General features: G+C 60.4%; 58 protein-coding genes. 36 read left to right on the forward strand and 22 right to left on the reverse strand.

From position 1 onward, the window contains the following. The 5 genes from Q8X48_RS19610 to pilG form a co-directional block, all read right to left on the reverse strand. A partial coding sequence (locus Q8X48_RS19610; RefSeq protein ID WP_407802777.1) for an Hpt domain-containing protein occupies positions 1–1,833 on the reverse strand: 1,833 nt, incomplete at its 3' end. 37 nt (positions 1,834–1,870) lie between these two features. After that, positions 1,871–3,931 (reverse strand): methyl-accepting chemotaxis protein, encoded by a 2,061-nt coding sequence (locus tag Q8X48_RS19615; protein ID WP_102673457.1) that lies wholly within the window; start codon positions 3,929–3,931, stop codon positions 1,871–1,873. A 152-nt stretch (positions 3,932–4,083) separates the two neighbouring features. Beyond that, the gene (locus Q8X48_RS19620) at positions 4,084–4,623 is read right to left on the reverse strand and encodes a chemotaxis protein CheW (RefSeq protein ID WP_407800006.1); all 540 of its coding nucleotides are present in this window, start codon (positions 4,621–4,623) and stop codon (positions 4,084–4,086) included. Positions 4,624–4,633: 10 nt separating this feature from the next. After that, on the reverse strand, positions 4,634–4,999 hold the full coding sequence (gene pilH, locus Q8X48_RS19625) for a twitching motility response regulator PilH (protein ID WP_007975417.1): 366 nt from the start codon (positions 4,997–4,999) through the stop codon (positions 4,634–4,636). Between the two features lie 57 nt (positions 5,000–5,056). Next, the gene (gene pilG / locus Q8X48_RS19630; protein WP_015097198.1) at positions 5,057–5,461 is read right to left on the reverse strand and encodes a twitching motility response regulator PilG; all 405 of its coding nucleotides are present in this window, start codon (positions 5,459–5,461) and stop codon (positions 5,057–5,059) included. 347 nt (positions 5,462–5,808) lie between these two features. On the opposite strand from pilG, the gene gshB reads away from it, so the two are divergent. The 9 genes from gshB to Q8X48_RS19675 all read left to right on the forward strand — a co-directional run bounded on the left by gshB (position 5,809) and on the right by Q8X48_RS19675 (position 13,702). Next, entirely contained in the window at positions 5,809–6,762 is a 954-nt protein-coding gene (gene gshB / locus Q8X48_RS19635) for a glutathione synthase (RefSeq protein WP_407800007.1), read from the forward strand. Positions 6,763–6,826: 64 nt separating this feature from the next. After that, complete coding sequence (locus tag Q8X48_RS19640; protein ID WP_407800008.1) at positions 6,827–7,726, forward strand: energy transducer TonB; 900 nt, start codon at positions 6,827–6,829, stop codon at positions 7,724–7,726. Between the two features lie 182 nt (positions 7,727–7,908). Next, positions 7,909–8,481, forward strand: a complete 573-nt coding sequence (locus Q8X48_RS19645) for a YqgE/AlgH family protein (protein WP_015097200.1) — start codon at positions 7,909–7,911, stop codon at positions 8,479–8,481. Beyond that, a complete protein-coding gene (gene ruvX / locus Q8X48_RS19650; RefSeq protein WP_007975412.1) occupies positions 8,481–8,918 on the forward strand; it encodes a Holliday junction resolvase RuvX in 438 nt (145 codons plus the stop codon). The genes Q8X48_RS19645 and ruvX overlap by 1 nt, the downstream gene beginning before the upstream one ends. 79 nt (positions 8,919–8,997) lie before the next feature. Beyond that, positions 8,998–9,501, forward strand: a complete 504-nt coding sequence (pyrR, locus tag Q8X48_RS19655; RefSeq protein ID WP_015097201.1) for a bifunctional pyr operon transcriptional regulator/uracil phosphoribosyltransferase PyrR — start codon at positions 8,998–9,000, stop codon at positions 9,499–9,501. Between the two features lie 27 nt (positions 9,502–9,528). After that, positions 9,529–10,548, forward strand: a complete 1,020-nt coding sequence (locus Q8X48_RS19660; RefSeq protein WP_104450136.1) for an aspartate carbamoyltransferase catalytic subunit — start codon at positions 9,529–9,531, stop codon at positions 10,546–10,548. Continuing rightward, positions 10,545–11,816 (forward strand): dihydroorotase, encoded by a 1,272-nt coding sequence (locus Q8X48_RS19665; RefSeq protein ID WP_102699956.1) that lies wholly within the window; start codon positions 10,545–10,547, stop codon positions 11,814–11,816. Before Q8X48_RS19660 ends, Q8X48_RS19665 begins: the two co-directional genes overlap by 4 nt. A 447-nt stretch (positions 11,817–12,263) precedes the next feature. Further along, on the forward strand, positions 12,264–13,253 hold the full coding sequence (locus tag Q8X48_RS19670) for a lipid II-degrading bacteriocin (RefSeq protein WP_407800009.1): 990 nt from the start codon (positions 12,264–12,266) through the stop codon (positions 13,251–13,253). A 50-nt stretch (positions 13,254–13,303) separates the two neighbouring features. Beyond that, the gene (locus Q8X48_RS19675) at positions 13,304–13,702 is read left to right on the forward strand and encodes a hypothetical protein (RefSeq protein ID WP_407800010.1); all 399 of its coding nucleotides are present in this window, start codon (positions 13,304–13,306) and stop codon (positions 13,700–13,702) included. Positions 13,703–13,798: 96 nt separating this feature from the next. Here the strand turns inward: Q8X48_RS19675 and Q8X48_RS19680 are convergent, their stop codons facing one another. Then, entirely contained in the window at positions 13,799–14,218 is a 420-nt protein-coding gene (locus Q8X48_RS19680) for an NINE protein (protein ID WP_102699957.1), read from the reverse strand. 251 nt (positions 14,219–14,469) lie between these two features. Between Q8X48_RS19680 and Q8X48_RS19685 the strand changes: the two genes are divergently transcribed. Next, positions 14,470–15,090 carry a C40 family peptidase gene (locus Q8X48_RS19685; RefSeq protein ID WP_095964204.1) on the forward strand — a complete coding sequence of 207 codons (621 nt, stop codon included), beginning with the start codon at positions 14,470–14,472 and terminating at the stop codon, positions 15,088–15,090. 180 nt (positions 15,091–15,270) lie between these two features. Here the strand turns inward: Q8X48_RS19685 and Q8X48_RS19690 are convergent, their stop codons facing one another. Further along, positions 15,271–16,305: a type IV pilus twitching motility protein PilT gene (locus Q8X48_RS19690; protein ID WP_407800011.1), complete on the reverse strand. Its 1,035-nt coding sequence runs from the start codon at positions 16,303–16,305 to the stop codon at positions 15,271–15,273. Positions 16,306–16,361: 56 nt separating this feature from the next. Between Q8X48_RS19690 and Q8X48_RS19695 the strand changes: the two genes are divergently transcribed. The 10 genes from Q8X48_RS19695 to Q8X48_RS19740 all read left to right on the forward strand — a co-directional run bounded on the left by Q8X48_RS19695 (position 16,362) and on the right by Q8X48_RS19740 (position 23,342). Continuing rightward, a complete protein-coding gene (locus tag Q8X48_RS19695) occupies positions 16,362–17,048 on the forward strand; it encodes a YggS family pyridoxal phosphate-dependent enzyme (RefSeq protein ID WP_015097206.1) in 687 nt (228 codons plus the stop codon). Positions 17,049–17,083: 35 nt separating this feature from the next. After that, entirely contained in the window at positions 17,084–17,902 is an 819-nt protein-coding gene (proC, locus tag Q8X48_RS19700; protein WP_007975403.1) for a pyrroline-5-carboxylate reductase, read from the forward strand. A 10-nt stretch (positions 17,903–17,912) separates the two neighbouring features. Next, entirely contained in the window at positions 17,913–18,503 is a 591-nt protein-coding gene (locus Q8X48_RS19705) for a YggT family protein (RefSeq protein ID WP_095964207.1), read from the forward strand. Positions 18,504–18,507: 4 nt separating this feature from the next. Continuing rightward, a complete protein-coding gene (locus Q8X48_RS19710) occupies positions 18,508–18,804 on the forward strand; it encodes a DUF167 domain-containing protein (RefSeq protein ID WP_407800012.1) in 297 nt (98 codons plus the stop codon). Between the two features lie 181 nt (positions 18,805–18,985). After that, entirely contained in the window at positions 18,986–20,125 is a 1,140-nt protein-coding gene (gene metX, locus Q8X48_RS19715; RefSeq protein WP_407800013.1) for a homoserine O-succinyltransferase MetX, read from the forward strand. 7 nt (positions 20,126–20,132) lie between these two features. Continuing rightward, the gene (gene metW / locus Q8X48_RS19720) at positions 20,133–20,753 is read left to right on the forward strand and encodes a methionine biosynthesis protein MetW (RefSeq protein ID WP_223456686.1); all 621 of its coding nucleotides are present in this window, start codon (positions 20,133–20,135) and stop codon (positions 20,751–20,753) included. Between the two features lie 26 nt (positions 20,754–20,779). Beyond that, positions 20,780–21,214 (forward strand): DUF4426 domain-containing protein, encoded by a 435-nt coding sequence (locus Q8X48_RS19725; protein ID WP_095964210.1) that lies wholly within the window; start codon positions 20,780–20,782, stop codon positions 21,212–21,214. Then, a complete protein-coding gene (gene rdgB / locus Q8X48_RS19730; RefSeq protein WP_407800014.1) occupies positions 21,211–21,807 on the forward strand; it encodes an RdgB/HAM1 family non-canonical purine NTP pyrophosphatase in 597 nt (198 codons plus the stop codon). The genes Q8X48_RS19725 and rdgB overlap by 4 nt, the downstream gene beginning before the upstream one ends. Next, positions 21,804–23,009 (forward strand): radical SAM family heme chaperone HemW, encoded by a 1,206-nt coding sequence (hemW, locus tag Q8X48_RS19735; protein ID WP_407800015.1) that lies wholly within the window; start codon positions 21,804–21,806, stop codon positions 23,007–23,009. The genes rdgB and hemW overlap by 4 nt, the downstream gene beginning before the upstream one ends. A 9-nt stretch (positions 23,010–23,018) precedes the next feature. Continuing rightward, a complete protein-coding gene (locus Q8X48_RS19740) occupies positions 23,019–23,342 on the forward strand; it encodes a DUF3392 domain-containing protein (protein WP_007975393.1) in 324 nt (107 codons plus the stop codon). A 117-nt stretch (positions 23,343–23,459) separates the two neighbouring features. On the opposite strand, the gene trmB is transcribed toward Q8X48_RS19740, so the two are convergent. The 4 genes from trmB to Q8X48_RS19760 form a co-directional block, all read right to left on the reverse strand. Then, positions 23,460–24,185, reverse strand: a complete 726-nt coding sequence (gene trmB, locus Q8X48_RS19745) for a tRNA (guanosine(46)-N7)-methyltransferase TrmB (RefSeq protein WP_057398140.1) — start codon at positions 24,183–24,185, stop codon at positions 23,460–23,462. A 9-nt stretch (positions 24,186–24,194) separates the two neighbouring features. Continuing rightward, a complete protein-coding gene (locus Q8X48_RS19750; RefSeq protein ID WP_007975390.1) occupies positions 24,195–24,989 on the reverse strand; it encodes a thiazole synthase in 795 nt (264 codons plus the stop codon). 60 nt (positions 24,990–25,049) lie between these two features. Beyond that, positions 25,050–25,250: a sulfur carrier protein ThiS gene (thiS, locus tag Q8X48_RS19755; RefSeq protein WP_007953386.1), complete on the reverse strand. Its 201-nt coding sequence runs from the start codon at positions 25,248–25,250 to the stop codon at positions 25,050–25,052. Between the two features lie 178 nt (positions 25,251–25,428). Continuing rightward, entirely contained in the window at positions 25,429–25,797 is a 369-nt protein-coding gene (locus tag Q8X48_RS19760) for a DUF423 domain-containing protein (RefSeq protein WP_015097214.1), read from the reverse strand. Between the two features lie 74 nt (positions 25,798–25,871). Here Q8X48_RS19760 and mtgA point away from each other — a divergent pair, with 74 nt between their 5' ends. Next, positions 25,872–26,594: a monofunctional biosynthetic peptidoglycan transglycosylase gene (mtgA, locus tag Q8X48_RS19765; RefSeq protein WP_015097215.1), complete on the forward strand. Its 723-nt coding sequence runs from the start codon at positions 25,872–25,874 to the stop codon at positions 26,592–26,594. 160 nt (positions 26,595–26,754) lie between these two features. On the opposite strand, the gene rpoH is transcribed toward mtgA, so the two are convergent. The 4 genes from rpoH to ftsY form a co-directional block, all read right to left on the reverse strand. After that, a complete protein-coding gene (rpoH, locus tag Q8X48_RS19770) occupies positions 26,755–27,609 on the reverse strand; it encodes an RNA polymerase sigma factor RpoH (protein WP_007975386.1) in 855 nt (284 codons plus the stop codon). Between the two features lie 120 nt (positions 27,610–27,729). Then, a complete protein-coding gene (ftsX, locus tag Q8X48_RS19775) occupies positions 27,730–28,752 on the reverse strand; it encodes a permease-like cell division protein FtsX (protein WP_095964214.1) in 1,023 nt (340 codons plus the stop codon). Continuing rightward, positions 28,749–29,420 (reverse strand): cell division ATP-binding protein FtsE, encoded by a 672-nt coding sequence (gene ftsE, locus Q8X48_RS19780; RefSeq protein WP_007975383.1) that lies wholly within the window; start codon positions 29,418–29,420, stop codon positions 28,749–28,751. The genes ftsX and ftsE overlap by 4 nt, the downstream gene beginning before the upstream one ends. Beyond that, positions 29,417–30,922 carry a signal recognition particle-docking protein FtsY gene (gene ftsY, locus Q8X48_RS19785; RefSeq protein ID WP_407800016.1) on the reverse strand — a complete coding sequence of 502 codons (1,506 nt, stop codon included), beginning with the start codon at positions 30,920–30,922 and terminating at the stop codon, positions 29,417–29,419. Before ftsY ends, ftsE begins: the two co-directional genes overlap by 4 nt. A 343-nt stretch (positions 30,923–31,265) precedes the next feature. On the opposite strand from ftsY, the gene Q8X48_RS19790 reads away from it, so the two are divergent. The 5 genes from Q8X48_RS19790 to Q8X48_RS19810 are packed head-to-tail and all read left to right on the forward strand — an operon-like array spanning position 31,266 to position 36,610. Next, positions 31,266–32,621, forward strand: coding sequence for a M16 family metallopeptidase (locus Q8X48_RS19790; RefSeq protein WP_407800017.1), 1,356 nt, complete (start codon positions 31,266–31,268; stop codon positions 32,619–32,621). Further along, entirely contained in the window at positions 32,614–34,104 is a 1,491-nt protein-coding gene (locus Q8X48_RS19795) for a M16 family metallopeptidase (RefSeq protein ID WP_407800018.1), read from the forward strand. Before Q8X48_RS19790 ends, Q8X48_RS19795 begins: the two co-directional genes overlap by 8 nt. Further along, entirely contained in the window at positions 34,104–34,712 is a 609-nt protein-coding gene (gene rsmD / locus Q8X48_RS19800; protein ID WP_015097219.1) for a 16S rRNA (guanine(966)-N(2))-methyltransferase RsmD, read from the forward strand. The genes Q8X48_RS19795 and rsmD overlap by 1 nt, the downstream gene beginning before the upstream one ends. A 56-nt stretch (positions 34,713–34,768) precedes the next feature. Then, positions 34,769–35,767: a hydrolase gene (locus Q8X48_RS19805; RefSeq protein ID WP_407800019.1), complete on the forward strand. Its 999-nt coding sequence runs from the start codon at positions 34,769–34,771 to the stop codon at positions 35,765–35,767. Between the two features lie 3 nt (positions 35,768–35,770). Next, positions 35,771–36,610, forward strand: coding sequence for an AraC family transcriptional regulator (locus Q8X48_RS19810; protein ID WP_407800020.1), 840 nt, complete (start codon positions 35,771–35,773; stop codon positions 36,608–36,610). Between the two features lie 121 nt (positions 36,611–36,731). Here the strand turns inward: Q8X48_RS19810 and Q8X48_RS19815 are convergent, their stop codons facing one another. Both Q8X48_RS19815 and Q8X48_RS19820 read right to left on the reverse strand, forming a co-directional pair. Then, a complete protein-coding gene (locus Q8X48_RS19815) occupies positions 36,732–37,586 on the reverse strand; it encodes a sulfurtransferase (protein WP_407800021.1) in 855 nt (284 codons plus the stop codon). Positions 37,587–37,620: 34 nt separating this feature from the next. Further along, positions 37,621–38,292 (reverse strand): TetR/AcrR family transcriptional regulator, encoded by a 672-nt coding sequence (locus Q8X48_RS19820; protein ID WP_015097223.1) that lies wholly within the window; start codon positions 38,290–38,292, stop codon positions 37,621–37,623. 145 nt (positions 38,293–38,437) lie between these two features. On the opposite strand from Q8X48_RS19820, the gene Q8X48_RS19825 reads away from it, so the two are divergent. From Q8X48_RS19825 to Q8X48_RS19845, 5 genes are all read left to right on the forward strand, one after another. Continuing rightward, entirely contained in the window at positions 38,438–39,868 is a 1,431-nt protein-coding gene (locus Q8X48_RS19825) for a coniferyl aldehyde dehydrogenase (RefSeq protein WP_407800022.1), read from the forward strand. A gap of 28 nt (positions 39,869–39,896) precedes the next feature. Continuing rightward, the gene (locus tag Q8X48_RS19830) at positions 39,897–40,442 is read left to right on the forward strand and encodes a twin-arginine translocation pathway signal protein (protein ID WP_407800023.1); all 546 of its coding nucleotides are present in this window, start codon (positions 39,897–39,899) and stop codon (positions 40,440–40,442) included. A gap of 168 nt (positions 40,443–40,610) precedes the next feature. Then, entirely contained in the window at positions 40,611–42,206 is a 1,596-nt protein-coding gene (locus Q8X48_RS19835; protein WP_126048111.1) for a GMC family oxidoreductase, read from the forward strand. Between the two features lie 115 nt (positions 42,207–42,321). Then, positions 42,322–42,801, forward strand: a complete 480-nt coding sequence (gene coaD, locus Q8X48_RS19840) for a pantetheine-phosphate adenylyltransferase (RefSeq protein ID WP_007975368.1) — start codon at positions 42,322–42,324, stop codon at positions 42,799–42,801. 180 nt (positions 42,802–42,981) lie between these two features. After that, positions 42,982–43,233 carry a YfhL family 4Fe-4S dicluster ferredoxin gene (locus Q8X48_RS19845; RefSeq protein WP_003195146.1) on the forward strand — a complete coding sequence of 84 codons (252 nt, stop codon included), beginning with the start codon at positions 42,982–42,984 and terminating at the stop codon, positions 43,231–43,233. A gap of 135 nt (positions 43,234–43,368) precedes the next feature. Here Q8X48_RS19845 and mutM read toward each other — a convergent pair whose 3' ends face one another. Both mutM and Q8X48_RS19855 read right to left on the reverse strand, forming a co-directional pair. Further along, positions 43,369–44,181, reverse strand: a complete 813-nt coding sequence (gene mutM, locus Q8X48_RS19850; RefSeq protein WP_015097228.1) for a bifunctional DNA-formamidopyrimidine glycosylase/DNA-(apurinic or apyrimidinic site) lyase — start codon at positions 44,179–44,181, stop codon at positions 43,369–43,371. Between the two features lie 42 nt (positions 44,182–44,223). After that, on the reverse strand, positions 44,224–45,093 hold the full coding sequence (locus Q8X48_RS19855; protein ID WP_407800024.1) for an HDOD domain-containing protein: 870 nt from the start codon (positions 45,091–45,093) through the stop codon (positions 44,224–44,226). A gap of 153 nt (positions 45,094–45,246) precedes the next feature. On the opposite strand from Q8X48_RS19855, the gene Q8X48_RS19860 reads away from it, so the two are divergent. The 4 genes from Q8X48_RS19860 to ilvD all read left to right on the forward strand — a co-directional run bounded on the left by Q8X48_RS19860 (position 45,247) and on the right by ilvD (position 50,647). After that, on the forward strand, positions 45,247–46,443 hold the full coding sequence (locus Q8X48_RS19860) for a class I SAM-dependent rRNA methyltransferase (RefSeq protein WP_007978942.1): 1,197 nt from the start codon (positions 45,247–45,249) through the stop codon (positions 46,441–46,443). Positions 46,444–46,613: 170 nt separating this feature from the next. Further along, positions 46,614–47,831, forward strand: coding sequence for an MFS transporter (locus tag Q8X48_RS19865; protein ID WP_407800025.1), 1,218 nt, complete (start codon positions 46,614–46,616; stop codon positions 47,829–47,831). 153 nt (positions 47,832–47,984) lie between these two features. Continuing rightward, positions 47,985–48,443, forward strand: coding sequence for an REP-associated tyrosine transposase (locus Q8X48_RS19870; RefSeq protein WP_407800026.1), 459 nt, complete (start codon positions 47,985–47,987; stop codon positions 48,441–48,443). 362 nt (positions 48,444–48,805) lie between these two features. Next, positions 48,806–50,647 carry a dihydroxy-acid dehydratase gene (ilvD, locus tag Q8X48_RS19875; RefSeq protein WP_407800027.1) on the forward strand — a complete coding sequence of 614 codons (1,842 nt, stop codon included), beginning with the start codon at positions 48,806–48,808 and terminating at the stop codon, positions 50,645–50,647. A gap of 180 nt (positions 50,648–50,827) precedes the next feature. Here ilvD and Q8X48_RS19880 read toward each other — a convergent pair whose 3' ends face one another. Then, positions 50,828–51,115, reverse strand: a complete 288-nt coding sequence (locus Q8X48_RS19880) for a DUF6124 family protein (RefSeq protein WP_407800028.1) — start codon at positions 51,113–51,115, stop codon at positions 50,828–50,830. 463 nt (positions 51,116–51,578) lie between these two features. Next, positions 51,579–52,634: a haloacid dehalogenase-like hydrolase gene (locus Q8X48_RS19885; RefSeq protein ID WP_407800029.1), complete on the reverse strand. Its 1,056-nt coding sequence runs from the start codon at positions 52,632–52,634 to the stop codon at positions 51,579–51,581. A 242-nt stretch (positions 52,635–52,876) separates the two neighbouring features. Here Q8X48_RS19885 and Q8X48_RS19890 point away from each other — a divergent pair, with 242 nt between their 5' ends. Continuing rightward, on the forward strand, positions 52,877–54,268 hold the full coding sequence (locus Q8X48_RS19890) for an L-cystine transporter (RefSeq protein ID WP_407800030.1): 1,392 nt from the start codon (positions 52,877–52,879) through the stop codon (positions 54,266–54,268). A 130-nt stretch (positions 54,269–54,398) separates the two neighbouring features. Here Q8X48_RS19890 and Q8X48_RS19895 read toward each other — a convergent pair whose 3' ends face one another. Next, positions 54,399–54,911 carry a dihydrofolate reductase gene (locus Q8X48_RS19895; protein WP_407800031.1) on the reverse strand — a complete coding sequence of 171 codons (513 nt, stop codon included), beginning with the start codon at positions 54,909–54,911 and terminating at the stop codon, positions 54,399–54,401. Between the last annotated feature and the right edge of the window lie 42 nt (positions 54,912–54,953).

Here is a 54,953-nt window from a genome sequence, read left to right on the forward strand (position 1 = left end):
GTCCAGGGCGGGCGGGTTCAGGCTCGAAACCGGGCTGGCGAGCACATCGGCCAAGGTCTGGACGATCTGCGGGTCATCCAGCTCCTGCATCATCTGCATGACCTGCGCTTCGCTCGGGTTGAGCACATCATCCAGCACGGGCACATGCTGCTCACTGGGGAAAAACCCGAGGCTCGCCAGGCTTTTTTCCGCGACATCGAGCAGGTTTTCGCCCTGGGCCTGCGGGTCATCGCCGAGGCGCTCGAGGTAATACTCGATGCTGGTGATCACGTCGGCCAGGCTGTCCAGTTCCTGCCAGCCCGGCTGACCCGGCTCGAGCAACAGGTGCTCGCGAATGAAGTGATTGCAGGTGTCGACCAGGCTCGCCGCCCGGCTCAACGGTATCATCGCCAGCGCGCCGCGTACCTGGGTCAGCAAGGCCGGCAGCGCCTGCAAATGCTGGCGGTCCCAATCGGCGTCGATGTAGTCGACGATCATGTCCTTGGCCTGCTGCAAACAGATGCGGGCCTCCTTGATCACGATCTGATGGATCTGTGTCAGGTCGGTGGTCGGCAGGCGATTGTCATCCTGGCTCTCCGGTTCCACGGTGCCGACCATGCCGGCCAGCGTCGCTTCGACGTACAACAGGGCCCCGGCAACGTCCATGAGGATTGCATCGTTGGGTTCGCGCTGGCCCTGGGCGAGGCTGAGCACCACCGCCAATTGATCGATGATCACCTTGCGCGGCTGGCCGAAGCCCAGGACCGCCAGGGTATCGGCGATTTGCCGCAGCGGCGCCAGCAGGCTGTCGAGGTCAGCGGTGTGCTGGCGGTCACTGCGCACGAACAGATCCAGGCGCTCCTTGACCCGCACCAGCTCTTCGCACAGCGCTGCCAGCACCGAGCGCATGGCGTCACGGTCGGGGCCGGCCAGCCGCGCGCGTTCTTCATCGACCATCGCGCTGTCGGGCAGCGCATCGTCCAGTGAGTAGCGTTCTTTCATGGTCAGCATCTGCCCGGTGGGATGTTCGGCCTTGGCTATGTAGAACAGCAAACTCTTGAGCAGCTCCGGTGGCGCCGGTTGATTGATGCCGCGCATGCCTTCTTCGAGCAGGCGCTTGAGTTCCTTGTCGGCGTCCTTGAACAGGCTGCGCAAGGCCGGGCTGTTGGCGATCGCACCGCCCTGCATGCCTTCGACCAGCGCCGAGGCCACCTGCCATAACGGGTTCAGGGGTGCATTGGCGCACAGTGCTTCGAGGCGGGCGAAGACCTTGGCCAGGTAATCGAGGTTGGTTTCGTTATCCTGCTCACGCAGGAACCCGACCAACGCCATCTGCAGCATCTGCCGCAGCTTGCGCAGGACATTGGGCAATTCGGCCGGCTCAAGCTGCGCCAGCGTTTCTGCGTCCAGCGCAGGCAACTCGGGCAATTGCGGGCTGAACAGGCTGGTTTCCGACAGCAGGCTTTCGCCACGGGCGCTGCGCAGGTCGTTGATCAGTGGCAACACCACCAGTGGCAAGTCGCGGCGCGCACCTTGCACCCGGTCCAGGTAGATCGGCAACTGCCCGAGGGCCTGCATCAACAGGTGCAACGCCTCGTCGCGATGGCTGACACGGTTGCCCTGCAAGGCCATGGCCAGTTGTTCCATCTCTTCGGCGAGCAATGCCGCACCGTAGAATTCGACCATCTGCAAACTGCCGTGGACCTGATGGATGCACGCAAGGCATTCATCCAGCGCATGCGTCGCCTGCGGGTCATCGAGCAGGTTTTCAATCGCGTGATGAGCCTGTTTCAGCGTTTCGGCAATCTCGCCCTTGACCCACTCGAGGGCCACATAGTCGTGCCGATCACCCATAACCACTCCAATCACAATTCAGATACCCATGGGCGGTTCAAGCTTTGTCCACAACCTGCGCCTTGGCATCCGGCAAGGTGAAACCGGACACCGAACGACGCAACTGACTGGCCATTTTAGCCAGGTTGCCGATGCTGTCGGCCGTGGCGGTGGAACCCGACGACGTCTGCGAGGTGATCTGCTGGATCACGTTCATCGTCAGGGAAATCTGGCCGGCCGACGACGTCTGCTGCTGCGCGGCATTGGAGATGCTCTGGATCAGCGCCGCAAGCGTCTTCGACACACCCTCGATTTCTTCCAGGGCCACACCGGCATCCTGCGCCAGTCGGGCGCCGCGCACCACTTCGGTCGTCGTCTGCTCCATGGAGATAACGGCCTCGTTGGTGTCGGTCTGGATCGCCCGCACCAGGGTCTCGATCTGCCGGGTGGCGGCGGAGGAGCGCTCGGCCAGCCGCTGCACCTCATCGGCCACCACGGCGAAACCGCGACCGGCGTCGCCGGCCATGGACGCCTGGATGGCTGCGTTGAGGGCGAGGATATTGGTCTGGTCGGCAATGTCATCGATCAGGCTGACAATGTCGCCGATTTCCTGGGACGACTCGCCAAGGCGCTTGATACGCTTGGCCGTGTCCTGAATCTGCTCGCGAATGTTGTCCATGCCGTGGATGGTGTTGTGCACCACCTCGTTGCCCTTGTTGGCAATTTCCACCGAGCGTTCGGCAACCGCCGAAGATTCAGCGGCATTGGCCGACACCTGGTCGATGGACTCGGCCATGTCATTGATCGCCATCGAGGCCTCGGAAATCTGCTGGGCCTGATGTTCCGATGCCTGGGCCAGGTGCATGGCGGTGGCCTGGGTTTCCTGCACGGCGGCGGCGACCTGGCCGGCGGTGAGGTTGATGGTGGCGACCAGATCGCGCAACTGGTCGACGGAATAATTGATCGAGTCGGCGATGGTGCCGGTAAAGTCTTCCGTCACCGAGGCCGTCACCGTGAGGTCGCCGTCGGCCAGGTCTTCGATCTCGTCGAGCAAACGCATGATCGCGTTCTGGTTACGCTCGTTTTTCTCGGCGGTTTCGCGCAGCTGGCGATTGGTTTCGCGCACCATCACCAGGCCGATCAGGATGATCGAAGTCAGCGCCAGCAAGCCCAGCACATAACCGCCTATGGTGTCGGTGGTGCGCCCGCCGACCATGTTTTCAAAACCGCTGGCCAGGTGTGAGGCTTCGTCGAGCAGGGTTTGCGAGAGACTGAAAATGTTCGAGGCCGATTCGCGGACCTTGAACAGCTCAGGCGAGGTTTCGAGGATCTCGTCTACCGAGCCCGAGACGAACTCGAACAGCTCGGCAATTTCCGCCAGTCGCGCACGGGCGTCGCGGTCTTCGACCTGGCTGACCTTGAGCGCCGGGTCGCCCTGGAGCATGCCGTTGAGCACCTTGCCGAACTGCGTCGCGTCACGCCCGAACGCATCGGCGGCCTGCTGTGAGTTTTCGTCGCCGGCCAATACCGTATTGACCGCACCGAGGATCCGCTCGGCCAGCAGCGATTGGCGCTGGGCCATGGCCACCTGGGCCGCCGGGGCGCCCCGTTGCAGGAGGATCTCGACGACTTTTTCGTACTCGACCTGCAACTGCGGCACGGTTTCAGCCAGCGTCGCGGCGACCTGATGCAGGGACAGTACGGTTTGCTCGCTGGAGAGAATCGCGTCGGTGTTCTTCAGCAGGCGTTCCCAGTCCTGTTGCACCGCGCGCATCTCTGGACGCACGGTGGCCGGGGCCGGTGGCAGGCTGGTGGCCGGGTCGCCCTTCTTCAGATAGCCCCAGCGCCGGGCAAAATCGTTACGCGCATCGCTGAGCAACTTGAACGCGGCAGCCTTGCCGGCGGCCGCTTCGGTGGCGTTCTTGGCGATACGCTGGGACAACACGCGCAGTTCGCCGGCGTGGCCGATGTACTGTTTGTCGTAGGTCGCCTGGGTGTTGAGGTACGCGAAGTTGGCGAACAGCAGCATGATGAAGACGATCAGCGCGATGAACAGCACGATGATCTGCGACCGGCTGCGCGACCCTTCCATTGGCTTGCCTGCTTTTGTTTTTGTCATCGGTCCTCGCCTGTTAACCCACTTTTGCGCTTGCCAGGAAACCTGTGGGAGTGAGCTTGCTCGCGATTGCGTTGTGTCAGTCGACATCAATGTTGGCTGCAAGTCCGTCATCGCGAGCAAGCTCGCTCCCACAAGGTTCCCTGGTTTTCCGGTTAAATCGCGACGTTCATGAACCCCTGAGACCGCGTCAACGCAAACGGGCTGAACACCTGCCAGCACTGCCCGCGCTGAAACCGGCCTTTGACGAATGCCGCCACCGGCCCCTTCAACTCGTCTGCCGGCACTGGCTCCAGGCTGTCCCGGGCAAAGTGCTGGAGGCCGAAGACTTCATCGACCAGCAACCCGGCAAACACCTCATCGTGGTCCACCACCAACACCCGGCGCTGGCGGCGCACCGCCGAAAGTTCGTGCCCGAAGAAACCGCTCAGATCCATGACCGGCAGCAATCGCCCGCGCAGGTTGGCGACACCCTTGACCCAGGATTTGACCCCCGGCAGCTGAGTCAGTCGCGGCTCATGCAAGACTTCGCTGACCTCACTCATGGGGGCGACGTACCAGTGCTCGCCCAGGCGAAAACCGATACCGCTCCAGCTGTCCCGACGGGTCGGCTGGGACGGCAAGTCCGCCGCCAGCAAACGACAGCGCTGGTCGATCTGCAGCAGCAGTTCGAAAGCCGTCAGCGACTCGTTCATGGCCTGACGATCAACCGGCCAGCACGTTGTTCAGGGTCTTGATCAGGGTCTCTTCATCGACCGGTTTGGTCAGGTAGTCCTTGGCGCCCTGGCGCGTGCCCCAGACCTTGTCGGTGTCCTGGTCCTTGGTGGTGATGATGATCACCGGGATGTGTCCGGTTTCCGGGTCCTTGGTCAACTGGCGTGTTGCCTGGAAACCATTGAGGCCGGGCATGACGATGTCCATCAGGACGGCGTCGGGCTTTTCCTGGCGGGCCAGGGCCACGCCGTCGGCGCCGTTTTCGGCTTTCAACACTTCATGACCATGCTTTTCCAGCATGCCGGTCAGTTTGTACATTTCGGTCGGCGAATCATCGACGATCAGAATACGTGCCATGGTCTTCCCCATTCTTGTCGACGCAGGGCCCGATGGCCGAGCGTCACTGTGCGTGTCCTACTGCGGCAAAACGGCGGCGAATCCAGGCACATGGGCCTGGATCGCATCCAGCAATTCTTCCTTGCTGAAAGGCTTGGTCAAAAACTGGTCGGAGCCGACGATGCGCCCCTTGGCCTTGTCGAACAGGCCATCCTTGGATGACAGCATAATCACCGGGGTGGACTTGAACGCACTGTTGTTCTTGATCAGGGCGCAGGTCTGATAGCCATCCAGGCGCGGCATCATGATGTCGACAAAGATGATGCCGGGGTGGTTGTCGGCAATCTTGGCCAGGGCATCGAAGCCGTCGATGGCCGTGATGACCTCACAACCCACGTTCTTGAGCAGCGTTTCGGCGGTGCGACGGATCGTCTTCGAATCGTCGATCACCATGACCTTCAAGGCGCTGGGGGGCTGTTCCATAAGATGCTCTGCGTCGCCTTTACGAATCAAATTGTCCGTTTGCGGGTAATTGGCGGCTCGAAACCCTTGATACTCAAGGGCCAGCACGACATGGCAGCCTTTTTAGCACAGTCTCCAGAACCAATCTATCGGCCGACCGGGGCGATGGTTTTTCCTTGACCGCAAACACACTCAGCGCCACTCTGACGCCACTTTTATACGGGTCATTTGTAGGAGCGAGCTTGCTCGCGATGATCGTCAACGATGACGCGCAAAGCCTGACACCCCGTGGGGTTCTCAGGTTTATCGCGAGCAAGCTCGCTCCTACAGAGATCAACATAGCCCCCCCCATTTTCGAGGAAAACCCAATGAGCGTTCGCGTCGGGATTGTCATGGACCCTATCGCCAGCATTTCCTATAAAAAGGATAGCTCGCTGGCCATGTTGCTGGCCGCGCAGAAGCGTGGCTGGGAGCTGTTCTACATGGAACAGCGCGACCTGTATCAGGGCGAAGGTGAGGCCCGGGCGCGGATGCGTCCGCTGCAGGTGTTCGCCAACCCGGAAAAATGGTTCGAACTGGGTGCCGAAAGCGACGCACTGCTGAGCGATCTGGACGTGATCCTGATGCGCAAGGATCCGCCGTTCGACATGGAGTTCGTCTATTCCACCTACTTGCTGGAACAGGCCGAACGCGCCGGTGTGCTGGTGGTCAACAAGCCGCAGAGCCTGCGCGACTGCAACGAAAAGCTGTTCGCCACGCTGTTCCCGCAGTGCACGCCGCCGACCGTGGTCAGTCGCCGCGCCGACGTGTTGCGTGAGTTCGCCGCCAAACACGGCGATGTGATCCTCAAGCCGCTGGACGGCATGGGCGGCACGTCGATCTTCCGTCACCGCGCGGGCGACCCTAACCTGTCGGTGATCCTCGAAACCCTCACGGGCCTCGGTGCCCAGCAGATCATGGGCCAGGCCTACCTGCCGGCCATCAAGGACGGCGACAAGCGCATCCTGATGATCGACGGTGAGCCTGTGGATTATTGCCTGGCCCGGATTCCGGCCCAGGGCGAAACCCGTGGCAACCTCGCCGCCGGCGGTCGTGGCGAAGCCCGTCCGCTGACCGAAAAGGATCGCTGGATCGCCGCACAAGTCGGCCCGACCCTGCGTGAAAAAGGCCTGTTGTTCGTTGGCCTGGACGTGATCGGCGAGCACCTGACCGAGATCAACGTCACCAGCCCGACTTGCATCCGCGAAATCGACAATGCCTTTGGCACCGATATCGGCGGCCTGCTGATGGATGCCATCGATCAGAAGCTCAAGGCACGTTGATTAGCCAAACCAACATTGCGTTATCATGCGCGGCCTGTGAAAACGCGATGTTGGTTTCCTTGTCATGACCCTCCCGTCCGATCTGCCTGCCGAACTCGCCCACCGTGGCGTGCGCCCGGCCGATCGCCTCGGTTTTACCCTGTTCCTGGCGGCGCTGATCCACCTGGCCTTGCTGCTGGGCGTCGGGTTTGCCGTGGTCGAGCCCAAGCAGATCAGCAAAACCCTGGAAATCACCCTCGCCACCTTCAAAAGCGAAAAGAAGCCTGAAAAGGCCGATTTCCTGGCGCAAGAGAACCAGCAAGGCAGCGGCACCCTGGATAAAAAGGCGATTCCCAAGACCACCGAGGTCGCGCCCTTCCAGGACAACAAGGTACAGAAAGTCACGCCACCGCCGGCCGCCAAGCCTGAAGCGCAAGAAGCCCCGCCGAAGGCTGCCGTGACCACCGTGGCGCCGAAGCCGAAAAAAGCCCCCGCCAAGACCGAGGAGCCCAAGACCGAGGTCAAACCCCAGGTCCAGGCGCCGACGTTCGACAGCGAGCAACTGTCCAGCGACATCGCCAGCCTCGAAGCGGAACTGGCCGCCGAACAACAACTGTACGCCAAGCGCCCGCGCATCCACCGCTTGAGCGCCGCCTCGACCATGCGCGACAAGGGCGCCTGGTACAAGGACGAATGGCGCAAGAAAGTCGAGCGCATCGGCAACCTCAATTACCCCGACGAAGCACGGCGCAAACAGATCTACGGCAATTTGCGCCTGATGGTGTCGATCAACCGTGACGGCTCGCTGTATGAGGTGCTGGTGCTGGAATCTTCAGGCCAGCCGCTGCTGGACCAGGCGGCGCAACGGATCGTCCGGCTGGCGGCGCCGTTCGCACCTTTTACCGGGGATCTGTCGGATGTTGACCGGCTGGAGATCATCCGGACCTGGAAGTTTGCCCGCGGCGATCGCCTCTCAAGCAACTGACCTGCACAAATCCCCCTGTAGGAGCGAGCTTGCTCGCGATGGTCGCCAACGATAACGCTGCAAGCCTGACACCCCGCAGTGTTCTCAGGTTCATCGCGAGCAAGCTCGCTCCTACAGAATTACGGCATTTCCTGCGCATCCCCGGCTTGTCAGTTCGCCCCTCGAACGCCACACTAGCGCACATGAAAAACGTCAGCCCCAGCTACCTCAAGCATCAATTCCTGATCGCCATGCCGCACATGGCCGACCCGAACTTTGCGCACACCTTGACCTACATCGTCGAGCACACGGCCAATGGTGCCATGGGGCTGGTGGTCAACCGTCCGCAAGAGCTGAACCTGGCCGATATCCTTGAGCAATTACGCCCGGAAATCGAACCGCCAGCGCTCTGCCAGCATGTGCCGATCTTCATCGGCGGCCCGGTGCAAACCGATCGCGGCTTCGTCCTTCACCCCAAGGGGCAGAGTTTCCAGGCGACCGTTGATCTGGAAGATGAGTTGTCCCTGTCGACGTCCCAGGACGTACTGTTCGCCATCGCTGACGGCGTCGGCCCGGCAAAAAGCCTGATCGCCCTAGGTTATGCTGGCTGGGAAGCCGGGCAACTGGAGGCCGAACTGGCGCAGAACGCCTGGCTGAACTGCCCGTTTGACGCCGACATCCTGTTCAACACCAGCAGCGAACTTCGCCTGGAAGCGGCCGCCAGACACCTGGGCGTCAACCTCAGCCTGCTGACCAGCCAGGCGGGGCACGCCTGATGGCCCTGAAGCTGATTCTGGGTTTTGACTATGGCACCAAACAGATCGGCGTTGCGGTCGGCCAGGTGATTACCGGCCAGGCTCGTGAGCTGTGCACCCTGAAAGCGCAGAACGGCATTCCTGACTGGAACCAGGTCGAAGCCCTCATCAAAGAGTGGAAACCCGATGCCGTTGTGGTCGGCCTGCCGCTGAACATGGACGGCACGCCCAGCGACATGTGCGCCCGCGCGGAAAAATTCGCCCGGCGCCTGAACGGCCGCTTCAACCTGCCCTTCTATACCCACGATGAACGCCTGACCACCTTCGAGGCCAAGGGCGAACGTCTGGCTCGTGGCGGTCAGAAAGGCAGTTACCGCGACAACCCGGTCGACGCCATCGCCGCCGCCCTGCTGCTGCAAGGCTGGCTCGACGAAAATGGCGCACTGTTCGAATCCTGAAGAGCCGCGATGCGTCTCTCTTAGCTACAACCCGAGCCGCCTCGCGTGAAACCCGGCTCGGGCCCAAGAAGGAGCAACCATGAGCCTGCCCAATCCCGCCGAACTGATCAGCCAGATGGCCACGCGCCTGAAGGCCCACCTGGAACACCGTGGCATCAGCGACCCGCGTTTCATCGGCATTCGTACCGGCGGCGTCTGGGTGGCCCAGGCCCTGCTCAAGGAGCTGGGCAGCAATGAGCCCCTCGGCACCCTCGACGTCTCCTTCTACCGCGACGACTTCAGCCAGAACGGCCTGCACCCGCAGGTTCGCCCTTCGGCGCTGCCGTTCGAGATCGAAGGCCAGCACCTGGTGCTGATCGACGATGTGCTGATGAGCGGCCGGACCATCCGCGCTGCCATGAACGAACTGTTCGACTACGGCCGCCCGGCCAGCGTGACGCTGGTGTGCCTGCTGGACCTGGACGCCGGCGAACTGCCGATCCGCCCGAACGTGGTGGGCGCGACCCTGTCGCTGGCCGCCCACGAACGGGTGAAACTGTCCGGTCCGGAGCTCGCGCTCGAACTGCAAGACCTCGCCCTTTAATTCGCCCTATTGAGAGTCCCCCTTGCGATGACGCCTCTAGACACCAAGCGCCCGCTGCAGCTCAATGATCAGGGCCAGCTGCGCCACTTCCTCTCGCTCGACGGTTTGCGCCGCGAGCTGTTGACGGAAATCCTCGACACCGCCGACTCCTTCCTCGAAGTCGGCGCCCGGGCCGTGAAAAAAGTCCCGTTGCTGCGCGGCAAGACCGTGTGCAACGTGTTCTTCGAGAACTCGACCCGTACCCGCACCACCTTCGAACTGGCGGCCCAGCGGCTCTCGGCGGACGTGATCACCCTCAACGTGTCCACGTCGTCGGCGAGCAAAGGCGAGACCCTGCTCGACACCCTGCGCAACCTGGAAGCCATGGCCGCCGACATGTTCGTCGTGCGCCACGGTGACTCCGGCGCCGCGCACTTCATCGCCGAGCATGTCTGCCCGCAAGTGGCGATCATCAACGGCGGTGACGGCCGGCACGCGCACCCGACCCAGGGCATGCTCGACATGCTGACCATTCGCCGACACAAGGGCGGGTTCGAAAACCTTTCGGTGGCCATCGTCGGCGACATCCTGCACTCGCGGGTGGCGCGTTCGAACATGCTGGCCCTGAAAACCCTCGGTTGCCCGGACATTCGCGTGATCGCACCGAAGACCCTGCTGCCGATCGGCATCGAGCAATACGGCGTGAAGGTCTACACCGACATGACCGAAGGCCTGAAAGACGTCGACGTGGTGATCATGTTGCGTCTACAGCGTGAACGCATGACCGGCGGCCTGCTGCCGAGCGAAGGCGAGTTCTACCGCCTGTTCGGCCTGACCACCGCGCGCCTGGCCGGCGCCAAACCCGATGCCATCGTGATGCACCCGGGGCCGATCAACCGCGGCGTGGAAATCGAGTCGGCAGTGGCCGACGGTCCGCACTCGGTGATCCTCAACCAGGTGACCTACGGGATCGCCATTCGTATGGCCGTACTGTCCATGGCCATGAGCGGGCAGACTGCGCAGCGTCAATTCGAGCAGGGCCAATTCGAACAGGAGAACGCACAGTGAAGCTCAGCATTCTCGGTGCCCGCGTGATCGATCCGGCCAGCGGCCTGGATCAAGTGACCGATATCCACATTGAAGCCTGCAAAGTCGTCGCCCTTGGCGCGGCGCCCGCCGGTTTTGTCGCCGTCGACACGATCGACGCCAAAGGCCTGGTGGCCGCTCCCGGCCTGGTCGACCTCAATGTTGCCCTGCGCGAGCCGGGTTACAGCCGCAAAGGCTCGATTGTCAGCGAAACCCGCGCGGCGGCGGCTGGCGGCGTGACCAGTCTGTGCTGCCCGCCGAAGACCAAACCGGTGCTGGACACCTCGGCGGTGGCCGAACTGATCCTCGACCGCGCCCGTGAGGCCGGCAACACCAAAGTCTTCCCGATTGGCGCCCTGAGCAAAGGCCTGGACGGTGAACAGCTGGCCGAGCTGGTTGCCTTGCGCGACGCCGGTTGCGTGGCCTTCGGCAACGGCCTGGAGAGCTTCCGCAACACCCGCACCCTGTGCCGGGCACTGGACTACGCGGCAACGTTCGACCTGACGGTGATTTTCAACTCCCAGGATCACGACCTGGCCGAAGGCGGCCTGGCTCACGAAGGCCCGACCGCCAGTTTCCTCGGCTTGCCGGGCATCCCGGAAAGCGCAGAAACCGTCGCCCTGGCCCGGGATCTGTTGTTGGTTGAACAGACCGGCGTGCGCGCGCACTTCAGCCAGCTCACCAGTGCCCGCGGCGTGGAACTGATCGCCCAGGCCCAAGCCCGGGGCCTGAAGGTGACCGCGGATGTCGCCCTGTACCAGTTGATCCTGACCGACGAAGCCCTGATCGACTTCAGCAGCCTGTATCACGTCCAGCCGCCGCTACGCACCCGCGCCGACCGCGATGGCCTGCGCGCAGCGGTGAAATCCGGCGTGATCTCGGCCATCTCCAGCCATCACCAACCCCATGAGCGTGACGCCAAGCTGGCACCGTTCGGCGCCACCGAGCCGGGCATCAGCAGCGTTGAACTACTGTTGCCACTGGCGATGACCCTGGTGGAAGACGGCTTGCTGGACCTGCCGACGCTGCTCAAGCGCCTGAGCGCCGGCCCTGCCGAGGCCTTGCGCCTGCCGGCAGGCAAACTGGCGGTGGGTGGTGCGGCGGACATCGTGCTGTTCGACCCGGCGGCCTCGACCGTCGCGGGCGAAACCTGGTTGTCGAAGGGCGAAAACTGCCCGTTCATTGGCCACAGCCTGCCGGGTGTAGTGCGTTACACCCTGGTGGATGGGCGGATCAGCCACCAGGCGTAAGACCGCGTCGCCTGCCTTCGCGAGCAAGCCCGCTCCCACATTAGTTCTGTAATGAACACAGCATTTGTGAACACCAAAGATCAAATGTGGGAGCGGGCTTGCTCGCGAAGGCTTACTGGAAGGCGCCTCTGTTCTGTCCGTTACCCAGCGAAACCTGATCATTCAACGTCCAGAAGTCATATCGCCCTCCTGCCCTGCCCTCCACTGCCTTTCCCCAAACAGCACAGCCGCATCAAGAACTTTTCTACAAACGATGGCGAATAAAACTACCCAACGAACAGAAATTTCTGACTTCTCATCATCTGTGCGAAAGAAACTTCGCAACATACAGAATTAGCCTACAAAGTTATTGAATGCAGATTCAACCCCCATCATTTAGCATAAAAACAGAACAAGGAAAAACCACTATCCCCCGAATACAATGACTGTACAAACAAGGAGCAATACATGAAAAATGGACTTAGCCTACCTCCTATCGTAACGAAAGGAACAACGGGAAACTCAGGCGGCTTTACAGTTAATCCCGGATTCAGCTGGGGAGTCTATGCGACGGCAGATTGGCAGGGAGCCGGTGAGGCCATCATCACCAACGACGGGCAAACTTACTCTTTACCACTGTGCGATGGCCCCGTCATTTCCTCAGCCGAAATGGATATGTTCCATACCTGGCTAGAAATGAAAAGCGGTATAAAAGCCTTTACCTATGAACTGCAAATGGTGGGTAGAGCAGTTAACAACGACGCCTTTGGCGCCATTCAAGACCTTTGGAAAATAACGGAGAGCGACAATTACCTACTAAATAACTCTTCGATCGTTACTCATGCCTACTTCAAAAACAAACTCGTAAATTTCAGTCTTGCCGACACCTTCGCTGCACAACAAAAACTAAGCACCCTGGACGCCCTGATCAAAGTAGCATCGACAAGTCTGTACAGTATCAAGTATGAAACACAAACAACCGAGCTATCAGGGGGAACATTTAGCCCTGTCAAAGCATTCTCTCACTACCTGTGGGGAAATGGAGAGAAGCTGCGAGTCAATATAAATAATATAGACCTCAACATAAAGGCGAGTGAAATTCCGCTGTTAGCCAACACCATAGCCAGCACGAGAGAATCCGGAAGGTACTATTTATCTGATCCAAAAATACCTTACGACACTAAATACGACAGCAAAATCACAGGATATTATCTAGGGCGAATAACATTGAAAATCGAAGGAGATTTTACAAGAGAAGAAAACGGCTCCTGGATTTTTGAAGGAACTGCAAAGGCCTATACTGACTTATACGACTTCAACGAAAGCAACAGATCAACACTACTCGAGATTTTAACCACAGCAGGCAGGGTATTCTCAGGAACGGATTATGAAATCGACATAACAGGAGAGTACAAAATAAGGCTAACTGGAACTGGCTTCCAGCCGAATCTGCACTAGATAAATCCGTTAGAGTTTTCAACTATCAACTGCACTCAAGAAGAGCCCACATGAAGACTCTCTACAAACACATGAACTACATCTACCCTTTACTTTTAGCGATCACTTCCAGCGTAGCAATATTTACCATAGAAAAAAATTTGAGCGCAGGCATTTACGACATAGATCGAGACTCAATCGGAATACCAATAGGCACAATCCTGATTGCGGGCTTAGTGTTATTCACATCTCACCTAATGCAAATATTTTTATACAGAAAAGCCCGCCACACCAATTCAACCTTGATAAAAATATCAGCATTAATAATTGCAATTGCATCGTTTGCGATTCTCGCCGACAGCATAAATTACTGGGCCACTCCAAATCACCTCATCATTTCCATCTTCTACAGCATCAGCACAATTGCGCTTGCAATACTTCAACTTCAATTGCTGAAAATATTTCAGTAACCATTCATAGACTGAAACTCAAACAGACGGATAGCTGGATCAGTCACCAGACTTGAAACCCTGCGGCGAGAGGGTTTGCCCCCCTCACCGCAGAAATCAACGACGCTGCGCGTTACGCACCGAAACCTGGTCATTCAACGTCCAGAAGTCATACAGCACCCCGAGAAAGAACAACCCGCCGGTGAGCAGGTACAGCAGCCCGCTGATCCATTTCCCCTGATACATCCGGTGCACACCGAACACTCCGAGGAACGTCAGCAGAATCCACGCCACGTTGTATTCGATGGGCCCTGCGGTAAACCGCAGGTCAGCCTCGCGATCCATCGCCGGGATCAGGAACAGGTCGATCAGCCAGCCTATGCCCAGCAAACCAAAGGTGAAGAACCAGATCGTCCCGGTGACCGGCTTGCCGTAATAGAAGCGGTGAGCGCCGGTAAATCCGAAAATCCACAGCAGATAACCGATCACTTTGCTGTGGGTGTCTTGCTGCGGATAAGTCTGTTGATAGGGGTTCATGAATGACCTCGATTCACGCGATAGATAAATATTCTTCATTTCTTTGTGACTTTTTTACGGGCACCCGACGTATGGCAAATGCTACCTTCACTCCCGTCAAAGCCTTGTAACACCGGACTTCTGTCCGACAATTGCGCCATTCTGCCGCTTTTTTGCCACCATTGTCCCCCAGGTTGAATCGACCAACGGCCTCGGAAGCGGCAAAAAAGCTGTTATAAAGTTGCGCGCTAACTTATTAAGAGCCTTGCCTAATGCGTTCATTTTTCAAGACATGGCTAACCATTTGCCTTTTGATGCCACTGGCCGCCCACGCCACCAATCGTGAGCAACGTCTTCCTAACGTTAATGGTTACACCCCAAAATCCCATGTCTCTGCTCCTTCGAGCAAAGACAAAAAAACCACTAAATATGCTCCAAGCCTGGCCAACAGCAAAAGCGGCCTGGTTCCACCGATGGGCACCAAGGAAAGCAGCGACGTGCTGAGCCGCGCCGTGAACGTCCTTGGCACCCCCTATCGTTGGGGCGGCAGCAGCCCAAGCAAAGGCTTCGATTGCAGCGGCCTGGTGAAATACGCGTTCAATGACGCCACGTTCGACCTGCCACGCACCTCCAACGCCATGGCCAGCGGTCATGGGGAGAAAGTCGATCGCAACGACCTGAAGCCGGGCGACCTGATCTTCTTCAACATCAAGAGCCGCCGGGTCAATCACGTCGCCATTTACCTGGGCAACGACCGCTTCATCCACGCGCCACGTCGCGGCAAGTCGGTGAGCATCGACACCCTGAAGAAACCGTACTGGGAAAACCACTACGTGGTTGCCAAGCGGGTTCTGCCGAAAGAACCGAATCAGATGCGGGTTGTTCAGCGCTGACTGGCTTCACCCCCATCTAAAGTCGGGTAATTGTGGCGAGGGGGCTTGCCCCCGTTGGGTCGCGCAGCGACCCCAAAAGCCAGCCTAATGGTTTTATCAGGTAGAACGCACTACCTGTTTTGCGCCTGCTGCGCAGCCGAACGGGGGCAAGCCCCCTCGCCACAGGTCCCGCGTAGCCTTTCAAAACCCATCCGGCGACCGCGCTTTCTCCAGCGCATGATCACGACTGATCAACCCCCTGTTCACCAGGTCCTTCAAGCTCATGTCCAGCGTCTGCATTCCCAACGCCCCTCCCGACTGAATCGCCGAGTACATCTGCGCCACCTTGTCTTCGCGGATCAGGTTGCGGATCGCCGACGTCCCCAGCATGATTTCGTGGGCCGCGATGCGTCCGCCGCCGACCTTCTTCACCAGCGTCTGGGACACCACCGCCAGCAGCGACTCGGAGAGCATCGAGCGCACCATTGACTTCTCGTCCCCCGGAAACACGTCCACCACCCGGTCAATGGTCTTGGCCGCCGACGTGGTGTGCAGCGTGCCGAACACCAGATGGCCGGTTTCGGCGGCGGTCAACGCCAGGCGTATGGTTTCCAGATCGCGCATCTCCCCCACCAGAATCACGTCCGGGTCCTCCCGCAACGCCGAGCGCAAGGCCGTGGCGAAGCTGCGGGTATCGCGGTGGACCTCACGCTGGTTGATCAGGCACTTGCGCGGCTCGTGGACAAACTCGATAGGGTCTTCAATGGTGAGGATGTGGTGATGGCGATGGTTATTGAGGTAGTCGATCATCGCCGCCAGCGTGGTGGATTTGCCGGAACCGGTCGGGCCGGTCACCAGCACCAGGCCGCGGGGAGCGTCGGTCATTTTGCGAAACACTTCTCCCATGCCCAGTTCGTCCATGCTCTGCACTTTCGCCGCAATGGTGCGAAATACCGCACCCGCGCCACGGCTCTGATTGAACGCATTGGCCCGAAAACGCGCCACACCGGGCACTTCAAAGGAAAAATCGATTTCCAGATGCTTCTCAAAGTCCGCCCGCTGAGTGTCATTCATGATGGCATCGATCAGCGCCTGCACCTGTTGGTGGTCCAGGGCCGGCAGGTTGATGCGCCGCACATCGCCGTCCACCCTAATCATCGGTGGCAGGCCAGCAGACAAATGCAGATCCGATGCCCCCTGTTTGGCGCTGAACGCCAGCAGCTCAGTGATATCCATAGCGCCTCTCAATTCCAGTAGAATGCCGCGAACCTTCAGACCGCTGGCGCCTCTTGATGTCCACCATAGCAGACAACATTCTCGAAGTTAGTTCGCGCATCCATGCCGCAACACTTGCCGCCAATCGCGCCGAAAACAGCGTCCATCTGCTGGCCGTGAGCAAGACCAAACCCGCACAGGACCTGCGTGAAGCCTACGCCGCCGGCCTGCGCGACTTTGGCGAGAATTACCTGCAGGAAGCGCTGGGCAAACAGCTTGAACTGGCCGACCTGCCCTTGATCTGGCACTTCATCGGCCCCATTCAATCGAACAAGACTCGTGCTATCGCCGAGCACTTCGACTGGGTGCATTCCGTGGATCGTCTGAAAATCGCACAACGCCTGTCCGAACAACGTCCTGCCGATTTGCCGCCCCTGAATATCTGCATTCAGGTCAACGTCAGCGGTGAAGCCAGCAAATCCGGCTGCACCCCGGCTGACCTGCCGGCCCTGGCCAGTGCCATCAGCGCCTTGCCGCGCCTGACGTTGCGCGGGCTGATGGCCATCCCTGAGCCGACTGAAGATCGCGCCGCCCAGGACGCCGCGTTTGCGGCCGTGCAAAGCCTGCAAGCCAGCCTGAATCTGCCACTCGACACACTTTCCATGGGCATGAGCCACGACCTTGAGTCGGCCATTGCCCAGGGCGCCACCTGGGTCCGTATCGGTACGGCCCTGTTTGGCGCCCGTGATTACGATCGGCCATAACCCATGACCGACTCTCTTCTTTATAAGGACCTGACATGAGCAAGACGCGTATTGCCTTTATCGGTGCCGGCAACATGGCCGCCAGCCTGATCGGCGGCCTGCGGGCCAAGGGTCTGGAAGCCGCGCAGATTCGCGCCAGCGATCCGGGCGAAGAAACCCGCGCCCGCGTGAGCGCTGAACACGGCATCGAAACCTTCGCCGACAACGCCCAGGCCATCGAAGGCGCCGACGTCGTCGTCCTTGCGGTCAAGCCGCAGGCGATGAAAGCCGTGTGCGAAGCGATTCGCCCAAGCCTCAAGCCCCATCAACTGGTGGTGTCGATTGCCGCAGGCATCACCTGCGCCAGCATGAACAACTGGCTTGGCGCCCAGCCGATCGTGCGCTGCATGCCCAACACCCCGGCGCTACTGCGTCAGGGCGTGAGCGGCTTGTTCGCAACAGCCCAAGTGACCGCCGAACAGCGCCAGCAAGCCCAGGAGCTGCTGTCCGCGGTCGGCATCGCCTTATGGCTCAATGAAGAGCAGCAACTGGACGCCGTCACCGCCGTTTCCGGCTCGGGCCCGGCGTATTTCTTCCTGCTGATCGAGGCCATGACCGCCGCCGGCGTGAAACTTGGCCTGCCGGCGGACATCGCCGCGCAACTGACCTTGCAAACCGCACTGGGCGCCGCGCACATGGCGGTCTCCAGTGACGTCGACGCGGCCGAGCTGCGCCGCCGTGTCACCTCCCCTGCGGGCACCACTGAAGCTGCAATCAAGTCGTTCCAGGCCAATGGCTTTGAAGCCCTGGTCGAAAAAGCACTCGGCGCTGCCGCGCATCGCTCGGCCGAGATGGCCGAACAACTGGGTCAATAAGGAGCTTTTCATGATTGGATTGAACACCGCAGCGGTCTACGTGCTGCAAACCCTCGGCAGCCTGTACCTGCTGATCGTGCTGATGCGCTTCGTACTGCAACTGGTGCGGGCGAACTTCTACAACCCGATCTGCCAGTTCATCGTCAAGGCCACCCAGCCGCTGCTCAAGCCGCTGCGCCGGATCATCCCGAGCGTGTTCGGCCTGGACATGTCCTCGCTGGTGCTGGCGATCCTGGTGCAACTGGCACTGATGGCCCTGACCCTGTTGCTGACCTACGGCACCACCGGCAATCCGCTGCAACTGCTGATCTGGTCGCTCATCGGTGTGACCGCGCTATTCCTGAACATCTTCTTCTTTGCCCTGATCATCAGCGTGATCCTGTCCTGGGTCGCACCGGGCAGCCATAACCCGGGCGCCGAACTGGTGAACGACATCTGCGAGCCGGCCCTGGCGCCGTTCCGCAAGTTCCTGCCGAACCTGGGCGGGCTTGATCTGTCGCCGATCTTTGCGTTCCTGGCGATCAAACTGGTCGACATGCTGGTGATCAACAACCTCGCAGCCTTGACCATGATGCCGGAAATCCTCCGCGTGTTGATCTGACCCGGTGAGCTGGTTTCGCTGGGACGGTGACGACCTGATTCTGGAGTGTCACCTGCAACCGGCAGCCCGTAGCGATGACTTCGCCGGGCTGCACGGTGATCGCCTGAAGATCCGCCTGACCGCACCGCCAGTCGAGGGCAAGGCCAACGCGTATCTGATGGCGTTTCTGGCCAAGGCATTTGGCGTGTCCAAGAGCCAGGTCAGTTTGATCAGTGGCGAGTTGAACCGGCAGAAACGGGTGCGGATCTGTTCGCCGAAGAAGTTGCCGGACTTGCCTGATCTGGCCCGCCCTGCGGGCTGACCGCGTTATCGTTCATCGCGAGCAGGCTCGCTCCCACATGGACTGCATCAATCCTGTGGGAGCGAGCCTGCTCGCGAATGGTACACCTCGGTCTTACATGAAAAAATCAGCTCGGACCTTTGCTTGCCGCTAACCCCAGCGGTCTTTAGACTTACGCCTCATTTCAATGAGAGCAGGGTCGATGCCAGCTGCCTTTCCCCCCGATTCTGTTGGTCTGGTGACGCCGCAAGTGGCGCACTTCAGCGAGCCGCTGGCCTTGGCCTGTGGGCGTTCGCTCCCGGCCTATGACCTGATCTACGAAACCTACGGCACGCTCAACGCCACGGCGAGCAACGCCGTGCTGATCTGCCACGCCTTGTCCGGGCACCACCACGCTGCTGGCTACCACAGCGCCGACGACCGTAAACCCGGTTGGTGGGACAGCTGCATCGGCCCCGGCAAGCCAATCGACACCAACAAATTCTTCGTGGTCAGCCTGAACAACCTCGGCGGCTGCAACGGCTCCACCGGCCCGAGCAGCATCAACCCGGACACCGGCAAGCCGTTCGGCGCCGATTTTCCGGTATTGACCGTCGAAGATTGGGTGCACAGTCAGGCGCGCCTGGCCGATCGTCTCGGCATCGCCGAGTTCGCGGCCGTGATCGGCGGCAGCCTCGGAGGTATGCAAGCGATGCAATGGAGCATCACCTACCCCGACCGCATCCGTCACTGCCTGGCCATTGCCTCGGCGCCCAAGCTGTCGGCACAGAACATCGCGTTCAACGAAGTGGCACGCCAGGCGATCCTCACCGACCCTGAATTCCACGGCGGTTCGTTCCAGGAACAAGGCGTGATCCCCAAGCGCGGCCTGATGCTGGCGCGGATGGTCGGGCATATCACTTACCTGTCCGACGACTCCATGGGCGAAAAATTCGGCCGTGGGCTGAAGAGCGAGAAGCTCAACTACGACTTCCACAGCGTCGAGTTCCAGGTCGAAAGCTACCTGCGCTATCAGGGCGAAGAGTTCTCCGGGCGCTTCGACGCCAACACGTACCTGTTGATGACCAAGGCGCTCGATTACTTCGATCCGGCGGCGAACTTCGACGATAACCTGGCGAAAACCTTTGAAGGTGCCAAAGCCAAGTTCTGCGTGATGTCGTTCACCACCGACTGGCGCTTCTCCCCTGCCCGCTCGCGAGAGCTGGTGGACGCGCTGATGGCCGCGCGCAAGGACGTCTGCTACCTCGAGATCGACGCACCGCAAGGCCACGACGCCTTCCTGATTCCGATCCCGCGCTACCTGCAGGCGTTCGGCAATTACATGAACCGCATTACGTTGTGAGAAAGCCATGAGAGCTGATCTGGAAATCATCCAGGAATGGATCCCCGCCGGCAGCCGCGTGCTCGACCTCGGGTGCGGCGATGGCGAACTGCTGACCTGGCTGCGCGATAACAAGCAAGTCACCGGTTATGGCCTGGAAAACGACGCCGACAACATTGCCGAGTGCGTGGCCAAGGGCATCAACGTCATCGAACAGGACCTGGACAAGGGCCTGGGCAACTTCGCCAGCAACAGTTTCGACATCGTGGTCATGACACAGGCGCTGCAAGCCGTGCATTACCCGGACAGGATCCTCGAAGAAATGCTGCGCGTGGGCCGTCAGTGCATCATCACCTTCCCGAATTTCGGTCACTGGCGCTGCCGCTGGTACCTGGCGAGCAAGGGCCGGATGCCGGTTTCCGAGTTCCTGCCGTACACCTGGTACAACACGCCGAACATCCACTTCTGCACCTTCGCGGACTTTGAAGCCTTGTGTCGTGAACGTGAAGCGAAGGTCATTGATCGGCTTGCCGTGGATCAACAGCATCGGCACGGGTGGGCCAGTAAGCTATGGCCTAATCTGTTAGGTGAGATCGGAATCTACCGCGTCAGCAGTCCGGGACTTTCCGACCACAAGGTCGCGGTCTGATCCACCCTACTTCAAGGAGAACGATCATGGGTCGTCTTGCTTTGTTTCTACTCACTGCCTGCCTGAGCGTCACCGCCATGGGCGCCGAAGCCATCAAGGGCGAACGCCAGGAAACCTTCGGTGACGTGACGGTGCACTACAACACCTTCAACTCCACCTACCTGACCCCGGACATTGCCAAGTCCGCCGAACTGGTCCGCAGCAAGAACCAGGGCGTGATCAATATCTCGGTGCTCAAGGAAGGCAAGCCACTGATGGCCCAAGTGAGCGGTTCGGTCAAAGACCTGACCAGCCAGACCGTGCCACTGAAGTTCAAACAGATCACCGAACAAGGCGCGATCTACTACATCGCGCAATATCCGGTGGATCAACAGGAAGTCCGCACCTTTGAGATCAAGGTGCAGACCGGTGACAAAATCAACACCATCAATTTCAACCAAGAGCTCTTCCCTGGCCAATGATCAACTTCACGCAACTCGTATTGGCCAGCCATAACGCCGGCAAACTCAAGGAACTCCAGGCCATGCTCGGCGAGTCGGTGCATCTGCGCTCGATCGGCGAGTTCAGCAGCGTCGAGCCTGAAGAAACCGGTCTGTCGTTCGTCGAGAACGCCATCCTCAAGGCCCGTAATGCCGCGCGCATTTCCGGTTTGCCGGCGCTGGCCGACGATTCCGGGCTGGCGGTGGATTTCCTCGGTGGTGCGCCTGGCATTTATTCGGCGCGTTATGCCGACGGCAAGGGCGATGCGGCGAACAACGCCAAGCTCCTCGACGTGCTGAAAGACGTGCCTGAAGCCGAGCGTGGGGCGCAGTTCGTCTGCGTGCTGGCACTGGTACGTCACGCCGACGATCCGTTGCCGATCCTGTGCGAAGGTTTGTGGCACGGGCGAATCCTGACCCAGGCCAGCGGCGAACACGGTTTTGGCTACGACCCGCTGTTCTGGGTGCCGGAGCGCAATTGCTCCAGCGCCGAACTGAGCCCTGCCGACAAGAACCAGATCAGCCACCGCGCCCGTGCAATGGATCTGCTGCGCCAGCGTCTGGGCTTGAAATGACCCGTGAATCATCCGCGTCGCCGCTGATCTTCGGCGGCGATGCTTCATCGCCCCGGGCGGCACTGCCTGTGTTGCCGCCCTTGGCGCTGTACATCCACATCCCGTGGTGTGTGCGCAAATGCCCTTATTGCGACTTCAACTCCCACACCGCCAGCCCTGTGCTGCCGGAAGAGGAGTATGTCGACGCGTTGCTGGCCGATCTCGACCAGGACCTGCACGCCGTCCATGGCCGTGAACTGAGCTCGATCTTCTTTGGTGGTGGCACGCCGAGCCTGTTCAGTGCCGATTCCCTGGGTCGCTTGCTCAAAGGCGTCGAACAGCGCATCCCCTTTGCCAGCGACATCGAAATCACGCTGGAAGCCAATCCGGGTACGTTCGAGCAAGACAAGTTCGTGGCGTACCGGAAACTGGGGATCAACCGCCTGTCGATCGGCATCCAGAGCTTCCAACAGGAAAAACTCCAGGCCCTGGGCCGGATTCACAACGGCGACGAAGCCGTACGTGCCGCCGGCATGGCGCGGCAGGCCGGCTTCGATAACTTCAACCTGGACTTGATGCATGGCTTGCCGAATCAGTCCCTGGACGATGCCTTGGCCGACCTGCGCACAGCCATCGCCCTGAAACCGACACACCTGTCGTGGTATCAACTGACCCTGGAACCGAACACGGTGTTCTGGAACCAGCCGCCGACACTGCCGGAAGACGACACGCTGTGGGACATTCAGGAGGCCGGGCAAGCGCTGCTGGCCGAACACGGTTACGCACAGTACGAAGTCTCGGCCTATGCCCTGCCCGGTCGCCCGGCGCGCCACAACCTTAACTACTGGAGTTTTGGCGACTTCATCGGCATTGGCGCCGGTGCCCACGGCAAGCTCAGTCACCCGGACGGGCGCATTGTCCGCACCTGGAAAACCCGCCTGCCGAAGGATTACCTGAATCCGGCGAAAAGCTTCCGGGCCGGCGAGAAAGCGCTGACCAACGACGAAATGCCGTTCGAATTCCTGATGAACGCGCTGCGCCTGACAGAAGGCGTCGAATCGCGGCTGTACCCTGAGCGTACCGGCATGACCCTGGAAAGCCTTGCTGAAGGCCGACGTGAAGCCGAACAAAGCGGCCTGTTGCAGGTCGAACCGTCACGCCTGGTAGCCACCGAACGCGGACAACTCTTCCTCAACGACTTGCTGCAGAAATTTCTGACATAAGGAAATCGAATGGATTTGGTACTCGACCTGCTTGCCACCGTGTCTCGCTGGAGCCGCAGCAACCTCTCGGAAATCGCCCTGGCCCTGGTGGGCTGCCTGCTGGTGCTGTTTGGTGCGGATTTCAAAGGCTGGGTCGAGCAGCGCCTGGGCAGCATCGCCGGCGCCTTGCGCGTGCCACTGATGGCTCTACTGTGCATGATCGGCAGCGGTGCGGCGCTGATCTATGCCACGCCCTGGGTCGTGCGCGGCTTGAGCCAGTTCAACAACTACAGCCTGGCGCCGGTGTTGTTGGTGGTGCTGGTGTTGATTGGCGTGGTCGCGGATCGCCGCTAATCCTGCAGCACACACAAAACAACTGTGGGAGCGAGCTTGCTCGCGATGGGGCCATAACATCCAACATCTCTGTTGACTGTCAGGCCGCCATCGCGAGCAAGCTCGCTCCCACAGGTTTTACGCCAGTTTTTCGAACTTCAAATCCCAAACGCCATGCCCAAGACGCTCGCCACGGCGTTCGAACTTGGTGATTGGGCGCTCGGCCGGGCGCGGTACGCACTTGCCGTCTTCGGCCAGGTTGCGATAACCCGGGGCAACGTTCATCACTTCCAGCATGTATTCGGCGTACGGTTCCCAGTCGGTGGCCATGTGCAGAATGCCGCCGACCTTCAACTTGCTGCGCACCAGCTCGGCGAAGGACGCCTGGACGATACGGCGCTTGTGGTGACGGCTCTTGTGCCACGGATCCGGGAAAAACAGCATCAGGCGATCAAGGCTGTTATCGGCCACGCAGCGGTTGAGCACTTCGATCGCATCGCAATCGTAGACCCGCAGGTTGGTCAGCCCTTGCGTCAGCACGCCATTGAGCAGCGCCCCGACACCCGGACGGTGAACCTCGACGCCGATGAAGTCCTGGTCCGGCGCAGCCGCTGCCATTTCCAGCAACGAATGGCCCATGCCGAAACCGATTTCCAGCGAGCGCGGTGCCGAGCGACCGAACACCTGGTCGAAGTCCACCGGCGCGTCGGCCAGCGGCAGCACGAACAGCGGCGCGCCCTGCTCCAGGCCGCGTTGCTGGCCTTCGGTCATGCGCCCGGCGCGCATCACGAAACTCTTGATGCGGCGGTGTTGGCGCTCGTCGCCTTCTTCCGTCTGGATTGGCGTGTCGTTCGATTCAGTCATCAATGGCTCTTACTTGATCAGACCATCCAGCGGCGAAGAGGCGCTGGCATAGAGTTTTTTCGGCATACGGCCGGCAAGGTAAGCCAGGCGGCCTGCGACGATCGCATGTTTCATGGCTTCAGCCATCATGACCGGTTGCTGGGCGTGGGCGATGGCCGAGTTCATCAGCACCGCATCACAACCCAGTTCCATGGCGATGGTGGCGTCGGAAGCGGTACCGACGCCAGCATCCACCAACACCGGGATTTTGGCTTCTTCGAGAATGATCTGCAGGTTGTACGGATTGCAGATCCCCAGACCCGAACCGATCAGACCGGCCAGCGGCATCACCGCGATACAGCCGATTTCCGCCAGTTGCCGGGCGATGATCGGGTCATCACTGGTGTAGACCATCACGTCGAAGCCTTCCTTGACCAGCGTTTCGGCGGCCTTGAGGGTTTCGATCACGTTGGGGAACAGGGTTTTCTGATCGGCCAGCACTTCCAGCTTCACCAGATTGTGGCCGTCGAGCAGCTCACGGGCCAGGCGGCAGGTGCGCACGGCTTCAATGGCGTCGTAGCAACCGGCTGTGTTCGGCAGAAAGGTGTAGCGATCCGGCGACAGCACTTCGAGCAGGTTCGGCTCGCCCTCGATCTGACCGAGGTTGGTGCGGCGCACGGCGAAGGTGACGATCTCGGCACCCGAGGCTTCGATGGCCAGGCGGGTTTCTTCCATGTCACGGTACTTGCCGGTACCGACCAGCAAACGCGACTGGTAAGTACGACCGGCCAGGACGAAAGGCTTGTCGCTGCGAACGATGCTCATGGGAAATCCTCTGTAGGGGTGAGGTACTTGCAGAATTCTGTGGCCACTCGGCCGAGACTACTAGCCGCCGCCGATGGCGTGTACCACTTCGACGTTGTCACCGTCGTTCAACGTGGTGTCTGCATGCTGACTGCGCGGGACGATATCCAGATTGAGTTCGACCGCCACCCGGCGTCCGGTCAGGTCCAGACGGGTGAGCAGGGCCGCAACGGTTTCACCGTCGGGCAGTTCAAAGGATTCGCCGTTCAACTGAATGCGCATGCCGGATGCCGCCATCATTTTTTGGGGCAGGCATTCTAGCCCGATCAGTCAGGCCGACCCAAGCCATTCGTCGTTATGGCCCTTGTAGGAGCGAGCTTGCTCGCGAAAAACGCCAGGGCAATGCGTTAAATCAGTCAGCACGCGTTATCGTTGACGCCCATCGCGAGCAAGCTCGCTCCTACAGGCGCCAGGCGGCGAGTCCCAGGCAGAACCAGCCCACGAGGAACGCTAGACCGCCGAAAGGCGTGATGATGCCGAGCTTGCTGATACCCGTCAGCGTCAGCACGTAAAGACTGCCGGAAAACAGCAGAATTCCGACGGCAAACGATGCGCCGGCCCAGGTGACCAAACGACCGGGAACCTGCGTGGCCAGCGCTGCGATACCGAGCAACGCCAGGGCGTGCACCAGTTGATAGGTGACGCCGGTGTGAAAGATCGCCAGGTACTCGGCGCTCAGGCGGTTCTTCAGGCCATGGGCGGCAAAGGCCCCGAGGCCGACACCGGTGAAGCCGAAAAAAGCGGCCAGCATCAGAAAGCCACGCAGCATGCAGAACTCCAGTCAGTTTCGATCCAAAGGGTCTGTATAATGGCCCGCTCAACGGGTTCGGCCAAGCCATCTCTATGCTGCGTATCTATTTCCATCATTTCTCCAAGGCCGTGCTCTGGTTCATGGGTGGCAGCGTATTGCTGGTGCTGATCTTTCGCGTGGTGCCGCCTCCGGGGACGACGCTGATGGTCGAGCGCAAGATCGAATCCTGGTTTGACGGCGAACCCATCGACCTGCAACGGACCTGGAAACCTTGGGACGAGATCTCCGACGACTTGAAAGTCGCGGTGATTGCCGGCGAAGACCAGAAGTTCCCGGAGCACTGGGGCTTCGATATCGGCGCGATTCAGGCGGCGTTTGCCCATAACGAGCGCGGCGGTTCGATCCGTGGCGCCAGCACACTCAGCCAGCAAGTCTCGAAAAACCTGTTCCTGTGGTCTGGCCGCAGCTGGCTGCGCAAAGGCCTGGAAGCCTGGTTCACCGGGCTGATCGAAGTGTTCTGGCCCAAGCAGCGAATTCTTGAGGTGTACCTCAACAGTGTCGAGTGGGATGACGGTGTGTTTGGCGCTGAAGCGGCGGCACGGCATCATTTTGGGACCAGCGCGAAAAACCTCAGCCGACAGCAATCGAGCTTGCTGGCTGCCGTACTGCCGAACCCGCGGGTCTGGAGCGCAAGCCATCCGACTTCCTACGTTTCACGCCGGGCTGGCTGGATCAGGCAGCAGATGAGCCAGTTGGGTGGGGACAGCTATCTGGTCGGGCTGAACGATTCGCGCCGGGCGCCTTGGTCCCAATAACCGATCACAATTCTTCTGGCCCTGAAAAACACTGTGGGAGCGGGCTTGCCCGCGATGACGGCCTGACATTCAACTTATGTATTGAATGTTCGGACCTCATCGCGAGCAAGCTCGCTCCCACAGGATCACTGCTCGGTTTTTTTACTGCCTGCTCGCCAGTTTAAGCAGCGATCGACAACTTGAGCTTGTTCATCGCGCTCTTCTCGAGCTGGCGAATACGCTCGGCCGACACGTTGTACTTCTGCGCCAGGTCGTGCAGCGTGGCTTTTTCTTCTGCCAGCCAGCGCTGGTAGAGAATGTCACGGCTACGGTCGTCCAGCACTTCCAGCGCTTCGTGCAGATTGTGGTTGGAGTTGTCGCTCCAGTCGGCGTCTTCCAGTTGACGCGCCGGGTCGTACCGGTGGTCTTCCAGATAGTTGGCCGGCGACTGGAAAGCACTGTCGTCGTCCGCTTCGGCAGCCGGGTCGAACGCCATGTCATGGCCGGTCAGACGGCTTTCCATCTCACGCACTTCCCGAGGCTCTACGCCCAGGCTTTCAGCGACGCGATGAACTTCCTCGTTATTCAACCAGGCCAGGCGTTTCTTCTGGCTGCGCAGGTTGAAGAACAGCTTGCGCTGGGCCTTGGTGGTCGCGACTTTCACGATGCGCCAGTTGCGCAGGATGAACTCGTGGATTTCCGCCTTGATCCAGTGCACGGCAAAGGACACCAGGCGCACGCCCATTTCCGGGTTGAAGCGCTTCACGGCCTTCATCAGGCCGACGTTGCCTTCCTGGATCAGGTCAGCCTGAGCCAGGCCGTAGCCGGAATAGCTACGGGCGATATGTACGACAAAACGCAGGTGGGCGAGCACCATCTGCCGAGCCGCCCCCAAATCCTGCTCATAATAGAGACTCTCGGCCAGTTCACGCTCCTGCTCCGGCGACAGCAATGGAATGCTGTTGACGGTGTGCACATAGGCCTCCAGGTTCGCACCCGGGACCAGAGCATATGCAGGTTGCAAAGAATTGGTCATACGAAAAAACCTCCGACTTACAAACTCGTGCAGTTCAGCACTGCGAAAATTGACCGGAAACCGAAAGACAAGTTCCCTAAAACCCATAAACGCTGAAAGGTCAATACGAGCAAAATGATACTACTTAGGCGCAAGCTCCCTCAGGTGGCGTGCGACTGCAATCCATGCACCGATATACCCCAACAGCACCGCGCCAAGCAAGAGAGACAGACCGTCGGCAACTGGCACTCCAGCCAGCGCAAAATCACTGCCGTACAAACCGGCCAGCCCAACCACCGCGTCGTTCAGCCAATCAAGGCCAAACGCAAGCACGCCCCAGGACAGAATCCCCGCACCGAAGCCATACAGCGCCCCCATATACAGGAAGGGCCTGCGGACATAGCTGTCAGTGCCGCCGACCAGTTTAATCACTTCTATCTCTGTGCGGCGGTTTTCAATATGAAGACGAATGGTATTGCCTATCACCAAAAGTAATGCAGAAACCAGAAGCACGGTCAGACCGAAGACAAAACGGTCACCCAGCTTGAGGATGGCTGCCAGACGCTCGACCCAGACTAAATCAAGTTGCGCCTGCTGTACCTTCGGCAGCTCGGATAGTTTTTGTCTTAATGCTTCAAGGGCCGGCTTGTCGACTTCGGTCGGCGTCACCAGGACCACGCCTGGCAACGGGTTCTCCGGCAACTCCTTAAGCGCCTCGCCCAGCCCCGACTGTTGCTGGAACTCTTCCAGCGCCTGATCCCGGCCAACGTATTCGGCGTCGGCGACGCCCGGCATGCCCTTGATCTGATCGCGCAGTGATTCGCCTTCGGCCGGTTTGGCCTCAAGGTCCAGATACAGGGAAATCTGCGCCGCGCGCTGCCAGGAACCACCCAGACGCTCGACGTTACTTAGCAAAAGTGACAGCCCCATGGGCAAGCTCAGGGCCACCGCCATCACCATGCAGGTGAAAAAACTGCCGATGGGCTGCTTGCCCAGGCGACGCAGGCTGTCGACCATGCTGGCGCGATGGCTTTCGATCCAGGCACGGAACAACGTGGCGAAGTCCGGCCCGTCATCATCGTCGTGTTTTTTCTTTTGCGGCTGCGGATCGGCGGCTTTCGGGGCCACGCGCTCGGAAACCTTGGGGCTACGTGTTGCACTCATACCGCGGCCTCCCCGTCACCGATCAAACGACCGCGTTGCAGCGTCAGCATGCGATGGCGCATGCGAGCGATCAGAGCCAGGTCGTGACTGGCGATCAGCACGCTGGTGCCCAGGCGATTGATGTCTTCGAACACCCCCATGATCTCGGCGGCCAGACGCGGGTCGAGGTTACCGGTCGGTTCATCCGCCAGTAGCAAGGCCGGGCGATGGACAATGGCGCGGGCGATGCCGACGCGCTGCTGCTGACCGGTGGACAGGTCGCCCGGGTACAAGTCGGTTTTATCCGACAGCGCTACTCGCTCCAGTGCCGAGTCCACGCGCTTGGCGATCTCGGCCTTGGACAGCCCGAGGATCTGCAAAGGCAACGCGACGTTATTGAACACCGTGCGATCGAACAACAGCTGGTGATTCTGGAATACCACGCCAATCTGCCGACGCAGGAAAGGAATCTGTGCGTTGCTGATGGTGCTCAGGTCTTGCCCGGCGAGCAGCAATTTGCCGCTGGTCGGACGTTCCATGGCCAGCAGCAGCCGCAACAAGGTGCTTTTACCGGCGCCGGAATGGCCGGTGACAAACAAGAACTCGCCACGACGGACTCGAAAGCTCAGCTCATGCAAGCCGACGTGACCGTTCGGGTAGCGCTTACCGACCTGCTCGAAACGAATCATGAACGCTCCCGCTCGGCAAACAATGCCTGGACAAAGGGTTCTGCTTCAAAGGTACGCAAATCGTCGATGCCTTCGCCGACGCCGATGTAGCGGATCGGCAGGCCGAATTGCTTGGCCAGGGCGAAAATCACCCCGCCCTTGGCGGTGCCGTCGAGCTTGGTCAGCGCCAGGCCGGTCAGTTCGACGGTCTGGTTGAATTGCTTGGCCTGGTTGATGGCGTTCTGGCCGGTGCCGGCGTCAAGCACCAGGAGCACTTCGTGAGGTGCGTCGGCGTCGAGCTTGCCGATGACGCGGCGAACCTTTTTCAGTTCTTCCATCAGGTTGTCTTTGGTGTGCAGGCGGCCGGCGGTGTCGGCGATCAACACATCGATGCCGCGAGCCTTGGCGGCCTGCACGGCATCGAAGATCACCGAGGCCGAGTCGGCGCCAGTATGCTGGGCGATCACCGGGATCTTGTTGCGCTCGCCCCAGACCTGCAACTGCTCTACCGCCGCGGCGCGGAAGGTGTCGCCGGCGGCGAGCATGACTTTTTTGCCTTCCAGCTGCAGTTTCTTCGCCAGCTTGCCGATGGTGGTGGTCTTGCCGGCACCGTTGACGCCGACGACCAGAATCACGAACGGCTTGTTCTGCGAGGTGATTTTCAGCGGCTGCTCGACGGGCTTGAGCATCGCGGCCAGCTCGGCTTGCAGGGATTTGTACAGGGCGTCGGCGTCGGCCAGTTCCTTGCGCGCAACCTTCTGCGTCAAACGCTGAATGATCACCGAGGTGGCTTCGACACCAACGTCGGCGGTCAGCAAACGGGTTTCGAGATCCTCGAGCAGTTCGTCATCAATGACCTTTTTGCCCAGGAAAAGGCTGGCCATGCCTTCGCCGATACTGGCGCTGGTCTTGGACAGGCCCTGCTTGAGGCGGGCGAAGAAACCGGCTTTGGTTTCTTCGGTGCGTACAGGTTCTACCGGGGTTTCGACGGGCGTCGTGATCGGCGCAGGAATCGGAGCGGGTACAGGTGCTTGAGCAACCGGAGCAACGAATACCGGAACCTCTGGCTGGCTGACAACGGGAACAGGCTCGGCCACGACGATTGGTTCAACAATCGCTTCGACCACAGGCGCAAGAACCGGTGCAGGCGTGAACGCTGCCGGGGCCGGAATCGGTGGGGTCACGTGGGGGGCCAGGTCATTTTCGACCAATGCCACGGGTTCTTCGGCTACCGGCAGGGTCAACCACGGTTCGGCTGTAGGGGCCAGCGGCTGTTCGGTGACGATTTCGCTGACAGGTTCGGGAGCGGCTTCAACCTTGGGCTGCAGCAACGGCTCGGCAGCCGGCAGAACAACCGGCGCGGGCGCTTCTTCTATTACCGGGACCGGCGTCGGCGCTGGTTCAGGAATGGCTTGTGGCTGTTCGACGACGGGTTCCTGCGGCTTTTTGCGCAGCCATCCGAACAGGCTTTTTTTCTCGCCAGCCGCAGCTGGGGTCTTCTTGTCGTCGTTGGAACCAAACATGGAGGACGGCTATCTCACGGTAGCGACGCGCCAATGGCGCCCCGGCAAATAAATAATCGATGCAGAACAGACTGTGATTGACCCAGCTTGTTCACGCGCAACATTTTGTCGAGGTACTCAATGGCACCTCACGGAATCGATTTCTCATTGGACTAAAGCAGCAAAATCGGCGAAAACGCGGAATTCAGTTGATAAATATCCACCTTCCGTCGCAAACCCATTCAACCTGATCAAGCATAAAGGCCTGATAGGCGTGGCCGCCGCTAAAACGGATCAGTATCCTAGCACCCTCTCGCCCGCTGACGCTAAGAACAAGCGGGCAGCCCCAAAGGTTTGAAAACGAATGAATGCTCTTGCCCGCCGCGCCGCAGGCCTGCTGCTCAGCACAGTTTGCCTGCCCCTTTCGGCCCTGGCTGCCGATCCGCAACCCACCCACGAATTCACTCTCGATAACGGCTTGAAGGTGGTCGTGCGCGAAGACCATCGTGCACCTGTTGTGGTTTCCCAGGTCTGGTACAAGGTCGGCTCCAGCTACGAGACGCCGGGCAATACCGGCCTGTCCCACGCTCTGGAACACATGATGTTCAAGGGCAGCGAGAAGGTCGGCCCCGGTGAAGCCTCGCTGATCCTGCGCGACCTCGGCGCCGAAGAGAACGCATTTACCAGCGACGACTTCACCGCGTACTACCAGGTGCTGGCCCGGGATCGCCTGGGCGTGGCCTTCGAACTGGAAGCCGACCGCATGGCCAGCCTGCGCCTGCCGGCCGACGAGTTTGCCAAGGAAATCGAGGTCATCAAGGAAGAACGTCGCCTGCGCACCGACGACAAGCCGATGTCCAAGGCCTATGAGCGCTTCAAGGCCATGGCTTACCCGGCCAGCGGCTATCACACGCCGACCATCGGCTGGATGGCCGATCTTGAGCGGATGAAGGTCGAAGAACTGCGCCACTGGTACCAGACCTGGTACGTGCCGAACAACGCCACGCTGGTGGTGGTCGGCGACGTGACGCCGGACGAAGTCAAGGCTCTGGCCCAACGCTATTTCGGCCCGATCGCCAAGCGTGATGTGCCGGCCGCGAAAAAGCCGCTGGAACTGGCCGAACCGGGCGAGCGCCAGATCACCCTGCATGTGCAAACCCAACTGCCCAGCCTGATGCTGGCCTTCAACGTGCCGAGCATTGCCACCGCCGAAGACAAACGCCTGGTCAATGCCCTGCGTCTGATCTCGGCGCTGCTCGATGGCGGCTACAGCGGACGCATCCCGACGCAACTGGAGCGCGGAGAAGAACTGGTGTCCGGCGGCTCGTCGAGTTACGACGCCTACACCCGTGGCGATAGCCTGTTCACCCTGTCGGCATCGCCAAACACACAGAAACACAAGACCATCGCCCAGGCCGAAGCCGGATTGTGGAAGCTACTCGATCAGTTGAAAAACACCGCGCCGACGGCCGAAGAGCTAGAACGGGTTCGCGCACAAGTCATCGCCGGCCTGGTCTACGAGCGCGACTCGATCACCAGCCAGGCCACCGCCATCGGCCAACTGGAAACCGTCGGCCTGTCGTGGCAGCTGATGGACACCGAACTGGCCGACCTGGAAAGCGTGACCCCGGAAGATATCCAGAAAGCCGCCAAGCTGTATTTCACCCGCGAACGTCTCAGCGTCGCCCATGTACTGCCTCTGGAGACGACTCATGAGTGAGCGTAAACCCTCCCGTCTGCCCCTGATCGGGCTGATCGCTGTCGCTGTTATCGGCTCTGCCGCGTTCTATATGTCGCGCTCCGGCGAAACCAGTGCCAGTGAAGCTCTGGACAAAGCCAAGGCCAGCCAGAAACTGCAATCGCTGACCGAGCTCAACGGCAAGGCGCCGGACCACCGCAAGCTGGACGTGCAGACCTGGAACACTGCCGAAGGCACCAAGGTGCTGTTCGTCGAAGCCCATGAGCTGCCGATGTTCGACATGCGCCTGATCTTCGCCGCCGGCAGCAGCCAGGACGGCGATACGCCGGGCCTGGCGCTGTTGACCAACGCCATGCTCAACGAAGGCGTGGCCGGCAAAGACGTCGGCGCCATTGCCCAGGGCTTCGAAGGCCTGGGCGCCGATTTCGGCAACGGTGCTTACAAAGACATGGCAATCGCTTCACTGCGCAGCCTGAGTACCAAGGACAAGCGCGAGCCGGCCCTGAAGCTGTTTGCCGAAGTCATCGGCAAGCCGACCTTCCCGGCTGACTCACTGCTGCGCATCAAGAACCAGATGCTCGCCGGTTTCGAATACCAGAAACAGAACCCCGGCAAACTGGCGAGCCTGGAACTGATGAGCCGCTTGTACGGAGATCACCCATACGCGCATTCCAGCGACGGCACGGCGAAAAGCGTACCGGCGATCACCCAGGCACAACTGCGTGCTTTCCACGAGAAAGCCTACGCAGCAGGTAACGTGGTGATCGCGCTGGTTGGCGACCTGTCCCGCGCCGAAGCCGAAACAATTGCCGCACAGGTTTCCGCCGCCCTGCCCAAAGGCCCGGCACTGCCAAAAGTCGCGCAGCCGACTGAGCCGAAGGCGAGCATCGGCCACATAGAGTTCCCGTCCAAGCAGACCAACCTGATGCTCGCGCAATTGGGCATCGATCGCGACGATCCGGACTACGCGGCGTTGTCCATGGGTAACCAGATTCTCGGTGGCGGCGGTTTCGGCACCCGATTGATGAGCGAAGTGCGCGAGAAGCGTGGCCTGACTTACGGCGTGTATTCGGGCTTCACCCCGATGCAGGTGCGCGGCCCGTTCATGATCAACCTGCAGACCCGCGCCGAGATGAGCGAAGGCACCCTGAAACTGGTGCAGGACGTCCTGGCCGAGTACCTTGAAACCGGCCCGACCGAAAAGGAGCTCGACGACGCCAAGCGCGAACTGGCCGGCAGCTTCCCGCTGTCCACCGCCAGCAACGCCGATATCGTCGGCCAACTGGGCGCCATCGGTTTCTACAACCTGCCGTTGAGCCACCTGGAAGAATTCATGCAACAGTCTCAGGCCTTGACCGTCGAACAGGTCAAAGCCGCCATGAACAAACACCTGGGCACAGACAAAATGGTCATCGTCAGCGCTGGCCCGACCGTGCCGCAAAAGCCGTTACCGGCCCCTACTGATAAACCTTCCGAGCAGCCGCTCGGGGTTCCGGAGCATTAATGGCCAGTCCCAAGAAACCCGCCAAAAACGTCCATAACGGCGTGAACCAGTTGCGCATCATCGGTGGCGAATGGCGCAGCCGTAAGTTGAGCTTCCCCGACGCCCCGGGCCTGCGCCCGACGCCGGACCGCGTGCGTGAAACCCTGTTCAACTGGCTCGCGCCTTACGTGCCGGGCGCCAAGGTGCTCGACCCGTTCACCGGCAGCGGCGCGCTGTTCCTCGAAGCCCTGTCCCGCGGCGCGGCCATGGGCCAGGCGCTGGACGCCAGCAGCATCGCGGTGTCCAGCCTGAAGGAGCACCTGGGCACCCTGCGGTGCACCAACGGCCAGGTCCAGACCGCCGATGCCCTGCGCTACCTGGAAACCCAGACCGCAACGGCCTACGACCTGGTGTTCCTCGACCCGCCGTTCAACCAGAACCTGCTACCCGCCGTTTGCAAGTTGCTCGAAGAGCGCCAATGGCTGGCCGAAGATGCCTGGGTGTACACCGAAAGCGAGTCCGCGCCGTCGACCCTGGGCCTGCCGGAGAACTGGCGCCTGCACCGCGAGCAGAAATCCGGGCGCGTCTACTACTCGTTGTGGCAACGTATGGCAGAGATCGCCGGTTAATCGACCGGCCTGAAAAAGGTGCGTACCCGCTACGCACCGCTGCATCGAGAAAGAACGTGCCCCATCCGCCAGAACGCTTCACCCCGGCCTTCGGCCTCGGTAACCCGCACTTGCAAACCTTGTGGGGGCCGCTGTGGCGTAAAACCGTGCACATCGGCCGCGAACGCGAACGCCTGTGGCTTGAAGATGGCGACTTTCTCGATCTGGACTGGCTCGGTCCGCACAGCGTCGACGCGCCCTTGGTGCTGGTGCTGCACGGGCTCACCGGGTCCTCGAATTCACCTTATGTCGCTGGCTTGCAAAAAACCCTGGGTGACCGGGGTTGGGCCAGTGTCGCGCTGAACTGGCGTGGTTGCTCGGGCGAACCCAATCTGCTGCCACGCAGTTACCACTCCGGCGCCAGTGAAGACCTGGCTGAAGCGATCAAACACCTGCGGGCCAAACGACCTCTCGCGCCACTGTATGCGGTGGGTTACTCCCTGGGGGGTAATGTCCTGCTCAAGCATCTGGGCGAAACCGGCAGCGACAGCGGCGTGACGGCAGCCGTGGCGGTATCGGTGCCGTTCCGCCTGGACCAGTGCGCCGACCGCATCGGCCAGGGTTTCTCCAAGGTTTACCAGGCACATTTCATGCGCGAGATGGTCGCCTACATCAAGAACAAACAGCGACAGTTCCAACACGACGGACGCGAGGATGGACTGGCAGCCCTGGCGGCCCTCGGATCACTGGAAAACATGCGCACGTTCTGGGATTTCGATGGCCGCGTCACCGCGCCACTGCACGGGTTCGCCGATGCAGAGGATTACTATCGCCGTGCATCAAGTCGATATTTCCTTGGCGAAATTCGCACGCCGACCTTGGTGATCCAGGCCGCCGACGATCCGTTCGTGTTTCCCCACAGCCTGCCGCACGCCGATGAGTTATCCGCATCCACGCAATTCGAGCTGCAAGCCAAGGGCGGGCATGTCGGCTTCGTCGACGGCACGCTCAGACAACCGGGTTACTACCTTGAACGGCGCATCCCCGAGTGGCTGGCCGCCACAGGGCGCGCTTGAATCATGGACGCTGACCAGGGCGAGTCAATCCACTTCTGGCAAACCCCGCCCCTGGCTGGGGTCGAGTTATTGTCCGCCCGCTACATCGATCATCGTTTCGCCCCGCACGTGCATGACGGCTATGTGATCGGCATGATCATGGCCGGCGCCCAGCGTTACCGCTATCGCGGTGCCGAACACCTCGCGGGCAGCGGCACGCTGGTACTGATCAACCCCGATGAATTGCACACTGGCCACAAAGGCACCGAGGATGGCTGGCTTTACCGGGCGTTTTATCCGGACAGCGGGCAGATAACCTCGCTGCTGGCCGAACTCGAACTGCCGACCCACCACCTGCCGGCTTTCGGTGCCACGCTGTATCGCGACCAGGACCTGGTGAACGGCTTCTGCCAACTCCATCGCTTGCTGGAAAGCCCTGCCACCGCCTTGCAGCAACAAACGGTCTGGCGCGAACTGGTGCTGTCGCTGTTGCAGCGTCACGCGGCGGTGCCCGAGGCCGGTAAACCCGGCAAGGAACACCGCGCCGTGAGCCTGGCCAAGGAATTGCTGCACGCACAACTGGCAGCGCCGCCCTCACTGGAGACGCTGGCGGTGGCGGTCAACCTCTCACCCTTCCATTTCGCCCGGGTGTTCCGTCGGGCCACCGGCATGCCACCGCACACCTGGCTGATGCAACAACGCATCGCCCGGGCGCGGGCGTTGCTGCAGAGTGGTTGCCTGCCGCTGGAAGTCGCCATGCAACTGGGGTTTGCCGACCAGAGCCACCTGAGTCGGCAGTTCAAGCAGGTGTATGGGGTTGGACCGGGGGCGTATCGCAGTGCCCGGCAACTGCCCAAATCCTGATAGCGACAAAAAACCAATGTGGGAGCGGGCTTGCTCGCGAACGCGTCGTGTCAGTCAACATCAATATTGAATGATCCACCGCTTTCGCGAGCAAGCCCGCTCCCACAGAGTTGTGTGGTGTTTATTCGCCTGTGGCAATGCCCCGCGCAGGCTCGTTGATCCACTCACTCCACGACCCGGCATACAACGAACTCAACGGATAACCGGCCAGACACAACGCAAACAGGTTGTGGCACGCCGTCACGCCGGAACCGCAGTACGCCACCAGATCCTTCGGCGAACGATCACCCAGTTTTGCGGCAAAGCGCTGCTTGAGCTGATCGGCCGGCAGAAAACGCCCGTCACTGCCCAGGTTGTCGGTAAACGCCGCACATTGAGCGCCAGGAATGTGCCCGGCAATCGGATCGATCGGTTCCACTTCCCCCTTGAAACGCGGCAGTGCGCGGGCATCGAGCAGGGTCAGTTCCGGCCGGGAGAGGCGCTTCTGCAGCCGTTCGGCACTGATCAGCAACGCCGTGTCAGGACTGCCGGTGAAGGAACCACGAGTGATCGCCGGAGCATCCAGGCTTAGCGGCAAACCGGCCGCGTGCCAGGCCTTGAGGCCGCCATCGAGGATAAATACACCGTCGCGCTTGCCCAACCAGGCCAGCAACCACCAGGCCCGCGCCGCATAGGCGCCCGGACCGTCGTCGTACAGAACCACTTCGCTATCGGCGTTGATGCCCCAGGCCTGCAGGCGCTCGATCAGTTGCGCCGGCTCGGGCAGCGGATGGCGCCCGGTCACGCCCTTGACCACCGCGCCACTCAAATCACGCTCGAGGTCGGCATAGCTCGAACCGGCGATGTGCCCTTCGGCATAGCTGCGCTGACCGTAATCCGGGTCTTCAAGGGCAAAACGACAATCGAGAATCACCAGCCCCGGCTGATCCTTTTTCAGGTCCAGTGCTTGCGGGCTGATCAATTGCGCAATGGGCATAACGGGCTCCTGTGATTTTTATCAGACGTCGATCCTACGATACTTCCTCGAGCGCCTGGGCCAGGGGCACGTAAAACTCTTCGAACAAGGCCTTGACCGCATCGCGGGACTGATCCGTGACGAACCCGGCTTCCAGCACCAGCACCTGATAAACCCCACGTTTAATGGCCTGTTCGCTCAAGTGGCTGGAGTTCTCCCGCGTGGTGCACAGGAAGCGCACCCAGGACGTGAGGATGATCCAGGCATTGAGGGTCAGGGATTCGATCTGCACCTTGTCCATTTTCAAAATGCCGGCGGCGACAAAACCTTCATAGATCGCCCCACCCTGGATCAGGCAGCGCTGGGAAAAGCGCCGATAGCGGTCGGCAAGCTCGGGGTCGCTGTCGAGCAAATGTTCGAGATCGCGATGCAAAAACCGATAGCGCCACATCGCTGACAGCAGCTCCTTGAGGTAGAAGCGCTTGTCTTCCACCGTGGCGGCACGCCCCTGGGGCGGACGCAGGAAGCTGTCCACCAGGCTTTCGTACTCGCTGAACAGCACGGCGATGATCGCCTGCTTGTTAGGGAAGTGGTAGTACAGGTTGCCCGGGGAAATTTCCATATGGGCAGCAATGTGGTTGGTACTGATGCTGCGCTCGCCCTGCTGGTTGAACAGCTCCAGGCTGTTCTGCACGATGCGCTCGCTGGTTTTGATCCGTGGGGCCATGGCTTGAGCTTTAATTCAGAGTGCGTTGACGGGCATCTTAGATCTATCCGCGAGCGGATAAAACAAAGCTGTTCCAGGATGTTATTTGACTTTCTAGAGTATAGACTCTAAAAAGTGCCTTATTAAAACAAATCCGGAGCCGACCATGACTGCTGACATTTCCTACCTGCAAAACCTACAGCAGCCGCTGGAAGAGCTTCAGGCCTTGTTTGACGCCCAGCGTGCCGCCTACGCCGCCAACCCGATGCCGCCTGCCGCGCAGCGCCAGCAATGGCTCAAGGCCCTGAAGGATTTATTGAACAGCGAACGCCAGGCCTTGATCGACGCGATCAGCCAGGACTTCAGCCATCGCAGCGCCGATGAAACCCTGGTCGCCGAACTGATGCCCTGCCTGCACGGCATCCATTACGCCAGCAAACACCTCAAGGGCTGGATGCGAGCTTCGCGGCGCAAGGTCGGTGTCGCTTTCCAGCCCGCTTCTGCCAAAGTCGTTTACCAACCGCTGGGCGTGGTCGGGGTCATCGTGCCGTGGAACTACCCGCTGTACCTGGCCGTCGGTCCGTTGGTCGGCGCGCTGTCGGCGGGCAACCGGGTGATGCTCAAGCTCAGTGAGTCGACCCCCGCGACCGGCCTGCTGATGAAGCAACTGCTGGCGCGCATCTTCCCCGAAGACCTGGTGTGCGTGGTCCTTGGCGAGGCAGACATTGGCGTGGCGTTTTCACGTCTGCCGTTCGATCACCTGTTGTTCACCGGCGCCACCAGCATTGGCAAACACGTGATGCGCGCCGCTGCGGAAAACCTGACCCCGGTGACCCTTGAGCTGGGCGGCAAGTCCCCGGCCATCGTTTCCCGCGATGTACCGCTCAAGGACGCCGCCGAGCGCATCGCCTTCGGTAAAACCCTGAACGCCGGCCAGACCTGCGTGGCCCCGGACTACGTGCTGGTGCCGGAGGATCGCGTGGGAGGTTTCGTCGAAGCCTACCGCTCCGCCGTCCGCGGGTTTTATCCAACGCTGGCCGACAACCCGGACTACACCGCGATCATCAATGAGCGACAACTGGCGCGCCTCAACAGCTATATCAGCGACGCCACCAGCAAGGGGGCGCTGCTGATGCCGCTGTTCGACCAGGGTCAGGGCCGCCGCATGAGCCATAGCCTGCTGCTCAATGTCACCGATGAGATGACGGTGATGCAGGACGAGATCTTCGGGCCGCTGCTGCCGATCGTGCCGTACAAGGATCTGGACCAGGCGTTTGCCTACATCAATCAACGCCCGCGCCCACTGGCGCTGTATTACTTCGGCTACGACAAGCGCGAACAACAGCGCGTGCTGCACGAAACCCACTCCGGCGGCGTGTGCCTGAACGACACACTGCTGCACGTCGCCCAGGACGACATGCCGTTCGGCGGCATCGGTGCCTCGGGCATGGGTCACTACCATGGCCATGAAGGCTTCCTGACCTTCAGCAAGGCCAAGGGTGTCTTGATCAAGCAGCGGTTCAACGCGGCGAAACTGATTTACCCGCCGTATGGCAAATCGATCCAGAAGCTGATCCAGAAGCTGTTCATCCGCTAACGATCATCACCGCCGGGAAATAACAAGAATGAATCCCAGTCTGTCCGATACACCCGCACTGTCACGGCGCGGGTTACTCAAATTCAGCCTCGGCGCCAGCGCCTTTCTCGCCACTGCCGGGTTGGGCGCCAGCCTTAGCGGCTGTTCGGCGAGCTCCCCGGCCAGTGGCTTCGTCACGCTGCGCAGCGGCGACCTGCTGTTCTTGCGAGCGTTGATTCCGGTCATGCTCGATGGCGCCGTGACCTCCGAACGGATGCCCGAGGCTGTCGAAGGCACACTTAAAAGCCTGGATTACAACCTCGCGCATCTGTCGCCGGAAATGCTCAAACTGACCAGCCAACTGTTCGATGTGCTGGGCATGGCCGTCACCCGCGGACCGTTGACCGGAATCTGGGGCAGCTGGGAAAACGCCAGCGCCGACGATATCCGGCAATTCCTCGATCGTTGGGAAAACAGCTCGCTGAGCCTGTTGCGCATGGGCCACAGCTCTTTGCTGCAACTGGTGATGATGGCCTGGTACGGCCGCAAGGAATCATGGGCGCATTGCGGGTATCCCGGGCCGCCCACAGTCTAATACCGAGTCGCCCCCTTCGCGGGCAAGCCACGCTCCCACAGGTTTGAGGTGGCCGCACCTTTTGTGAACAACTCGCCCCTGTGGGAGCGGCGGTGCGACGATTCGACTTGCCCGCGAAGGCGTCAGCCGCTTCACCGCCTACTCCAACAATAAAAAGAGAACCCGAAGATGCCCGTACCCGATCCGTTTCGCGAAGGCATGGCCCGAGGCTGGAAAACCTACAACGGCTCACAACTGACCCAGGACCTGACACTCGAAGCAGACGTGGCGATCATCGGCAGCGGTGCCGGCGGCGGTACCACCGCCGAAATCCTCAGCGCGGCCGGCTTCAAAGTGCTGCTGATCGAGGAAGGCCCGCTCAAGACCAGCAGCGACTTCAAGCTGCTTGAAGACCAGGCCTACAGCAGCCTCTATCAGGAAGGCATCGGCCGCATGAGCAAGGATGGCGCAATCACCATCCTCCAGGGCCGGGCGGTGGGCGGCACCACGCTGATCAACTGGACCTCCAGTTTCCGTACCCCGGAACCCACCCTGGAACACTGGGCCAAAGAGCACAACGTCAAGGGTCACAGCCCGGCGGACATGGCACCGTGGTTCGAGAAAATGGAGCAGCGCCTGGGCGTCGCGCCGTGGATGGTGCCGCCCAACGCCAACAACGATGTGATCCGCAAGGGCTGCGAAGCGCTGAATTACTCTTGGCACGTCATCCCGCGCAACGTTCGCGGCTGCTGGAACCTCGGCTACTGCGGCATGGGCTGCCCGACCAACGCCAAGCAATCGATGATGGTCACCACCATCCCGGCGACCCTGGAAAAAGGCGGCGAGCTGCTTTACCTGGCCCGCGCCGAAAAACTCATGATCAGCGGCGACAAGATCACCGGCCTGCAATGCTCGGCGATGGATGAACGCTGCGTCGCACCGACCGGGCGCACCATCACGGTCAAGGCACGGCATTTCGTGCTGGCCGGTGGCGGCATCAACAGCCCAGCCCTGCTGATGCGTTCCGGTGCACCCGACCCGCACAAGCGCCTGGGCAAACGTACGTTCCTGCACCCGGTGAACATGTCCGCCGCGTTGTTCGATGAAGTCGTCAACCCGTTCTACGGTGCGCCGCAGTCGATCTATTCCGACCATTTCCAGTGGCAGGACGGCACCACCGGCAAGATGTCCTTCAAGCTGGAGGTTCCGCCATTGCATCCGGCGCTGGCCGCAACCTTGCTTGGCGGTTTCGGGCAGGAGAATTCGCAACACATGGCCAATCTGCCCCATACCCACGCCATGCTGGCGTTGCTGCGGGACGGCTTTCACCCGGACAGCCCCGGTGGCAGCGTCGAATTGCGCAGCGACGACACGCCGGTGCTGGATTACCAGCTCTCGCCTTACGCCTGGGATGGCTTGCGCCGGGCATTCCACAGCATGGCCGAGATCCAGTTTGCCGGTGGCGCCAAGGCCGTCATGCCGATGCACGCCGACGCCCGTTACGTGAAGACCCTCGCCGAAGCCCGTACGCTGATCGACGGCCTGAGCCTGGAGTTGTACCGCACACGCCTGGGCAGTGCCCATGTGATGGGCGGCTGCGCCATGGGTGAAGACCCGACAAACGCAGTGACCGACAGCCTCGGCCGGCATCATCAGTTGGGCAATCTGTCGATCCACGACGGCTCGCTGTTCCCCACCAGCATTGGCGCCAATCCGCAATTGTCGGTCTACGGACTGACGGCACAACTGGCAACTTCCCTGGCCGAGCGTTTAAAAAACCCATGAAAATGACGATTATTCCCATCGTCTATAGTGCTTTCTTACCCAACAGGCGACTTGGCCGACCGGGAAGGCTGCGATACCATCCGACTCCCCAACGGATTCCCGCCAGGACGACGCGATGAACCGAGTGTTGTACCCAGGTACCTTCGACCCTATTACCAAGGGCCATGGCGATCTGGTCGAACGCGCCTCGCGCCTGTTCGATCACGTGATCATCGCCGTCGCCGCCAGCCCGAAGAAAAACCCGCTGTTTCCTCTGGAACAACGGGTGGAACTGGCGCGCGAGGTCACTAAACATCTGCCGAACGTAGAAGTCGTCGGTTTCTCGACGCTGCTGGCGCATTTCGCCAAAGAGCAGAATGCCAACGTGTTCCTGCGTGGTTTGCGCGCGGTGTCGGACTTCGAATACGAATTCCAGCTGGCCAACATGAACCGCCAACTGGCGCCGGATGTGGAAAGCCTGTTCCTGACCCCGTCCGAGCGATATTCGTTCATCTCCTCGACACTGGTCCGTGAAATTGCGGCCCTGGGTGGCGATATCACCAAGTTCGTCCACCCTGCGGTGGCGGACGCCCTGACCGAGCGCTTCAAGAAATAACCCCGCAATACTGTAGGAGCGAGCCTGCTCGCGATGGACGTAAACGTTGACGCGTAAAACCGGATAGACCGCGGTGTCAGATGGTTTTTCGCGAGCGGGCTCGCTCCCACAGCGCCAATGCGGCACAATTGTACGCATTGGTTTATTGCGCCCGGGCCTGCCGCCCCGGCTGGAGTTAGCATGTCCCTGATCATCACCGACGATTGCATCAACTGCGACGTCTGCGAACCCGAGTGCCCGAACGCCGCCATTTCCCAGGGCGAAGAGATCTACGTGATCGACCCGAACCTGTGCACCCAGTGTGTAGGCCACTACGACGAACCGCAGTGCCAGCAGGTCTGCCCGGTGGATTGCATTCCACTGGACGAAGCCCACCCGGAGACTGAAGAACAGTTGATGGAGAAATATCGGAAGATTACCGGTAAGGCTTAAGCCATTCGGCAACCTTCAGAATGCCTTCGCGAGCAGGCTCGCTCCCACACTGAATCTGCGCCACCCACAAATCCCTTGTGGGAGCGAGCCTGCTCGCGAAGGCGTCATCAGCCTCACTGAAGATCCAACTGACCTTCAGCTCTGACAGCGCGGGCAAAAAACACTGGCACGCTGCCCCAGCTTCACTTCCCGCAGCCCCGTGCCACAGACCTTACAGTGTTCGCCGCCACGGCCGTACACGAACAGTTCCTGCTGGAAATAACCCGGCTGGCCGTCACCACCGATAAAGTCCCGCAGCGTGGTACCGCCGCGCTCGATGGCAGCCGCCAGAATGCGCTTGATCTCGATGGCCAGTTTCAAATACCGCGCACGGGAAATGCTCTTGGCTTCGCGGCGCGGGTCGATTCCAGCGGCGAACAACGCTTCGGTCGCATAGATATTGCCGACGCCCACCACCACCGCGTTATCCATGATGAACGGCTTGACCGCCATCGAACGGCCACGGGACTGCTGGAACAGGCGCTCGCCGTCGAACAGGTCGGTCAGCGGTTCCGGTCCCAGGCGAATCAGCAATTCGTGATTGAGCGGATCGAGGCTCCAGAGCATGGCGCCGAAGCGCCGCGGGTCGGTGTAACGCAGGGCCAGGCCCGACTCCAGCTCGATGTCCACATGCTCATGCTTGGCCGCCGGCAATCCGGCCTCCACCAGACGCAAGTTGCCTGACATGCCCAAATGGCTGATCAAGGTGCCGACTTCGGCGTTGATCAGCAGGTACTTGGCGCGCCGCTCCACCAATACGATGCGCTGGCCGGACAGGCGCACATCGAGGTCCTCGGGGATCGGCCAGCGCAGACGGCGATCACGCACGATCACCCGGCTGACGCGCTGGCCTTCCAGGTACGGCGCGATGCCGCGACGGGTGGTTTCGACTTCTGGCAATTCAGGCATGGTGCTCTCGGATCAGGCGCATGGCCTGGAAAGGTCCGACACTCAGCGATGAGTGCCGAGGTCGCGGATCGTCTGCTTGAGGGTCTCGAAGTCGTAGTCCGAGAGGCCGACATAATCGAGCACCAGCGGCGCGATGCTGTTCCACTCGTGATCTTCGGCCTGATTGCCCAGCACCCGATGCGACGCGCAAATGTGCTCGGCCATTTTCAGGATCGCCAAAAGGTTCTTCAACGAACTGTTGCGCGAAGTCTCATCGCTGAATACCGCCAACGCATTGTGGTGATTGGCGATCGCCGCGCTCACGTGTTCCGGCAGACGCCAGGACTTGGCCGTGTAATAGCCGACCACCGAGTGATTGGTATTGAACACCTGATTCTCCGTGTCCACCACCCGGCATTCGGCGCTGGCATTGGCATAGGCCTGCTCCAGAACCCGCATGTAGTCGGGGAAACGCTGGAGCATCAAGGGCACGCCGCAGTCGTGGAACAGGCCCAGGGCATAGGCTTCGTCGCCATTTTCAACGCCGATGCGCTTGGCCAGGGTCAGGCAGGTCATGGCCACGTCCTGAGCGGTGTCCCAGAAACGGTTCAGGGTGACAATGGTGTCGTCATTCATCTCGCCCTTGATCGACTGCGCGTTGATCAGGTTGATGACCGAGCGGCTGCCCAGCAGATTGACCGCGCGCTGGATCGAGGCAATCTTGTTGCTCAGCCCGTAATACGGCGAATTGACGATCTTCAGCAGAGAACCGGAAAGGCCCGGATCCTGGGATATCAGCTTGGCAATGACTTCCAGATCCGGGTCGGGCATGTACTGCTCCATCTGCAAATCCACCATGATCTGCGGCTGGGCCGGTACGCTGATGCCCTGCAGGGCTTGTTGGATCTGTTCGGAAGTCAGCTCTTGGGACATAGGTACACACTCTGGGTCAGACGGCGATTCTAACCTTTATGAAGTTGGATCCGACATACCAAATCGCAAGACAACCCTCGTCACATGTCCACTTGCAGGCCAATCCGGGGTCTCAACACGCTATACTCCCGCTCTTTTTTCCGGAGCGACGACATGTCCCTGCCTAGCCTGCGCCTCAAAGCCAACGCCGACCGTCGTCTGCGCAACGGTCACTTGTGGGTCTACAGCAACGAAATCGATGTAGCCGCTACGCCATTGCACGGTTTCAAGGCCGGCGACCAGGCGATCCTCGAAGCCGCCGGCGGCAAGCCGCTGGGCATCGTTGCCATGAGCCCGAACAACCTGATCTGCGCCCGTGTGCTGTCGCGCGACATCAAGCTGCCGCTGGACAAATCGCTGCTGGTGCATCGCCTGAACGTGGCGCTGTCCCTGCGCGAGCGCCTGTTCGACAAGCCGTTCTATCGCCTGGTCTACGGCGACTCCGACCTGCTGCCAGGCCTGGTGGTCGACCGTTTCGGCGACATCCTGGTGGTGCAGATCGCCTCGGCGACCATGGAAGCCCATAAAGACGACGTGATCGCGGCGCTGACCCAAGTGCTCAAGCCAAGCGGCATCCTGTTCAAGAACGACTCCGCCGCCCGTGACGCCGAAGGCCTCACCCGCTACGTCGAAACCGTGTTCGGCCTGGTGCCGGAGTGGGTCGCACTGGAAGAGAACGGCGTGAAATTCGAAGCACCGGTCATCCAGGGCCAGAAAACCGGCTGGTTCTACGACCACCGCATGAACCGCGCACGCCTGGCGCCGTACGCCAAAGGCAAACGCGTGCTGGACCTGTACAGCTACATCGGCGGCTGGGGTGTGCAGGCTGCCGCGTTCGGCGCCAGCGAAGTGTTCTGCGTCGACGCCTCGGCCTTCGCCCTTGACGGTGTCGAGCGTAACGCCGCACTGAACGGCTTCGCCGAGAAAATGACCTGCATCGAAGGCGACGTGTTCGAAGCCCTCAAAGAACTGAAAGCCAGCGAAGAACGCTTCGACGTGATCGTGGCCGACCCGCCAGCGTTCATCAAACGCAAGAAAGACATGAAAAACGGCGAAGGCGCCTACCGCCGCCTGAACGAGCAAGCCATGCGCCTGCTCACCAAGGACGGCATCCTGGTCAGCGCATCGTGCTCGATGCACCTGCCGGAAGACGACCTGCAGAACATCCTGCTGACCAGCGCCCGCCACTTGGACCGCAATATCCAGATGCTGGAACGCGGCGGCCAGGGGCCGGATCATCCGGTGCATCCGGCGATTGCGGAAACCCGTTACATCAAGAGCATTACTTGCCGGTTGTTGCCAAACAGCTAAGACGCTGGCGCTCCCGTACTGGGCTGAACCAGTGCGGGAGCGGTGCCCCGCTCAACACAGACAAGAACATTCCTACAGCTGATCAGGAACGATCCCACTGCCCAGCAGATTGACTTCGCCCGCCATCAAACCAATCCTCGACTCCTCGCAAAGTTCGAGTAAATGGGCTGATGACACACTCAGAAGACACTGCAAAAAAATCATCAGCCATTCTACTGCTGCTGACCATGACGCTGCTGAGCGTCTTTCCCCTTGATGTTTTGCTCCCTTCCTTTCCCGCTCTGGCCAAACACTTTCGGACCACGACTGCGGATATTTCCCTGTCCATCAGCCTCTTCGCTGTCGGCATCTCCCTGTCTCAGCTACTGATCGGCCCCCTGTCCGATGTTATCGGCCGAAAAGGGCTATTACTGGCGGGTATGGCGGTATCGATTGTCGGTGCAACTGGATACATCCTGACCACCGAATACGCCTGGTTCCTGTTTTTCCGGATGCTGCAGGCCATCGGCTGCGGTTGCTTCGTGCTGTCGCAGGCGCTGGTCCAGGATCTGTTTGAAGGCAAGGAGCGGGATCGGCTTCGGATTCTGATGGTCACGGCCAGCGGGGTATTCATTTCCGTCTCGCCGTTGTTGGGCAGTGTCTTGCAGCAAGCACTTGATTGGCCCGGTAGCTTTTTCCTGTTTATAGCCTTGGCCGTCGTCGTGTTTCTGAAGGCGTGTTTCATGCTGGAAGACCAGCGACCTGCCGTGACGTCAGCCCAAAACATTTTCCACGCCTATCGTCGGGTGTGTGGCAATGCGAGCTTCCTGGGCTATTGGTTGATCGCGGCCATCGCTTTTACCTGCCATTTTTCCTTTATCGTCGTTTCGCCGTTGATCTTCATGGATCAGCTACGAATGTCGCCCTACGCATTCTCCCTGACCCTTCTGCTCTATGGCGCGGCTTATATCATTGGAGGCATCGCCGCCCGGGTGCTTTCCAGCCGGATAACACCCAATACTCAAATCATTGTCGGCTTGGGCCTGATTTTCTTCTCGGGAGTGGTGATGCTTTTAATCTCAAGCAGGCTTGGACTCTCGATCCTGACCGTATTGGTGCCGATGATCATCTGCACCGCCGGCACGACCATTGCCCGCCCCATTGCCACATCCAAAGCGATGGACGTGTTTGCGGACAACGCCGGCACTTCGGCGTCCGCCGGGAACACACTGGTTTTCATTTTTGGCGGCTTGACCAGCGCCTTGATCAATCTGAGTGGTATAGATCTGCAAACGACCCTGGCACTCGCGTTCCTGCTGCTCAGCGCGGTGGCGCTCGGCCTTAATACCCTGATCAATCGCCGCCCTTCCTGTAGGAGCGAGCTTGCTCGCGATGGACGTCAACGATAACGCGGGGAACCTGATACCCCGCGGCGTCTTTGATTTCATCGCGAGCAGGCTCGCTCCTACAGGTGCAGGACACATCCTGATCCAATGCCGAAGCGACAACCTCCCACACCACGCCTACCGTTTTCTCTTCCCATCACCGAAGAGGACAACGGAATGTCCAGCACGCCAAAAGCCCATCGATTACGCACAGGTCGGCACTCGCAATCCGGTCGCATCTATCATCTGACCGCTGTCACCCATGAACGACAACCATTCTTCCAGGATTGGCGCACTGGCCGCTTTTTGGTGCACGAGTTCAGAAGGGCTCAGGAAGCCGGCCATGCCACGTCTATAGCCTGGGTAGTCATGCCGGATCACTTCCACTGGCTGATTGAATTGCACAACGGTGATTTACCGAAACTGGTGCAAGCCACCAAATCTCGCTGCACACGCCTCATCAATCAGCAACGGGACCTACATGCTCCTGTATGGCAAAAGGGCTACTTCGACCGAGCCCTGCGTCGCGAGGAAGATCTGAAAGCCATTGCCCGATACATCATCACCAACCCTCTACGCGCAGGCCTCGTCGACCATATCGGCGGCTACCCACTCTGGGACGCCATCTGGCTCTGATGCACAAATCACTGTAGGAGCGAGCCTGCTCGCGATGGTCGTCAACGATAACGCGGGAAACCCGGCACCCCGGGGCGCTCTCAGGTTTATCGCGAGCAGGCTCGCTCCTACAGAAAGCGCGCCCGCACGTCTTGTGAATGCTACCTCCAGGTTTGCAGGCATTCCCTCCAGCCGCCAGCCGTGTAGAATCGCGAACATTCATCGCCAGTCATCCCCGGCGGGTTTATGAGCTCAAGCTGAAGCGCGCGGCGATCCCGCAAAGTTATCGGCAACTTCCGGACACGCGGCCATTTCTGAGTGTTCCAGACGTCAATAGAAGCTCACTTCCCTTTTGATACCTGATTAGCCGCCCGGAGTGCTTCATGCCTGATTACCGCTCGAAAACATCCACCCACGGCCGCAACATGGCCGGCGCCCGCGCACTGTGGCGCGCCACGGGGATGAAAGATGACGACTTCAAGAAGCCGATCATCGCCATTGCCAACTCGTTCACCCAGTTCGTACCGGGCCACGTGCACCTCAAGGACCTGGGGCAACTGGTCGCCCGCGAGATCGAACGCGCTGGCGGCGTGGCCAAGGAATTCAACACCATCGCTGTCGATGACGGCATCGCCATGGGCCACGACGGCATGCTGTATTCGCTGCCGAGCCGCGAGATCATCGCCGACTCCGTCGAGTACATGGTCAACGCCCACTGCGCCGACGCCATCGTCTGCATTTCCAACTGCGACAAGATCACCCCTGGCATGCTGATGGCGTCCCTGCGCCTGAACATCCCGGTGATCTTCGTCTCCGGCGGCCCGATGGAAGCTGGCAAGACCAAACTCGCCTCCCACGGCCTCGACCTGGTCGACGCTATGGTGATCGCCGCCGACTCCAGCGCTTCTGACGAGAAAGTCGCCGAGTACGAGCGCAGCGCCTGCCCGACCTGCGGTTCGTGCTCCGGCATGTTCACCGCCAACTCGATGAACTGCCTGGTTGAAGCGCTGGGCCTGGCCTTGCCGGGCAACGGTTCGACCCTGGCCACCCACAGCGACCGCGAGCAGCTGTTCCTGCAGGCTGGCCGCACCATCGTCGAGCTGTGCAAGCGTTACTACGGCGAGAACGACGAGTCGGTATTGCCGCGCAACATCGCCAACTTCCAGGCGTTCGAAAACGCCATGACCCTGGACATCGCCATGGGCGGTTCCACCAACACCATCCTGCACTTGCTGGCCGCTGCCCAGGAAGCCGAGATCGATTTCGACCTGCGCGACATCGACCGTCTGTCCCGTCACGTGCCGCAACTGTGCAAGGTCGCGCCGAACATCCAGAAGTACCACATGGAAGACGTGCACCGCGCTGGCGGTATCTTCAGCATCCTCGGTTCGCTGGCCCGTGGCGGCCTGCTGCACACCCAGCTGCCGACCGTGCACAGCCGCAGCATGGAAGAAGCCATCGCCAAGTGGGACATCACCCAGACCAACGACGAAGCCGTGCACCACTTCTTCAAGGCCGGTCCGGCGGGCATCCCGACGCAAACCGCGTTCAGCCAGTCGACCCGTTGGGAAACCCTGGACAACGACCGTGAAAACGGCTGCATCCGCAGTGTCGAGCACGCTTACTCGAAAGAAGGCGGCCTGGCCGTGCTCTACGGCAACATCGCCCTGGACGGCTGCGTGGTGAAAACCGCTGGCGTCGACGAGTCGATCCACGTCTTCGAAGGCAACGCCAAGATCTTCGAAAGCCAGGACAGCGCCGTACGCGGCATCCTCGCCGACGAAGTGAAGGAAGGCGACATCGTCATCATTCGCTACGAAGGTCCGAAAGGCGGCCCGGGCATGCAGGAAATGCTCTACCCGACCTCGTACCTGAAATCCAAAGGCCTGGGCAAAGCCTGCGCCCTGCTCACCGACGGCCGTTTCTCCGGCGGCACCTCGGGCCTGTCCATCGGCCACGCTTCGCCTGAAGCGGCTGCCGGCGGCGCAATCGGCCTGGTGCAGGACGGCGACAAAGTGCTGATCGACATTCCGAACCGCTCGATCAACCTGTTGGTCAGTGACGAAGAACTGGCCGCTCGCCGCGTCGAGCAGGACAAGAAAGGCTGGAAACCGGTGGAAGTGCGTCCACGTAAAGTGACCACCGCACTGAAAGCCTACGCCCTGCTGGCGACCAGTGCCGACAAGGGTGCTGTGCGTAACAAGGCGATGCTTGACGGGCTGTAAGCGTTAACCATCGACATAAAAATGCCCCGCCAAGTGCGGGGCATTTTTGTTTGCACAGATCCACTGTAGGAGCGAGCTTGCTCGCGATGAACGCAAGGTCACCGCGTCAAATCAGAAAGTACGCGTCATCGTTAACGACCATCGCGAGCAAGCTCGCTCCTACAGTTAACAGCGTTCCCATTATTCCTGCGGGTCGAGGTTATCCAGTGCCTGGTTCACCGCCAGTTCGCCCAGCATGATGACCTGGGCGATCCCCAGCATCGTGCTGCGCTGCGAGCCGTCCAGCAGTCCGGCGAAATCGCTGGCCATGACATTGGCCGAGGCGAGGGATTCGCAGGCGTGGGCCAACAGGGTTTCGGTGTCGAGGTCCGGTGCGATGACGAATGTTTGGCTGGGTTTACGCGGGGTGGCGTTGATGCGGGTGGACAGGTTGTCGGAGTTTGGTGGATCGGGAGTAATTTTTAGCATTGATGAATCTCCTGGAGGCAGAGAGCCATCACCTTCGCTACCAAACGAAAGGTGGCAGCCATACGCAGGTTGGTAGACCGGTCCAGGGAGCCGGCGCGCTCGAAAGCGCCCTACGCATGACCACCATAAAAGCAGAGACGAAAAAACCTGCCAAAGGTGTTGTCATGCGCCTGGAAAATCCGGGCTACCAAACCCGATCGCTGATGGGCAGCGACGCGCAGAAGATAGAACCCGCCAATCAGGCGCACAAGCCGGCGGATTCTGGCGTAGTCGTAGTCCCTTACGCAAGAATGCGTAGGTTGCGACTGTCAGGAGATGTCGATCAGGCAGAGGCTTTCATTGCACCGACTGGCCTCATCGCGGGCAAGCCCGCTCCCACAGGGATCGTCGGGATTCGCACAACTTGTGTTTCACCCAAGACCTTTGTGGGAGCGGGCTTGCCCGCGATGGCAGCGCCGCGGTCTTACTGGATTTCTTCGGGTTTGACGACCACCCAGTTCTTGTCGGCAGTCACCGTCAACCCTTCCTTGGCCTGGGCCGCGGCGTTCTTGGCCATCATGCCCTGGATCTGGGTCATGTACTTGTCCTTGCGGTTGACCCACAGGTGGATGCCGCCCTTGGCCACGTCAACACTGTGGAACAGCATGTAGCCGTCGCTGCTCGGGGTATCGCCGCCCACCAGCACCGGTTTTTTCCACTGATCGATGTAGGTCAGGATCGCCGCCTGTTTGCCCGCCATCCAGGTCGCCGGGGTCCACAGGTACGGGGTCAGTTCCAGGCCGAGGTTGGCCTTTTCGTCATATTTGCCGTCAGTGATCTGCTTGCGCGCGGTGGTCAGTTCGCCCGTCTTCGGGTCCTTGAGCAGCAGCGACACGCCAATCACGTTCTGCGGTTTGACGTTGTAGCCGTACTTCGGATCGGCCGCGACCATGCGCACCAGTTCTTCGGAGGCGGCGGTCATCACGTAGACCTCGATGCCGTTCTCCATCAGTTTCTTGTACAGCTCTTGCTGGCCGGTGAAAATTTTCGGCGGGTTTACGTCGAGCTTCTTGACCACGTCGCCTTCGTAATAAGTCGCCGGCACCGGCTTGCCGGACGCCATCATCTCGTCGACATAGCCCTTGAGTTCCTTGAGGGTAAAGCCGGAGAAGACCTGGGCGACCCATGGATAGCAAACCATGTCGTCGAGTTCGCAGAGGCGGTAGTAGTAGCTGAACAGGCTTTCCTTGTGGTCGGCAATGTCCTTGAAAGGCATCAGTTTCAGGGAGGGATCGAGCTTGTCGCGGGTGATCAGGCCCTTGTTCTCCATGAACGGCAGCAACGACTCTTCGAGGTCGTAGCGGTAACTGGTGTTGTCCATGTCGAACACCGCGTAGTTACCCTTGTTGGCATTGGCAGCGATCATCGCGTCCAGTGCCTTGGCCTGATCGGCTGGCCAGTGTTTCAGATCCGTTGCGAAAACCTGGCCGGCAAGGCCCAGGCAAAGTGCTGCTGCCAGTAATTTCGGTGCGAACTTCATTGGCGTTTCTCCCTGAATGTGAAAGAGATCGACGCTAACAAATAAGTGTGACAGTCCTCGTCTGTCAGCGACCGTCCGCGTCCCTTTCGCGCCAGTTGCATTTCTGACAGCGACATCCGCTTATTCCAAAAGCGACGGATATCATACGTTTTTGATATTAATTCATTAGTTTTCAAGCTGTTAGGCTTGCCGGTTCGCGGTTGCCCAAGGGTGCAACCGGCACAAGTCTTATCGGAGTCTTCATGAATCTGCCGCTGATCCTCAATCTGCTGGTGTTCCTCGCCCTGCTCTTCGGCCTGGCACAAACCCGTCACACGACATGGAGCCTGGCGAAAAAAGTCCTGCTCGCGCTGGTGCTGGGCGTGGCGTTCGGTGTGGCGTTGCACACTGTCTACGGTGCCGGCAACCCAGTGCTGAAAGCCTCGATCGGCTGGTTCGACCTGGTGGGCAACGGCTATGTGCAGCTGCTGCAAATGATCGTGATCCCGCTGGTGTTCGCCTCGATCCTCAGCGCCGTGGCCCGCCTGCACAACGCGTCGTCCTTGGGCAAGATCAGCTTCCTGACCATCGGCACGCTGCTGTTCACCACGGCCAGCGCGGCGTTGATCGGCATCGGCCTGACCAACCTGTTCGGCCTGACCGCCGAAGGCCTGGTGGCCGGCACTCAGGAAATGGCGCGCCTGCAAACCATCCAGACCGATTACGCCGGCAAGGTCGCCGACCTGAATGTGCCGCAGCTGCTGCTGTCGTTCATCCCGCAAAACCCCTTCGCAGACCTGGCGCGAGCCAAGCCGACGTCGATCATCAGCGTGGTGATTTTCGCTGCGTTCCTGGGGGGCGCGGCGCTGCAATTGCTCAAGGATGATGCCGAGAAAGGTCAGAAAGTGATCAACGCCATCGACACCCTGCAAGCCTGGGTGATGCGTCTGGTGCGCCTGGTGATGAAGCTGACCCCGTTCGGCGTGTTGGCGCTGATGACCAAAGTGGTCGCCGGTTCCAACCTGCAAGACATCATCAAGCTCGGCAGTTTCGTGGTGGTGTCCTACATCGGCCTGGGCCTGATGTTCGTGGTGCATGGCGTGCTGGTGTCGGCCGCCGGGATCAACCCGCTGCGGTTCTTCCGCAAGATCTGGCCAGTGCTGACGTTTGCGTTCACCAGCCGTTCCAGCGCAGCGACAATTCCGTTGAGTATCGAAGCGCAGACCAGCCGTCTGGGCATCCCGCAGTCCATCGCCAGTTTCGCCGCTTCGTTCGGCGCGACCATTGGCCAGAACGGCTGTGCCGGTCTGTACCCGGCGATGTTGGCGGTGATGGTAGCGCCGACCGTGGGCATCAACCCGCTGGACCCATTGTGGATCGCGACGCTGGTGGCGATTGTGACGCTGAGCTCGGCCGGTGTGGCCGGAGTGGGTGGTGGCGCGACCTTTGCCGCGTTGATCGTGCTGCCGGCGATGGGCTTGCCGGTGTCACTGGTGGCGTTGCTGATTTCGGTCGAGCCGCTGATTGATATGGGGCGTACGGCGCTGAATGTGAGTGGTTCGATGACGGCCGGGGCGATCACCAGTCAGGTGATGCAGCAGACCGATAAGGCGCTGCTGGATGCGGATGAGCATTCGGCGTTGGCGCACGCTTGAGTAGCGTCTGATAGACCGCTATCGCGAGCAAGCTCGCTCCCACAGGGATCTGTGGTGTTCACACAATTTGTGATTCACCTCAAAACACTGTGGGAGCGAGCTTGCTCCGGGCGGCGATCCGACGATGCTTTTAGGCTTTTTCCCAGACTTCGAAGCTATACGCCGGCTTATCGCCTTCCGCCGGATTCGGCACATCCGACACCAGTTTCCACTGGTTCAAATCAAACTCCGGAAACCAGGCATCCCCTTCCGGGCTCAGCGCCACGCGGGTCAGGTACAACCGGTCAGCCTGCGCCAGCCCTTGCGCATACAACTGCGCGCCGCCAATCAGCATCAACTCATCGACGCCCTGTTCCTTCGCCCATGCTTCGGCGCGAACGACGGCGGCTTCCAGCGACGGATATACCTCCGCGCCTTCGAGCTGCAGATCCGCCTGGCGACTGACCACGATGTTCAGGCGGCCCGGCAGCGGACGACCGAGGGAATCCCAGGTCTTGCGACCCATGATGATCGGCTTGCCGAGGGTGGTGGCCTTGAAATATTTGAAGTCTCCCGGCAAGTGCCAGGGCATGCTGTTGTCGACGCCGATCACACGGTTTTCACCGAGGGCTGCGATCAGGCTGAGGGGGAGTGATTTAGTCATGCCGGCGAGGATACCAGAGCCTCGCTTTCGCCGATAAGCGCC

The organism is Pseudomonas sp. QLc11A, from assembly GCF_052112305.1.
Taxonomy (GTDB): Bacteria; Pseudomonadota; Gammaproteobacteria; order Pseudomonadales; family Pseudomonadaceae; genus Aquipseudomonas; species Aquipseudomonas laurylsulfatiphila.

What these genes read in the sequence shown, in the direction of transcription:
- Q8X48_RS19675 (WP_407800010.1), top strand. Translation starts at nt 13,304, where the DNA reads ATGAAGACTCTCTACAAACACATGAACTACATCTACCCTTTACTTTTA.
- Q8X48_RS19740 (WP_007975393.1), top strand. Translation starts at nt 23,019, where the DNA reads ATGGATTTGGTACTCGACCTGCTTGCCACCGTGTCTCGCTGGAGCCGC.
- Q8X48_RS19645 (WP_015097200.1), top strand. Translation starts at nt 7,909, where the DNA reads ATGAAAAACGTCAGCCCCAGCTACCTCAAGCATCAATTCCTGATCGCC.
- ftsY (WP_407800016.1), bottom strand. Translation starts at nt 30,922, where the DNA reads ATGTTTGGTTCCAACGACGACAAGAAGACCCCAGCTGCGGCTGGCGAG.
- ilvD (WP_407800027.1), top strand. Translation starts at nt 48,806, where the DNA reads ATGCCTGATTACCGCTCGAAAACATCCACCCACGGCCGCAACATGGCC.
- Q8X48_RS19880 (WP_407800028.1), bottom strand. Translation starts at nt 51,115, where the DNA reads ATGCTAAAAATTACTCCCGATCCACCAAACTCCGACAACCTGTCCACC.
- Q8X48_RS19615 (WP_102673457.1), bottom strand. Translation starts at nt 3,931, where the DNA reads ATGACAAAAACAAAAGCAGGCAAGCCAATGGAAGGGTCGCGCAGCCGG.
- Q8X48_RS19890 (WP_407800030.1), top strand. Translation starts at nt 52,877, where the DNA reads ATGAATCTGCCGCTGATCCTCAATCTGCTGGTGTTCCTCGCCCTGCTC.
- Q8X48_RS19750 (WP_007975390.1), bottom strand. Translation starts at nt 24,989, where the DNA reads ATGAGCATCGTTCGCAGCGACAAGCCTTTCGTCCTGGCCGGTCGTACT.
- Q8X48_RS19760 (WP_015097214.1), bottom strand. Translation starts at nt 25,797, where the DNA reads ATGCTGCGTGGCTTTCTGATGCTGGCCGCTTTTTTCGGCTTCACCGGT.
- pyrR (WP_015097201.1), top strand. Translation starts at nt 8,998, where the DNA reads ATGAGCCTGCCCAATCCCGCCGAACTGATCAGCCAGATGGCCACGCGC.
- Q8X48_RS19680 (WP_102699957.1), bottom strand. Translation starts at nt 14,218, where the DNA reads ATGAACCCCTATCAACAGACTTATCCGCAGCAAGACACCCACAGCAAA.
- coaD (WP_007975368.1), top strand. Translation starts at nt 42,322, where the DNA reads ATGAACCGAGTGTTGTACCCAGGTACCTTCGACCCTATTACCAAGGGC.
- Q8X48_RS19685 (WP_095964204.1), top strand. Translation starts at nt 14,470, where the DNA reads ATGCGTTCATTTTTCAAGACATGGCTAACCATTTGCCTTTTGATGCCA.
- Q8X48_RS19820 (WP_015097223.1), bottom strand. Translation starts at nt 38,292, where the DNA reads ATGGCCCCACGGATCAAAACCAGCGAGCGCATCGTGCAGAACAGCCTG.
- Q8X48_RS19835 (WP_126048111.1), top strand. Translation starts at nt 40,611, where the DNA reads ATGCCCGTACCCGATCCGTTTCGCGAAGGCATGGCCCGAGGCTGGAAA.
- Q8X48_RS19825 (WP_407800022.1), top strand. Translation starts at nt 38,438, where the DNA reads ATGACTGCTGACATTTCCTACCTGCAAAACCTACAGCAGCCGCTGGAA.
- mutM (WP_015097228.1), bottom strand. Translation starts at nt 44,181, where the DNA reads ATGCCTGAATTGCCAGAAGTCGAAACCACCCGTCGCGGCATCGCGCCG.
- rsmD (WP_015097219.1), top strand. Translation starts at nt 34,104, where the DNA reads ATGGCCAGTCCCAAGAAACCCGCCAAAAACGTCCATAACGGCGTGAAC.
- rpoH (WP_007975386.1), bottom strand. Translation starts at nt 27,609, where the DNA reads ATGACCAATTCTTTGCAACCTGCATATGCTCTGGTCCCGGGTGCGAAC.
- Q8X48_RS19855 (WP_407800024.1), bottom strand. Translation starts at nt 45,093, where the DNA reads ATGTCCCAAGAGCTGACTTCCGAACAGATCCAACAAGCCCTGCAGGGC.
- Q8X48_RS19865 (WP_407800025.1), top strand. Translation starts at nt 46,614, where the DNA reads ATGACACACTCAGAAGACACTGCAAAAAAATCATCAGCCATTCTACTG.
- Q8X48_RS19790 (WP_407800017.1), top strand. Translation starts at nt 31,266, where the DNA reads ATGAATGCTCTTGCCCGCCGCGCCGCAGGCCTGCTGCTCAGCACAGTT.
- Q8X48_RS19695 (WP_015097206.1), top strand. Translation starts at nt 16,362, where the DNA reads ATGTCCACCATAGCAGACAACATTCTCGAAGTTAGTTCGCGCATCCAT.
- Q8X48_RS19815 (WP_407800021.1), bottom strand. Translation starts at nt 37,586, where the DNA reads ATGCCCATTGCGCAATTGATCAGCCCGCAAGCACTGGACCTGAAAAAG.
- pilG (WP_015097198.1), bottom strand. Translation starts at nt 5,461, where the DNA reads ATGGAACAGCCCCCCAGCGCCTTGAAGGTCATGGTGATCGACGATTCG.
- Q8X48_RS19705 (WP_095964207.1), top strand. Translation starts at nt 17,913, where the DNA reads ATGATTGGATTGAACACCGCAGCGGTCTACGTGCTGCAAACCCTCGGC.
- Q8X48_RS19725 (WP_095964210.1), top strand. Translation starts at nt 20,780, where the DNA reads ATGGGTCGTCTTGCTTTGTTTCTACTCACTGCCTGCCTGAGCGTCACC.
- metW (WP_223456686.1), top strand. Translation starts at nt 20,133, where the DNA reads ATGAGAGCTGATCTGGAAATCATCCAGGAATGGATCCCCGCCGGCAGC.
- Q8X48_RS19810 (WP_407800020.1), top strand. Translation starts at nt 35,771, where the DNA reads ATGGACGCTGACCAGGGCGAGTCAATCCACTTCTGGCAAACCCCGCCC.
- metX (WP_407800013.1), top strand. Translation starts at nt 18,986, where the DNA reads ATGCCAGCTGCCTTTCCCCCCGATTCTGTTGGTCTGGTGACGCCGCAA.
- thiS (WP_007953386.1), bottom strand. Translation starts at nt 25,250, where the DNA reads ATGCGCATTCAGTTGAACGGCGAATCCTTTGAACTGCCCGACGGTGAA.
- Q8X48_RS19885 (WP_407800029.1), bottom strand. Translation starts at nt 52,634, where the DNA reads ATGAAGTTCGCACCGAAATTACTGGCAGCAGCACTTTGCCTGGGCCTT.
- proC (WP_007975403.1), top strand. Translation starts at nt 17,084, where the DNA reads ATGAGCAAGACGCGTATTGCCTTTATCGGTGCCGGCAACATGGCCGCC.
- Q8X48_RS19895 (WP_407800031.1), bottom strand. Translation starts at nt 54,911, where the DNA reads ATGACTAAATCACTCCCCCTCAGCCTGATCGCAGCCCTCGGTGAAAAC.
- trmB (WP_057398140.1), bottom strand. Translation starts at nt 24,185, where the DNA reads ATGACTGAATCGAACGACACGCCAATCCAGACGGAAGAAGGCGACGAG.
- hemW (WP_407800015.1), top strand. Translation starts at nt 21,804, where the DNA reads ATGACCCGTGAATCATCCGCGTCGCCGCTGATCTTCGGCGGCGATGCT.
- ftsE (WP_007975383.1), bottom strand. Translation starts at nt 29,420, where the DNA reads ATGATTCGTTTCGAGCAGGTCGGTAAGCGCTACCCGAACGGTCACGTC.
- Q8X48_RS19690 (WP_407800011.1), bottom strand. Translation starts at nt 16,305, where the DNA reads ATGGATATCACTGAGCTGCTGGCGTTCAGCGCCAAACAGGGGGCATCG.
- Q8X48_RS19870 (WP_407800026.1), top strand. Translation starts at nt 47,985, where the DNA reads ATGTCCAGCACGCCAAAAGCCCATCGATTACGCACAGGTCGGCACTCG.
- Q8X48_RS19640 (WP_407800008.1), top strand. Translation starts at nt 6,827, where the DNA reads ATGACCCTCCCGTCCGATCTGCCTGCCGAACTCGCCCACCGTGGCGTG.
- mtgA (WP_015097215.1), top strand. Translation starts at nt 25,872, where the DNA reads ATGCTGCGTATCTATTTCCATCATTTCTCCAAGGCCGTGCTCTGGTTC.
- Q8X48_RS19795 (WP_407800018.1), top strand. Translation starts at nt 32,614, where the DNA reads ATGAGTGAGCGTAAACCCTCCCGTCTGCCCCTGATCGGGCTGATCGCT.
- Q8X48_RS19670 (WP_407800009.1), top strand. Translation starts at nt 12,264, where the DNA reads ATGAAAAATGGACTTAGCCTACCTCCTATCGTAACGAAAGGAACAACG.
- gshB (WP_407800007.1), top strand. Translation starts at nt 5,809, where the DNA reads ATGAGCGTTCGCGTCGGGATTGTCATGGACCCTATCGCCAGCATTTCC.
- Q8X48_RS19830 (WP_407800023.1), top strand. Translation starts at nt 39,897, where the DNA reads ATGAATCCCAGTCTGTCCGATACACCCGCACTGTCACGGCGCGGGTTA.
- rdgB (WP_407800014.1), top strand. Translation starts at nt 21,211, where the DNA reads ATGATCAACTTCACGCAACTCGTATTGGCCAGCCATAACGCCGGCAAA.
- Q8X48_RS19620 (WP_407800006.1), bottom strand. Translation starts at nt 4,623, where the DNA reads ATGAACGAGTCGCTGACGGCTTTCGAACTGCTGCTGCAGATCGACCAG.
- Q8X48_RS19845 (WP_003195146.1), top strand. Translation starts at nt 42,982, where the DNA reads ATGTCCCTGATCATCACCGACGATTGCATCAACTGCGACGTCTGCGAA.
- Q8X48_RS19660 (WP_104450136.1), top strand. Translation starts at nt 9,529, where the DNA reads ATGACGCCTCTAGACACCAAGCGCCCGCTGCAGCTCAATGATCAGGGC.
- ruvX (WP_007975412.1), top strand. Translation starts at nt 8,481, where the DNA reads ATGGCCCTGAAGCTGATTCTGGGTTTTGACTATGGCACCAAACAGATC.
- Q8X48_RS19860 (WP_007978942.1), top strand. Translation starts at nt 45,247, where the DNA reads ATGTCCCTGCCTAGCCTGCGCCTCAAAGCCAACGCCGACCGTCGTCTG.
- ftsX (WP_095964214.1), bottom strand. Translation starts at nt 28,752, where the DNA reads ATGAGTGCAACACGTAGCCCCAAGGTTTCCGAGCGCGTGGCCCCGAAA.
- pilH (WP_007975417.1), bottom strand. Translation starts at nt 4,999, where the DNA reads ATGGCACGTATTCTGATCGTCGATGATTCGCCGACCGAAATGTACAAA.